Source organism: Bacillus sp. 2205SS5-2 (assembly GCF_037024155.1).
GTDB lineage: Bacteria > Bacillota > Bacilli > Bacillales > Bacillaceae_K > Bacillus_CI.
Genome location: NZ_JAYKTS010000021.1, coordinates 1 through 57,671, shown reverse-complemented (window position 1 = coordinate 57,671; position 57,671 = coordinate 1). Strand labels below are relative to the sequence as shown.

51 protein-coding genes and 5 pseudogenes are annotated in these 57,671 nt (G+C 36.0%); 38 read left to right on the top strand and 18 right to left on the bottom strand.

Features of this window, described 5'->3' with window-relative positions; translation table 11 throughout:
* Positions 1–249 precede the first annotated feature (249 nt).
* Positions 250–591, top strand: coding sequence for a cupin domain-containing protein (locus U8D43_RS14260; protein WP_335871850.1), 342 nt, complete (start codon positions 250–252; stop codon positions 589–591).
* A gap of 477 nt (positions 592–1,068) precedes the next feature.
* On the opposite strand, the pseudogene U8D43_RS14255 reads toward U8D43_RS14260, so the two are convergent.
* Positions 1,069–1,257 (bottom strand): annotated as a pseudogene (locus U8D43_RS14255) (transposase); the annotation flags it as partial.
* Between the two features lie 124 nt (positions 1,258–1,381).
* On the opposite strand from U8D43_RS14255, the gene U8D43_RS14250 reads away from it, so the two are divergent.
* From U8D43_RS14250 to U8D43_RS14200, 12 genes are all read left to right on the top strand, one after another.
* Positions 1,382–1,564 carry a PspC domain-containing protein gene (locus U8D43_RS14250; RefSeq protein WP_335871849.1) on the top strand — a complete coding sequence of 61 codons (183 nt, stop codon included), beginning with the start codon at positions 1,382–1,384 and terminating at the stop codon, positions 1,562–1,564.
* Between the two features lie 335 nt (positions 1,565–1,899).
* Complete coding sequence (locus tag U8D43_RS14245) at positions 1,900–2,268, top strand: nuclear transport factor 2 family protein (protein WP_335871848.1); 369 nt, start codon at positions 1,900–1,902, stop codon at positions 2,266–2,268.
* 90 nt (positions 2,269–2,358) lie between these two features.
* Positions 2,359–2,811: a GNAT family N-acetyltransferase gene (locus U8D43_RS14240; protein ID WP_335871847.1), complete on the top strand. Its 453-nt coding sequence runs from the start codon at positions 2,359–2,361 to the stop codon at positions 2,809–2,811.
* Between the two features lie 370 nt (positions 2,812–3,181).
* Complete coding sequence (locus tag U8D43_RS14235; protein WP_335871846.1) at positions 3,182–3,769, top strand: DUF2711 family protein; 588 nt, start codon at positions 3,182–3,184, stop codon at positions 3,767–3,769.
* A complete protein-coding gene (locus U8D43_RS21175; protein ID WP_503627558.1) occupies positions 3,733–3,852 on the top strand; it encodes a hypothetical protein in 120 nt (39 codons plus the stop codon). Before U8D43_RS14235 ends, U8D43_RS21175 begins: the two co-directional genes overlap by 37 nt.
* Positions 3,797–3,973, top strand: a complete 177-nt coding sequence (locus U8D43_RS14230) for a hypothetical protein (RefSeq protein WP_335871845.1) — start codon at positions 3,797–3,799, stop codon at positions 3,971–3,973. Before U8D43_RS21175 ends, U8D43_RS14230 begins: the two co-directional genes overlap by 56 nt.
* A 99-nt stretch (positions 3,974–4,072) precedes the next feature.
* Entirely contained in the window at positions 4,073–4,216 is a 144-nt protein-coding gene (locus U8D43_RS14225; RefSeq protein WP_335871844.1) for a hypothetical protein, read from the top strand.
* A 386-nt stretch (positions 4,217–4,602) separates the two neighbouring features.
* Entirely contained in the window at positions 4,603–5,085 is a 483-nt protein-coding gene (locus tag U8D43_RS14220) for a DUF4825 domain-containing protein (protein ID WP_335871870.1), read from the top strand.
* 112 nt (positions 5,086–5,197) lie between these two features.
* Positions 5,198–5,602 (top strand): cytidine deaminase, encoded by a 405-nt coding sequence (locus tag U8D43_RS14215; RefSeq protein WP_335871843.1) that lies wholly within the window; start codon positions 5,198–5,200, stop codon positions 5,600–5,602.
* Between the two features lie 169 nt (positions 5,603–5,771).
* The gene (locus U8D43_RS14210) at positions 5,772–6,338 is read left to right on the top strand and encodes an ATP-binding protein (RefSeq protein WP_335871842.1); all 567 of its coding nucleotides are present in this window, start codon (positions 5,772–5,774) and stop codon (positions 6,336–6,338) included.
* A gap of 111 nt (positions 6,339–6,449) precedes the next feature.
* The gene (locus tag U8D43_RS14205) at positions 6,450–7,289 is read left to right on the top strand and encodes a GNAT family N-acetyltransferase (RefSeq protein WP_335871841.1); all 840 of its coding nucleotides are present in this window, start codon (positions 6,450–6,452) and stop codon (positions 7,287–7,289) included.
* A 192-nt stretch (positions 7,290–7,481) separates the two neighbouring features.
* Positions 7,482–8,036, top strand: a complete 555-nt coding sequence (locus tag U8D43_RS14200) for a hypothetical protein (RefSeq protein ID WP_335871840.1) — start codon at positions 7,482–7,484, stop codon at positions 8,034–8,036.
* Here U8D43_RS14200 and U8D43_RS14195 read toward each other — a convergent pair.
* From U8D43_RS14195 to U8D43_RS14175, 5 genes and pseudogenes are all read right to left on the bottom strand, one after another.
* A pseudogene (locus U8D43_RS14195) lies at positions 8,031–8,168 on the bottom strand (IS3 family transposase); the annotation flags it as partial. The gene U8D43_RS14200 and the pseudogene U8D43_RS14195 sit on opposite strands and share 6 nt — an antisense overlap.
* Before the next feature lie 109 nt (positions 8,169–8,277).
* Complete coding sequence (locus U8D43_RS14190; protein ID WP_335871839.1) at positions 8,278–9,381, bottom strand: GerAB/ArcD/ProY family transporter; 1,104 nt, start codon at positions 9,379–9,381, stop codon at positions 8,278–8,280.
* Between the two features lie 20 nt (positions 9,382–9,401).
* A complete protein-coding gene (locus U8D43_RS14185; protein ID WP_335871838.1) occupies positions 9,402–9,641 on the bottom strand; it encodes a hypothetical protein in 240 nt (79 codons plus the stop codon).
* Between the two features lie 15 nt (positions 9,642–9,656).
* The gene (locus U8D43_RS14180) at positions 9,657–10,814 is read right to left on the bottom strand and encodes a Ger(x)C family spore germination protein (protein ID WP_335871837.1); all 1,158 of its coding nucleotides are present in this window, start codon (positions 10,812–10,814) and stop codon (positions 9,657–9,659) included.
* An 11-nt stretch (positions 10,815–10,825) separates the two neighbouring features.
* Complete coding sequence (locus U8D43_RS14175; protein WP_335871836.1) at positions 10,826–12,361, bottom strand: spore germination protein; 1,536 nt, start codon at positions 12,359–12,361, stop codon at positions 10,826–10,828.
* A gap of 390 nt (positions 12,362–12,751) precedes the next feature.
* Between U8D43_RS14175 and U8D43_RS14170 the strand changes: the two genes are divergently transcribed.
* Positions 12,752–12,895 (top strand): hypothetical protein, encoded by a 144-nt coding sequence (locus tag U8D43_RS14170; protein ID WP_335871835.1) that lies wholly within the window; start codon positions 12,752–12,754, stop codon positions 12,893–12,895.
* Between the two features lie 132 nt (positions 12,896–13,027).
* Positions 13,028–14,005 carry an NAD(P)-dependent alcohol dehydrogenase gene (locus U8D43_RS14165; RefSeq protein WP_335871834.1) on the top strand — a complete coding sequence of 326 codons (978 nt, stop codon included), beginning with the start codon at positions 13,028–13,030 and terminating at the stop codon, positions 14,003–14,005.
* A 616-nt stretch (positions 14,006–14,621) separates the two neighbouring features.
* Here the strand turns inward: U8D43_RS14165 and U8D43_RS21050 are convergent.
* Positions 14,622–15,751: pseudogene (locus U8D43_RS21050) on the bottom strand (transposase).
* A 574-nt stretch (positions 15,752–16,325) separates the two neighbouring features.
* Between U8D43_RS21050 and U8D43_RS14150 the strand changes: the two are divergent.
* Positions 16,326–16,961, top strand: coding sequence for an FMN-dependent NADH-azoreductase (locus U8D43_RS14150; RefSeq protein ID WP_335871833.1), 636 nt, complete (start codon positions 16,326–16,328; stop codon positions 16,959–16,961).
* A 165-nt stretch (positions 16,962–17,126) separates the two neighbouring features.
* Here U8D43_RS14150 and U8D43_RS14145 read toward each other — a convergent pair whose 3' ends face one another.
* From U8D43_RS14145 to U8D43_RS14130, 4 genes are all read right to left on the bottom strand, one after another.
* Positions 17,127–19,283 (bottom strand): YhgE/Pip family protein, encoded by a 2,157-nt coding sequence (locus U8D43_RS14145; protein ID WP_335871832.1) that lies wholly within the window; start codon positions 19,281–19,283, stop codon positions 17,127–17,129.
* 855 nt (positions 19,284–20,138) lie between these two features.
* Positions 20,139–21,245, bottom strand: a complete 1,107-nt coding sequence (locus tag U8D43_RS14140) for a Ger(x)C family spore germination protein (RefSeq protein WP_335871831.1) — start codon at positions 21,243–21,245, stop codon at positions 20,139–20,141.
* Positions 21,242–22,324, bottom strand: a complete 1,083-nt coding sequence (locus U8D43_RS14135) for a GerAB/ArcD/ProY family transporter (RefSeq protein WP_335871830.1) — start codon at positions 22,322–22,324, stop codon at positions 21,242–21,244. Before U8D43_RS14135 ends, U8D43_RS14140 begins: the two co-directional genes overlap by 4 nt.
* Before the next feature lie 9 nt (positions 22,325–22,333).
* Positions 22,334–23,833, bottom strand: a complete 1,500-nt coding sequence (locus tag U8D43_RS14130) for a spore germination protein (protein ID WP_335871829.1) — start codon at positions 23,831–23,833, stop codon at positions 22,334–22,336.
* 121 nt (positions 23,834–23,954) lie between these two features.
* On the opposite strand from U8D43_RS14130, the gene U8D43_RS14125 reads away from it, so the two are divergent.
* The 6 genes from U8D43_RS14125 (at position 23,955) to U8D43_RS14100 (ending at position 31,677) form a co-directional block, all read left to right on the top strand.
* Positions 23,955–24,779 (top strand): DUF2935 domain-containing protein, encoded by an 825-nt coding sequence (locus U8D43_RS14125; protein ID WP_335871828.1) that lies wholly within the window; start codon positions 23,955–23,957, stop codon positions 24,777–24,779.
* Between the two features lie 413 nt (positions 24,780–25,192).
* Positions 25,193–26,059, top strand: a complete 867-nt coding sequence (locus tag U8D43_RS14120) for an ABC transporter ATP-binding protein (RefSeq protein WP_335871827.1) — start codon at positions 25,193–25,195, stop codon at positions 26,057–26,059.
* Between the two features lie 14 nt (positions 26,060–26,073).
* Positions 26,074–26,868 carry a DUF2705 family protein gene (locus tag U8D43_RS14115; protein ID WP_335871826.1) on the top strand — a complete coding sequence of 265 codons (795 nt, stop codon included), beginning with the start codon at positions 26,074–26,076 and terminating at the stop codon, positions 26,866–26,868.
* 200 nt (positions 26,869–27,068) lie between these two features.
* Entirely contained in the window at positions 27,069–27,704 is a 636-nt protein-coding gene (locus tag U8D43_RS14110; protein WP_335871825.1) for a TetR/AcrR family transcriptional regulator, read from the top strand.
* 98 nt (positions 27,705–27,802) lie between these two features.
* Positions 27,803–29,077, top strand: coding sequence for a methyltransferase domain-containing protein (locus U8D43_RS14105; RefSeq protein ID WP_335871824.1), 1,275 nt, complete (start codon positions 27,803–27,805; stop codon positions 29,075–29,077).
* The gene (locus U8D43_RS14100; protein WP_335871823.1) at positions 29,074–31,677 is read left to right on the top strand and encodes a metallophosphoesterase; all 2,604 of its coding nucleotides are present in this window, start codon (positions 29,074–29,076) and stop codon (positions 31,675–31,677) included. Before U8D43_RS14105 ends, U8D43_RS14100 begins: the two co-directional genes overlap by 4 nt.
* A gap of 31 nt (positions 31,678–31,708) precedes the next feature.
* Here U8D43_RS14100 and U8D43_RS14095 read toward each other — a convergent pair whose 3' ends face one another.
* Positions 31,709–32,008 (bottom strand): helix-turn-helix domain-containing protein, encoded by a 300-nt coding sequence (locus U8D43_RS14095; protein ID WP_335871822.1) that lies wholly within the window; start codon positions 32,006–32,008, stop codon positions 31,709–31,711.
* A gap of 197 nt (positions 32,009–32,205) precedes the next feature.
* On the opposite strand from U8D43_RS14095, the gene U8D43_RS14090 reads away from it, so the two are divergent.
* The gene (locus U8D43_RS14090) at positions 32,206–32,727 is read left to right on the top strand and encodes a dihydrofolate reductase family protein (protein WP_335871821.1); all 522 of its coding nucleotides are present in this window, start codon (positions 32,206–32,208) and stop codon (positions 32,725–32,727) included.
* 774 nt (positions 32,728–33,501) lie between these two features.
* Here the strand turns inward: U8D43_RS14090 and U8D43_RS14085 are convergent.
* The gene (locus U8D43_RS14085) at positions 33,502–33,642 is read right to left on the bottom strand and encodes a hypothetical protein (protein ID WP_335871820.1); all 141 of its coding nucleotides are present in this window, start codon (positions 33,640–33,642) and stop codon (positions 33,502–33,504) included.
* A 950-nt stretch (positions 33,643–34,592) separates the two neighbouring features.
* Here U8D43_RS14085 and U8D43_RS14080 point away from each other — a divergent pair.
* The 3 genes and pseudogenes from U8D43_RS14080 to U8D43_RS14070 all read left to right on the top strand — a co-directional run bounded on the left by U8D43_RS14080 (position 34,593) and on the right by U8D43_RS14070 (position 36,298).
* Positions 34,593–34,922, top strand: coding sequence for a hypothetical protein (locus U8D43_RS14080; protein ID WP_335871819.1), 330 nt, complete (start codon positions 34,593–34,595; stop codon positions 34,920–34,922).
* A 348-nt stretch (positions 34,923–35,270) separates the two neighbouring features.
* Positions 35,271–35,477 carry a hypothetical protein gene (locus U8D43_RS14075; protein ID WP_335871818.1) on the top strand — a complete coding sequence of 69 codons (207 nt, stop codon included), beginning with the start codon at positions 35,271–35,273 and terminating at the stop codon, positions 35,475–35,477.
* A gap of 603 nt (positions 35,478–36,080) precedes the next feature.
* Positions 36,081–36,298: pseudogene (locus U8D43_RS14070) on the top strand (hypothetical protein).
* 1,355 nt (positions 36,299–37,653) lie between these two features.
* Here U8D43_RS14070 and U8D43_RS14065 read toward each other — a convergent pair.
* Positions 37,654–38,079, bottom strand: coding sequence for an HIT family protein (locus tag U8D43_RS14065; protein WP_335871817.1), 426 nt, complete (start codon positions 38,077–38,079; stop codon positions 37,654–37,656).
* A 527-nt stretch (positions 38,080–38,606) separates the two neighbouring features.
* Here U8D43_RS14065 and U8D43_RS14060 point away from each other — a divergent pair.
* A complete protein-coding gene (locus U8D43_RS14060; RefSeq protein WP_335871816.1) occupies positions 38,607–38,909 on the top strand; it encodes a DNA-binding protein in 303 nt (100 codons plus the stop codon).
* 277 nt (positions 38,910–39,186) lie between these two features.
* Here U8D43_RS14060 and U8D43_RS14055 read toward each other — a convergent pair whose 3' ends face one another.
* Both U8D43_RS14055 and U8D43_RS14050 read right to left on the bottom strand, forming a co-directional pair.
* Complete coding sequence (locus U8D43_RS14055; RefSeq protein WP_335871815.1) at positions 39,187–39,498, bottom strand: hypothetical protein; 312 nt, start codon at positions 39,496–39,498, stop codon at positions 39,187–39,189.
* Between the two features lie 332 nt (positions 39,499–39,830).
* Positions 39,831–40,280 (bottom strand): chemotaxis protein CheX, encoded by a 450-nt coding sequence (locus U8D43_RS14050; RefSeq protein WP_335871814.1) that lies wholly within the window; start codon positions 40,278–40,280, stop codon positions 39,831–39,833.
* Positions 40,281–40,761: 481 nt separating this feature from the next.
* Between U8D43_RS14050 and U8D43_RS14045 the strand changes: the two genes are divergently transcribed.
* The 4 genes from U8D43_RS14045 to U8D43_RS14030 all read left to right on the top strand — a co-directional run bounded on the left by U8D43_RS14045 (position 40,762) and on the right by U8D43_RS14030 (position 46,665).
* Entirely contained in the window at positions 40,762–41,298 is a 537-nt protein-coding gene (locus U8D43_RS14045) for a GNAT family N-acetyltransferase (protein WP_335871813.1), read from the top strand.
* Positions 41,299–41,565: 267 nt separating this feature from the next.
* Positions 41,566–44,748 (top strand): DEAD/DEAH box helicase, encoded by a 3,183-nt coding sequence (locus tag U8D43_RS14040; RefSeq protein ID WP_335871812.1) that lies wholly within the window; start codon positions 41,566–41,568, stop codon positions 44,746–44,748.
* Between the two features lie 281 nt (positions 44,749–45,029).
* Positions 45,030–45,389 (top strand): cupin domain-containing protein, encoded by a 360-nt coding sequence (locus U8D43_RS14035; RefSeq protein WP_335871811.1) that lies wholly within the window; start codon positions 45,030–45,032, stop codon positions 45,387–45,389.
* 100 nt (positions 45,390–45,489) lie between these two features.
* Positions 45,490–46,665: a TraB/GumN family protein gene (locus U8D43_RS14030; protein WP_335871810.1), complete on the top strand. Its 1,176-nt coding sequence runs from the start codon at positions 45,490–45,492 to the stop codon at positions 46,663–46,665.
* Between the two features lie 701 nt (positions 46,666–47,366).
* Here the strand turns inward: U8D43_RS14030 and U8D43_RS14025 are convergent.
* Entirely contained in the window at positions 47,367–48,554 is a 1,188-nt protein-coding gene (locus tag U8D43_RS14025; RefSeq protein ID WP_335871809.1) for a dicarboxylate/amino acid:cation symporter, read from the bottom strand.
* 483 nt (positions 48,555–49,037) lie between these two features.
* On the opposite strand from U8D43_RS14025, the gene U8D43_RS14020 reads away from it, so the two are divergent.
* The 7 genes and pseudogenes from U8D43_RS14020 (at position 49,038) to U8D43_RS13990 (ending at position 56,321) form a co-directional block, all read left to right on the top strand.
* Positions 49,038–50,318 (top strand): aspartate aminotransferase type Ic, encoded by a 1,281-nt coding sequence (locus U8D43_RS14020; RefSeq protein WP_335871808.1) that lies wholly within the window; start codon positions 49,038–49,040, stop codon positions 50,316–50,318.
* Between the two features lie 216 nt (positions 50,319–50,534).
* The gene (locus U8D43_RS14015) at positions 50,535–50,912 is read left to right on the top strand and encodes a VOC family protein (RefSeq protein ID WP_335871807.1); all 378 of its coding nucleotides are present in this window, start codon (positions 50,535–50,537) and stop codon (positions 50,910–50,912) included.
* A 726-nt stretch (positions 50,913–51,638) separates the two neighbouring features.
* The gene (locus U8D43_RS14010) at positions 51,639–53,819 is read left to right on the top strand and encodes an FUSC family protein (protein ID WP_335871806.1); all 2,181 of its coding nucleotides are present in this window, start codon (positions 51,639–51,641) and stop codon (positions 53,817–53,819) included.
* Positions 53,820–53,912: 93 nt separating this feature from the next.
* Positions 53,913–54,392, top strand: coding sequence for a hypothetical protein (locus U8D43_RS14005; protein ID WP_335871805.1), 480 nt, complete (start codon positions 53,913–53,915; stop codon positions 54,390–54,392).
* A 355-nt stretch (positions 54,393–54,747) separates the two neighbouring features.
* Entirely contained in the window at positions 54,748–55,146 is a 399-nt protein-coding gene (gene tnpA / locus U8D43_RS14000; protein WP_335871804.1) for an IS200/IS605 family transposase, read from the top strand.
* 9 nt (positions 55,147–55,155) lie between these two features.
* Positions 55,156–55,410, top strand: a pseudogene (locus U8D43_RS13995) (helix-turn-helix domain-containing protein); the annotation flags it as partial.
* Between the two features lie 608 nt (positions 55,411–56,018).
* Positions 56,019–56,321: a hypothetical protein gene (locus U8D43_RS13990; protein WP_335871803.1), complete on the top strand. Its 303-nt coding sequence runs from the start codon at positions 56,019–56,021 to the stop codon at positions 56,319–56,321.
* Between the two features lie 750 nt (positions 56,322–57,071).
* Here U8D43_RS13990 and U8D43_RS13985 read toward each other — a convergent pair.
* Positions 57,072–57,455 (bottom strand): recombinase family protein, encoded by a 384-nt coding sequence (locus U8D43_RS13985; RefSeq protein WP_335871869.1) that lies wholly within the window; start codon positions 57,453–57,455, stop codon positions 57,072–57,074.
* Positions 57,456–57,671: the final 216 nt, after the last annotated feature.

Genomic DNA, 57,671 nt, shown 5'->3' with positions numbered 1-57,671 from the left:
AGCCCTCAATTCGGGATGAAGATTGACTTCGGGAATCTTTTCGCATCATTTTTAACCCGAAATGAGGAAGGAAAAGAGTGTTTCCATTCTTCTTGTATGCTACAGCAACAAAGTATGCGAAAACAGCCTTTCTTAAAGAATGATTTTAGCAAGATACCATATGTGATTTAAATCACAACTTTCCTAATTGAGAAAGAGTATCATCGTTGTATAAGCTACTAAATATCAAAAAAGGAAGTGCAATTGAAGATGAAACAATCGTATTTACAAGATTATATCGAATTTAGCAAAGAGAGATTTACAAAACGTATCCTCTTTAAAGAAGGAGAAAGCACCGTATTCGTCTTGAACTTTGCGCCAACGCAAGCTTTACCAAAACATAAGCATCCAGGAACGAATGTATATTTACTAGTGTTAGACGGGGAAGGGACTTTTACGATCGACGGAAAAGATGTGAAAGCGAAAAAACATGATGTAATCGTTTGTCATGGTGATGAAGAATTAGCATTTGTGAATGATGGTGAACAACAAACGAGCCTATATGTGATGCTTAGTAAAATCCCTGATGAAAGATATGCTCAAGATATTTAATACGTGATGGAACAAATGCTACCTGATCCAACGTAACGGGTTCTCTTCAAGAGGAGTTTTAACTAAAATAACATGTAAAATCTCAGACCATTTCGCGTTAGCAGAATGGTCTGTTTTTTGATATAAAGGCTTTTTATTGAATTTATATTAAACATTACACTGATTTTATCGTAGAATTAATGGTGTAAAATAATTTGTGTAGACAATGATTTTGGTGTGATTTTGTTATTTATAATCACTAGTGATGCGTGAATACTTACGGAAAATTCAATCTTTTTATACTTGAAGATTACAGCCATAAAAGGAAACGCTCCAATAATGGTGGTTCCATCTATTTGGATTTTATTCACAATTAGGCTGTAGAGACAAAGACAGTTTTTTTGTTAAGGTACAGCTTTTCCTTCTATTTTCGAATCCAGGTGCGTGAGGGCTTCTAAATTGCTGCTTTTAATAACCGGCTAATTTACGCTTACTTTTCGTTTCAAGCTGCGCGAGCATATGCAAACAATATACAATATGTGCGATGAGTACTTGATTATGAATCGCCCAATCACTTTGACCGTAGAATTTTTTGATGGTCAAATGTTGTTTGATCCATTTGAAAAATAGCTCAAGCGCCCATAGTGATTTGTACATATCAGAGATTTCTTCGGCACTTAAGTAAAAACGACCACTAGCTCTATCCTTATTCAAGAATAGGGCAGTTTAGCAGAATAAACGAAACTTATTTACTTGAATATCCGTCTAACTAATATGAAGAATGGATTTGTATGAAAGAGGGGGAGTTGAATTGAAAAATAAGTTAAGAAAATCTCGAACTGATAAGTCTATAAGTGGTGTTTGTGGAGGTATAGCGGAATATTTCGGTATTTCTTCTTTGAGCGTTAGGCTAATATTTCTTTTTTTACCAGCTAATTTACTTATATATTTAATTCTTGTTAATACAATGCAAGATAGTCCTCCGTCATTATAATACCTTATCCCATAAATAGCCCGGTTGTGAAATGAAAAATAAGGGACGATATAGATCTTGCTAATTTCAAAAAGTTGTCCGGTTTTACCCCTGAGGATATGGTTATCTAAAGGGGTGTTTTTATAGTGAAAAGGAAAAGAACATCTGAATTGAAAGATCCATTAAGGAATTGTTGCGAGAAAATATGTTAATCCGTAAATGAGCCATATTGTTGAGGAATCTTTCAATAAAATTAGATGTTTATGTTGAGAAAAGATAAACTTTTCGTAAGGAAAATATTAATTCAAGGAGAAGTGATAGTTGTTTGAACATTTTACATAGGGAGAGGTATTTATATGAAAAAAAATGTTATTTGTGAATATGAAGAAAGATTACGGAAAGCTATGGTAAATGGAGATGTAGAAAATCTTGATAGACTTATCAGTGATGAACTTTCATTTGTCAGCCCTTTTGGACAAATAGCTACAAAGAAAGACGACATTGAGTCTCATCGGTCAGGGATAGTAAATATTACTGAAATTAAATTTTTAAATCAAAAGGTAATTCCATTAGAAGATGTCGCTGTTACAATTACACAGGCTAATGTTAAGGCGATCATTGCTGGAGAACATAGGGAAGATGAAATGTATTATACAAGGGTTTGGCAGAAAGGTAAAAATGAATTAAAGGTTATTTCAGGACATTGTAGTTTTGTTCTAAAATAAATTTTAATAAAGAATAGGGCGCATTTATAAAGGAACTAAAGCATAATTTCACGGTGGTATGTATGCGGAAAAATAGTGAGGAGAACAGATATGCTGCAATTTCATATGATCGATGAAAAGACTCAATATATGGCGAAGCAAATCATATGGCAAGGTTTGTACGAGAGGTTTGGCTGGATTGATTCCGATTGCAATCCGGACCTGGAAAGTATCTATAAAACATATATGACAAACGGAAATATCTTTTTACTGGGAACGTTTCGGAATTTACCGGTGGCTACCGGAGGCCTTTTGGCGGAGGGAATAGATATCGTAAGAATGTCTCGTATTTCTGTTTCAAAGGAATTTCGAGGCAAAGGTTTTGCAAAACAAATGATTGAAGAATTAGAGAGGCTTTCGGAACAAAGGAAATATAAAAAAATAGTGCTGGAAACAAACGTAGAATGGGAGTCTGCAATTGAACTATATAAAAAGATGGGATATGAAGAAGACCATTTTGAAGATGGACAGATTCATTTGTTTAAGGAATTGAGCATTTCTTAGTGATAATTGATGATGAGGATGCTTTAGCTTAAACCTTTACTATTGATTTTTACGTTCGTGCGAATAACTGAGAAGAGTATGCAATTTCTCAATTATTGTTAGAAGTAGGATCTTCAGCAAACGGGCGCAATTATCCAATATTGCGTCCTTTTTCTCTCAAAAAAAGATTGTAAGGTCTGAGTTTTTTTGAAATAATTGGTATTATGTTTAAGGACAATTATTGAAGGATTGTTTACAAGAGGTATCTTTACTAGGAAGTTCTACCTTTAATGTATTTAATTTCAATAGCTAACAGAGAGGGGAATAAATCATGGATAAAAAACCAATGGAATTTTTCTATCCAATTGGAGATAACTTTGAAAAATAACCATTGTTAAGTAAATTACCAAATGGTTATATATTCGCTGCAAAGATTTTCTTCCCTTTTATTAAAATGCCCTATGAGTGGGAATCAAAGAAAAGCAAAACTCCCCACCATTACTATCCCCTGAAAGAAGATATTATTAAATATGGCACCCCTTTATCTTGGGATTTCTTAAGAAAAAAATGTAATTTTGAAAGTATAAGTGAAATGTCTAAAGCGGTAATAGCGTGTGTATTTGGATTTGGTGTTAGAGAAATTTATCAACGAGGTGATTTGGCTAAACGGTTAGAAAGTGTACTGGATAAACAGATATATTACCCTATGGAGGATGAGTTTTCTGTATTTTTAATAGAAGACATCATTTCAATTCTTTCATCAAATGGCGCAAAATATCTTAACTACCTGACAATACAAGGTGAAAAAGAAACATATCTATTAACCGAAATAAACACTGACATCAAATTAAGACTTTTTTCATCCTCTGGACCAGCAACCATCACAAATGAGAATGAGAATGAGGATTTGTATTTACTTGCTACTTTGATGAAGTTTCTGCTATTTTCTTTGCAAAAGAAGATGCTACAGATCAATTAGCAAAAACTCATCTAGAAGGTATCATCTATGAAGAAAACACTCCTATTATTTGGGAGGACGATTCATATCAATTGTTTAAGTGATGGTGAGGTAGTGGGAGAAAATAGTGTGTTCGAGTCTTCGGCAAACGGGCAGGATAACGGAGGAAGACTTACAGTTTTATTGAAATTCATCGAAACTTTTCACTCAATTGTTCGTAAGTAATTTATGAGGGGCTCACAATATGAAAAAAATTTCTTTTTACTGATCGCAGCATCTTATCTACTACTAGGCTGTAGCAACAATGGTAATGGATTCAGTTTAATGACATATGACAACAACCAGCTTGAAAGTAATTTAGAAAAAGAAGGAATTGAACCAAAATTACCGACAGAGTTTCCAATAGCTATTACAGAATACGAAATATTAGAACCCCACACAAAACAACTAGATATGAGACAAACCTAACTTGTGAAAATGGCGAAATATTTATTCTGATTGTTCATTCAAGTTCAGTTGGTTATGATGGAGAACTTGAAAATCAAGAAGAAGTGAAGATAAATGGAAATAAAGGTTTCTATGCAGAAAATGATGTAATTGGTCCATCTGTACATTGTGGAGATTAGAGGTTCAGCCGGATATGGGCCTCTAACTCCATTAATAGGGGATATAACTTGAACATGATAATCTTCTTGAATGTGAAATTAATCATTAGGTTACAGGTGAAAATTTGAAATGATTGGTTTTAGGTTTAGAGGCAGTTGAAGTTGTTGGTCGGACTTTTTAGCTCCAGATGTTTCTTTCTTCTATTTACAAATAGTTATTTTATAAAGGGGGAAAAGAAGTTGAGACTAGTGATTAAATTCTTGTTGTTTTATTTATTATTAATGTTCCTTTTAAGTGGTTGTAATTCAAATTCAAATAATATTAATGTTGATTTATTTCAAAATAAAGATTCATATATAGGTAATAACAGTGCAGTAGTTAATTCTATTATTAATTTAGAGGGGGCAAAACATTTTAGTGGATTAGAACTTAAAACTAAAGAAGAACCATATGGACTAATTGTAAAATATGATTGGATAGGATCAGAATTAAATGACAATGAAACAGCTATTAACAATGCCTCCTATCTTTTTACATTGATACAAAATGTGGACTGGATAATCTTTAATTTTGAAATGGTTGATGGTATGGAAGAGTATAAAATCACGAGAGAAAATCTACAAGCATGGTATGGAATAGAATTGAGTGAAATTGACAGCGAAGATAAACTAAAAGAGCTTATACAAAAGTCTCTAGAAGATAGTAAAAAGGTAAATCAGTTTTTAAACTAATGGGGCGTGTACTGAATAACAGTCGTCCTTTGTTCAAGTAAAGGGAAGTTTAATGGAATAAGTTGATTTCTGGGAGTAGAATTATTCTTAAGAATAATGCGGGGGGATAACAATGAATATTGAAGAGAGCCTTTATCAGTCAGCGATTGAGTTAATAAATAAAAGGTATCCTTCCGGTTGGGGAGGAGCTGCAGCGATGTACACTGAAGATGACCAAATCTTAACCAGTGTATCACCAGAAATTGTCAATGCTTCAACAGAACTGTGTATTGAAACTGGTGCAATTCTAGAAGCTCATAAATTAAATACAAAGGTCACACATACTATTTGTGTTGTGAGAGAAGATGAAGGTGCCGAATTTAAGGTTTTAACTCCTTGTGGTATCTGTCAAGAAAGATTATTTTACTGGGGAGAAAATGTAAAGGCTGCTGTAACCAATCCATATGGTAAGCTGGAATATAAAATGTTGAATGAGATACAACCATACCATTGGTATAAAGCTTATGAAGATAACTAAATTGTTGAGTTTGTGAATGAATGTACTTAAGGTAAAGGGAGGTTTAACGGAATAATTCGAAACTTAAATAAGTGCAGTACCATCTAATTACAAAAGTGTAATTCAAGTAAGAAGAGCTCAACGCAAAGCAATTTAATATTTAAAAACAGTTATGAAAATAGGGGTAATTATGAAAAGGTTAGTTATTATCACAGTAGGTAAAACACATAGTGGAAAAACCACATTTGCAAAAGCCTTAGAAAGAAAGTTAACGAATTCTTTTATAATGGACCAAGATAATAATGCTGAATTTTTAAATACATATTACCAAAACATATTACCAAAACAAGGACCTAACATTCTAAAGCATTCTATATCTAAGGTGATTGTTGATTATGCTAAAGAACACACGGATTTTCATATTATTGCTAGTAGTGCTAATCGTACTAAAAAAGGGAGAAAGTATTTGCTGGAAGAAATATATGATAAAAATGCGTTTGTTAGTATCTTGGTTCACTTTGAAATACCTGATGAAATTCTTCATAAAAGAATAACTAATAGTCAAAGAAACACCCATATACTTAGGGGTCCTTATTCTAACTTTGAGGAAGTACTTAATAGTCAACAGGCTGGATCTATGAATGAGGATGTTTTGGACCCTCAAGAAGGGGAAGCAGATTATTTATTTGTAGTTAGAGATAATAAGGAAGTTGATTCTGTAATTAAAGAAATCGTTCATATTTCTAAATGTTTTTGATTCATCTCCATCCGAGTATTAAGCAAACGTCTAGATTGTGGAATAAGCGTAAGAAAATAACGAAATAAAAATGCATTGTAGAAGTCACAATAGTGAAGGGGATTTATCTTAATGATTAGCGCCTATAGTGAAAAAGAAGATAAGGAAAGGTTATTAACACTAATAGAAAAAATAGGGATTGAAGAAAATATAGGAAATTTTGATGAAATAATTACAATGTCTAATCAAGTTCTTTTGTATGAACAAAATGGTATTAGAGGGTTTTCATACGCATCTTTCTATTCAAATGGTGAGGAGTCTATAGCCCAAATTAGTCTATATGTTGAACAAAAATATCGCTTAAAAGGTATCGGTACTGCATTATATAAAGAAATGGAAAAGCTAATCTCCGGAACAAAACCTGATTTTTTGTGTACATATATGAGTGTTGAAACAGAAAATCCAGTTGGATTCGCTAAAAAAATGGGATTTAAAAAATGGTGGGGCTCTCCTGAATTGGTTTACAGAGGAGGAACTTTCCCTAAAGCAGACATAGAGTTTGTTAAATATGAAGATAAGTTTTTTGACCAGTTTGTAAAATTAGTACAAGACTCTTATTACGATTTGCACGAAAAGAATGATATTAAACCATATCTGGCTTCAGAAGACATCGTGAAAAAGTACAAATTAAATAATATTAATAATGTATATTTAATCTTAGATAATGAGCAAATTGTTGCATCAGTCACAACTGGTGAAGGGGAAGTAGATAATTTAATGGTTGCTCCAAGTCACCAAGGAAAAGGATATGGACGTAAGGCTCTGCATTTTGGTATGAACAAGATGTTAGATAGAGGCTGCGAAGAAATTCGTATTTGTTTTGTAGAGGGAAATAAAGGTGCTGAGAAATTGTACACCTCTTTAGGCTTTAAGCCACTTCATAATACACAGGTTTATCGAAAGTTCTTGTAGAATTTAATTTTCTTTATTCTACAAGCGGGACAACCCTTGAACAAGGATAAGCGCCTATTTTTCATTTTAGGACCTTATTCTGGAGTGACGATTATGTATAATATGCTAAAATAGTACAAGGTTGTAAGAAATCCACATGAAAAGATCGCCTCTGTTAGGACGAATTTTTAAAATGCGAAAGGTTGAATTTGTATGCTAAAAGCCAAAAATATAATTCCTATAATTACTGTTGTTTTGGTTTTATTTATAGTATTTGTTTCTACTATACCTACATATATAAAATTGGTACTTGCCATTTTTTCTATTTCATTTTTATTTCCAATTGCCCGAGAGATAATATTCAAAAATAAACTTAGGAAAATTAAAGTCTCTTTTTATACATCGCTAATCTTCTCTCTAGGGTTTATTGTAGTGTCAAATCTGAACGAGTTACCTCCTTTTGACATTAACTATATTGAAGGATTCCTCCTTATATTTATCTTTAGTACTATAGGGATTTTAGGTTATGGATTACCTGTTTCCATCATTGCAGAACTTGTTTCTAAGAAATTCATAAAATACCGGGCTTGTGTGTCTGGAATAATTCATATTTGCTTTGGTCTGTTTACTGCTATTTTCAGTCTGTTTGATGAGGTATACGTTGGTGTTTTCATTTTGCCAACTATATGTTCTCTAATATTTTTTCTAGTTGATGAAGTTACAAGAAGAAGGTTGAAGGAAAGTCATTCAACCTTTAATCTACCTTGAAAACTCTTCTTTTTCCTTCTGCGCAATCAGTACTCGTTTAAATTCATCCGTATAAGTGATACTTTTAGCGTTCACGGATTTCAGATAAGGATTAGCTAATTGCTGTTTCACTACTTTTTCTGTAAATGTTTTTTACTCAAAAAAATCCCCTAAAGCTAGACTTTTTTAGTGTCTACTCTATAGGACCTTTTTATTGTGGCACAATATCCTTTAGTAATCCCGATTACACTTTGATTGCCATCTATCTTGATGAGGAAAGTGGATTTTTAAGTAGGGATATTAAGAATAAAAGTAAAAGAGGAATGAATCCAATGAAAAAGGTAAGGAGCGGCTCCATAATTATACCGTTTTCACTTAGTTCAACATCGTTTTTATAAATCGTTAATGAAAGTAATAAAATCAATAAAGTATTAATAAAGATAAATGATTGCTTGCTAGTGATAAAAAAGAGTTGACACATTACTTCATTTATTATATAAATCATCATCGTAATCTTCATATAAGTTGCAATGATTAGTGCGATTCCAAATATAAATTCTATCCGCTGAATAAGTTCACCAAGTTCAACCATTCTGGCAGCTTGAAAGAGGGGGAATTTCTCGTTTGAGACAATGGGTCCCAAAATCATTATACTTGCAACAATAGTAATAGCTAGGATTATTCCATTTATGAATAATCCAAGGAACATCAAACTCTTAAATTTCTGATTTTTTTCACGACTCATATAAGGCAAAATCATCGTGAAATAAAGGATGTCCATATAAGGAAATCCAAACCCTACATAAGCTGCGTGAAAAACCGGCTTCCAACCATTAGGTATTACAGGTAATAAAAATTCCGGTTTATAATGTACATAATTTAAGGTTAAAATGACTAGCACAATTAAAAAAATTAAACTGAGGAGAGTCTGAAACATTCTAGCCATCACTTCAATACCTGCTTTTACAGTCAAGCATCCCACAAAAAGGATTGAAAATTGGAATATATATATTGGAGTTTCTCTCATCATCGAAGTAGTAAAAAAGAATCCCATTGCATTCGTAATATTAGCCGAAATCAAAAATAAGAGGAGAAGAAGAGGAATTCCAATTAACCAAGTCACCCATTTCCCTACTAGAGCTTGAGAATATTCAATAAAGGATAAGTTGGGATATTTTTCATGTAAAATCAATACAAGTGATAAAATCAAAAATCCAAAGGTATTTGCTATTAGTAAGGATACCCATGCCCCATTCCCAGCTATTCCTATAAGCAATCCTTGTATATTTATGATGGCAGAGCCAGTGATAAATGCAAGAAATAACATAAACATTTGAGGTTTACTTATGATCTCTTTTTCCTTCATTTAAATGCCTCCTTAACAGACTATGGAGATGTGAAAAATTGATAGATTTTGTTAGCCGGCTTCTCAAATGGAATTGTAAGTAAATCTTCTATGTTAAAGCCGGGTGAATCTGTAATAAATAGATAGCTTAAATAACTAGAGAAAAGAAACAAAGAAAAATATAAAATTTTTTCTTTACTTTTTTTCTCCGTTTTTTCTAGGAGTCTCGAATAACCAATTAGCAGATACACCATGGTGGTGAAAATAATTTTCTCAATCAAAAGCACATCTCCTCCTCACTCAAGAAAAAACGGTTTTCCTACATCCGAGCTTGAATTCATGGTATTTACTTTCACCTTAATGGTGTAAGAAGCACTACCAAAAATACTCGGCCACTGATCTTTTATTTCTCCCCACAAATCAGGTTGTTGTCGATAGACATCATTTCCAATACCGAGGGCATCTATTTTGTCTTCTTGCAGTCTGTTTATGGTATCTAAAAGATTCTTTTTCACTTCTTTTTCAACTATCTTATTAAATTCCGAGAGAGCCTCACTATTATCTAGAGAGGTGCATTTTAATTCTCCAATACTTGCCTCAATAGTCAATGATTCATCAAAGGACAATTTATTATTATTAAGCTTAAATTTAGATTTTGAAGTAACGCCCATCACTTCCACGGTTTCAATCAATTCTCGATCGGAAGTTTTGCAGGGAATCTCAATGATTCCTGAATTGTACCTATTAGTTAACATTAACAAGCCTTCTGACTCTATCGGGGAGAGAGTATCGACCATTTTCCCTTTTTGGAACATGGAAATGCCAGATACAACGGGATGTTGATGAGTCCCCATTGTAAAATACGGAATTGTCCCAGTCTTCAATTCACTTTTCAACTCTGTTCCGAGTGTAAGTAAAGTTGCTTCTACTGTTTTTGCACTGAACTTTTGGGCTATCCGTTCTATTTCTTTTAGTTGTTGACTAATCGTATTTTCTATAAACGGTTGGACATTGAGATAATCTTGCGACCTACCTTGTGTTACAGCTAAGTTCATAAGCAATCTTGGTTCATGGTCACGATAAAAGAATTCTAGTAATTCACCCAGCTCTCTTTTTTTTACTAACTCTTCGCTTAATAGTATGATCCGTGTATGACTCCACTGCGCTTTTCTCCCCAAATGATTAGTAATATCACGAATAGCCTCAAATGTACTATCTCCTTCTGTTTGGACATTAATATATGCTTCCCCTGAACTGTTTCCTGAACTGCTGATTTTGGGTGAAGGTTTGATAAATTGTGTCGTTAGAACAAGTTTGTTTTCATCTTCTTCGGAAAGATCTATAGAAACGGCTTGTACAAACCCATAAACAGGTAGCTCGTTTTGATCCCAGCAACCACTTAACAGGAAAATTACGCTAATTAGTAAAGATAATATTATCCGACTTGCTTTCATCGAAACATCCTTTATTCTTGTTTAGATTTTATGTGCGTGTTTTCTTGTTTTTTTATTTGAAACTTTAGAGGCGCCCTAGTAAAGAACTCATAGATTATATCTGGACGCATTGGGTCAATTGTAGCCATGTAAGGCTGACCAAGAGATCGCAGACATATGAGATGAAGGTAGATTAAAATAAACCCAATCATTAACCCAAATCCCCCTAGTATGGAAGCTATGAGCATAAGTGGTATTCTTAATAGCCGTGCTGATGTTCCCATACTATACTGTGGAATAGTAAAAGAGGCAATTCCAGTCAAAGCAATGACAACGACCATGATGGGAGAGGCAATCCCTGCATTGATGGATGCTTCACCGATGATTATCGCACCGACAATACTTACGGCTGATCCTATTGGTTTAGGCAATCTCAAACCGGCTTCCTGTAACAATTCAAAGAAGAAAATCATGATAAGTGCTTCAACTAATGATGGGAATGGAATACCTTCTCTTGTATCCAAAATGGCTAATAATAAAACGGTAGGGATCAGCTCTGTATGAAAAGTTGAGAGAGCAATATAAATGGCTGGCAGTGTCAAACTGATTAAATAACCACAAATTCTTAACATCCTTATCAACGATGAAAAAACGGTTCTTTCATAATAATCCGAAGGCGTTTGAAAGAATTCGATAAACAAACCAGGACAAATGATAATGGTGGGAGAACCTTCCATAAGAAGAATAATCTTACCTTCATAGAGATTCGCCACTGCTACATCAGGTCTCTCGGTCGAACGATATTGTGGAAAGGGAGAATATGTGGAATCCTCCATCAGCTCTGCTAAATAAGAAGTATCAAAGAGTTCTTCATTGTTTATTTGAAGAAATCTCTCTCTAAACTGCTTCAGTGTATCCCTTGGTACAGTTCCGTTCAGGTAGGCATAAACTACTTTGGATTTCGTTTCGTTTCCAATTACTTTTGCATGTATTTTTAAATTACTTGTTTTTAATCTTGAGCGGATTAAACCTAGGTTAGTGGAGAGGTTTTCATTCGTTCCTTCTCGTGGACCTAAGATAGATACTTCATATTGCGGCTCACCTACGGGTCTTTTGTCTACCTCATACGCATCTATAGTCAACGCCTTATTCCAATGATCAAATAAAATGATGACATGACCTTCAAGAACTTTTTCAGAAATATCCCCTAACGTATTTACTATATTTACAGAACGGAAAGAGACTCCATTCTTCATAAAAAATGTTTTCACGCATTCAAGATCAATTTCAGTTGCAGGACCTACTTCACTGGTTACAAGGTCTTGCAGAACTCCTTTGAGTAAGTTGGCTTTTTCCTTTTGAACAATGGTGTCACAAAATACACTCAATGCATGAATAGAGTAGTCTTTGCTAAACTGATAACTCTGGTACTTAATATCATAGCAATCAATAAATATGTTTTGAATGGCGCATTTATTTTCAGCTAGATTTAAGGAGAGTTTTGCTAATCTTATCTGCTCAGAGGATGAATTTTTCTGTTTTAAATCCTTATCCCGATGTTCGCGCATATCATTAGCCCCTTAGAGTACATAGTAATTTTTATTATGCCCTCCTTTTAAACATGCAAACAAAACTCTCTTAACTCAAGGATCTGTCGTCTAGCAGCAAGTTTTCATTCAATCCCGATTTAGAAGAAGTAATTAAAATGTTTTCTAGAAGAGTAGGAAATGAAAAAAATCTACCTGCGGGGTTCTTTTTTATAATGGCTTTTTTCATATACTTTGTTGCTATTGGAATAAAGAAAAAACAGGCAGTAAGGTTTTTTCGAGTGATTTCTTCCTTTTATCTAGAAGTGGAGTAGTTTTCGTAAGGAAAGGCTGTTTTCGAAAAGCCACAAACTTTGCAAAAACAGCCTTTATCATTTTCAGGAGAAAACCAAGAAGAAGCTGGAGGGGATCATGACGAAAAAAATGATCTTAGCGGGAATTCGGGATGAAGAGGATAAGCAAGTAAAAATCACATTGAAGATAGAAATATTGAACTGCAAAGTTGGTGATCAAGATACGGAAAATAAGACCATAGCCTTTATCAAAGAGAGTTAACCAGATGGTGTCGATTTTTCTATACGAACTTCATATGAACAATTTAAGGAATAGTTTTTCGTCAATCTCAATAGATTAATAAAATGAAACATACCATGCATTCTAGGTTAATAAGAAGTTTAGGAGGAAGCCATGAAAGTTGTTACTTTTACAAAATATGGTCCACCAGAAGTTCTTCAGTTGGAAGAGGTGGAAAAACCATCGATTAAAGACGATGAAGTGCTGATAAGAGTGTACGCGACAACCGTATCCTCAGGAGATGCAAGAATTCGAAATGGAACGAGAAAGACGTTACCGCTATGGCCCATATCAAGGGTAGCCTTAGGGGTGAGAAAGCCGAGAAAGTCTATACTAGGGATGGATTTTTCGGGGGAAATAGCAGAGGTTGGGAAAGATGTGTTGCTGTTTAAGAAAGGTGATCAAGTATATGGGTTTTGTGGAAAGGGTACCTATGCAGAATACATTTGTGTGAGGGCTGAAGGATCTGTTACATTAAAACCAGCCAACATGGACTTTGAAGAATCCGCATCGATCCCTTTTGGAGCAATATCCGCGTTATATTTTCTAAGAAAAGGAAAAATCCAGAGTGGACAAAAAGTATTAATATATGGTGCGTCTGGAAGTGTAGGTACTTATGCCGTTCAACTAGCCAGGTACTTTGGAGCAGAAGTTACGGGAGTCTGCAGCACAACAAATGTGGAATTAGTGAAAGCTCTAGGAGCAGATTTTGTAGTAGATTACAAGACAGAGGACTTTACTAAAAATGGTGAAAAATATGATATTATTTTCGACACGGTCGGGAAAACAACATTTTCTGAATGTAAAAAATCCTTAAATCAACACGGAAAATGGGTTACGGCTGTAATGAATTACCGAGAAGTGTTCCAAATACTTTGGACATCAAAATTTGGGGACAAAAAAGGAATGGGAGGAATAGCAGAGGCGAATAAAGAAGGTTTACATTTCCTAAAAGATCTTATTGAAGCTGAGGAGATAAAGGCGGTCATCGATGAACGTTATCCACTAACACAAATCGCTGAGGCTCATCGATATGTTGATACAGGAAGAAAAAAGGGAAATGTGGTTATGAATTTAGAAGATTTAACATGAAAGTAGAAAAGACTTTCATAAAGGCACTTTCTGTTAAGTGCCTTTTTTTTGTTTGGAATAATGCCTTTACTGCCGCTCAACCTGCTTGGATTATTGTCTGAAATGCTATTTGGTCAGTATGAATTTTGTAATCTAAGAGAGAGTGGGGTGAAGATGAAAAATGAGGTAAGGACTTATTTTTGATCTCCAGTTGTACTTCAATTCATCTAAAAGGGAATCTGTTTTCGTAAACTTTGTCGCTTTTTTATAGATTTTGCATTTCCGTCCTATAATTATTTGTATAGGAATTTTCTGAAACTTAATATGGGTTAAACCGTATAAAGAGTAAAGAAGAATGGAGATGGTTATGTGGCACGATGTACAAGTTGTAATTATAAGTGGAAAGCCAAAGAGGTTTGGTCACTCGGGTTTTCAAAGAAGGGAAAAGACTGTCCTATCTGTGGGGTTAAGCAATATATTTCCTCTGAAACTCAACGAACATTTACTTTAGGTTATCTAAGTCTTATATTTATTGTAATTTTCCCATTTATTATTAAGTTGAGTGATAAAGACAAACCTTTATGGTAGGTTCTCAATAACACAAAAAATAATAGTAATAGCTATCTTTTTTGTGTTATTACACAACCCCTCTAAATAAATTTACAGTTGCATAATTAGACTTTTGACACGCTGAAACAAGCATTAGCTCTACTCGTCTATCTAGTGCTAGATCCTTTCTTAATTCGAGCCAACTGAACTAGTAAAGGTATTAATGTCCACATAATGAGTTCCTTCCTACCCCTCGAAAACATTCCAACCATCCTTTAAGTGATTCTGGAAGGTATTAACGTGTTGAATAAGATAGATAACCTTCTTCTCACGTTGTTTAAAACGTTCATTCACTGTTTCGTGTAGTAGTCTTTTCAGTTTGGCGATTTTTTTTTAGTTAGTTGCTGTATCTGTGCATAACAAAGCAGACCGGTAAATATATTCGCCTATCACAGTATCAATTTCTTCGGCATTGACAGACCCTGTTCCAGCCTTGAGAGCAATCATATTACCGTCACACAACAGCGATTTTGAGGTTTGAAATACCTCTTTTCTTGTCCTTCTCACCACGCTTCTTAGCTTTTCTATAAGTGATTTCACGTCTTCCTTTAAGGCTGTTTTTGCAAAGATTGTGGCTTTTCGAATTAGTCCCTATTTCGTGATGTAGAGTGATTTCGGGCATCTTTTCGCCTTATTTTTAACTCAAAATGAGGAAAGAAAAGTGCGTTTACATCTGTTTTTATATGCCAGAGCCACAAAGTATGCGAAAGGGCCTCCTTTTAAGACTCATGAAAGAAGGTTTCGTCATTATCAACGATACCCTGTAGTTGATTAAAAACGATACTGCCGAATGCGTTCAAGATTTTATGATGACAAAAAAAGGCAGTAGAAATTTGTATGTGGAATTTTTCAGCGTATCGTGAGCCTGAAAATGATGTATTGGTCATATCGTTGAATGTTTTATTGCAAGCCTTACATAGATAGCATAGACGAGTACGATATTTCCCATTACATTTTAAAGATGTACCTCGGCAATGAAACACAAGCCATACCCGAAGAAAATTGTGCTTCACGAATGGTTTTGAATAGTTTTGTGATTTTATCTGGCTCTTCAGTAAATAAATCATATTTCATTGGGTCGAATAGTACCATTGTCTTTGTTTTAGTTAATTCGCTGAACTCCTCATATACATACTTGAATGCCTCCTTAAACCGCATTATATCAACCTTTATTAGCAAGCTACAATTTATATGAAAAGAGCTAAAAGGGAAAGGGAAAAATCACTACAAAAAAAAATGAGGGACTGGTTAAAGAAAAGATAATCATGATTTCACCTGATGATGCTGAAGTACTCAGCACTCCAGCAATTGTGGACTCTTTTGAGAAGGCTGTATTCGCATAGTTTGATACTTTTCGTATCAGTAAATCATCTGTGAATTAGCGTTGTTTCGGTCATCACTTCGTCAATTTTTGATGAAAATCAACAGAGGAATGGAGGATTTAGTCAAAAATCAGCTGAAATTACCATAATGGATACGAAATGAGCCGTTGAGAATAAAGAGGGCTTTTCATTTTCACAGAAAAAATGAAAGGAATTAGCCCAAACGGAAGCGATATATCTTTGATCAAGAACGTGGAAATCAACCCTTTGAGCAAATATCTTGTTTTTGTACAATTGTCCTAGTATTATTAAGTATGAATTTGAGATATTCAGATTCATACTAATGAATAATCTTTACTATACGGCATAAACTAAGCCGTAAAATTTTTTAATTAGAAAGGAAATGAATTATGACAAAAATTTTGTATATTACTGCACACCCACATGATCACACACAATCTTACAGCATGGCAGTAGGAAAAGCTTTTATTGATCAATACAAAGAATCAAATGCAAGTGATGAAGTTGTTCATATTGATCTATATCAAGAAGATATTCCGGATATTGATGGAGATGTATTTAGTGGTTGGGGGAAACTTCAATCGGGTAGTGGATTTGAGGAATTATCAGCTGAAGAGAAAGCGAAAATCGGTCGTTTAACAGGCCTTGTGGACCAATTCATCGCTGCAGACAAATATGTGTTTGTTTCTCCAATGTGGAATTTCTCGTTTCCTCCCGTTTTAAAAGCGTACATCGACTCTGTATCGGTTGCAGGAAAATCATTCAAGTATACTGAACAAGGTCCAGTAGGTTTACTAACCGATAAGAAAGCCCTACATATTCAATCAAGTGGCGGCGTTTACACAGAAGGACCAGCTGCAGAAATGGAAATGGGTCATCGTCACTTAAAGACTGTCATGAAATTCTTCGGTATTCCGTCCTTTGAAGGAATCTTTGTAGAAGGGCACGCGTTTATGCCTGAGAAAGCGGAAGAAATTAAAGCAAATGCGATTGCTCGTGCGAAGGATGCTGCTCAATCGTTCTAACTTGTGGTTAGTTCTAAGTGGCTGCCCTCAGTATTTAACATACGAGGGCAGCCACTTTTTCTATGTTAATCGAGCTTTTTAGCAGTTATTTGACCTTCATAGCAAATGTGGTTTTTTTGGATAGATAATCAATATTTTTAAGCTTACTCAATCACGGATTAAAATCTAGTGAAACAAGCCAGACTCCTTCGATTTTCTCATAAATTCTTTCGTTTTCTCACTAAGTGGCTCCTTTAAAAAAGCACCGAGCATCATTGCCGTCGCACCAAACAGGCCAAGAAACAGGATGTCTCGAGTCACTCTCTCCCAGACGATTCCTCCAACCGCTTCTCTCATGAGATCAATCGCATATGAAAACGGTAGGAAGGGATGTATCGCTTGAAAGAAATTAGGCAATAGTTCTACCGGATACGTTCCTCCACCTCCAGCAATTTGAAGCACAAGGAGGACGATGGCCATCGACTTCCCTATATTTCCAAACACAGAGACCAAGGTGTAAACCACAAGCATAAAAATGATGCTGATGATTAGACCAAATAAAACAAACCAGAATGGTTCAGCAATGTCTACTCCGAGGACAAAGATGTCACCCAATGTAACGATCAATGCTTGAACGCACCCAATACTAAGAAACGTTAGGAGTTTACCGAAATAAATGTGTCTTTCGCTTAATTCATGTTGACCATTCACTTCAGTTGCCAATAAAGAAATAAGTAGAAGTGCCCCGACCCATATAGCCAACACCGTGTAAAATGGTGTCATGGCAGCCCCGTAATTTTCGATTGGGTATATGCTGTTCTTATTTAAGACAACAGGTTCTTCGAAAAAGCTTTTCTCCGATTGTGGATCATTTTGCAATAGTTTAATAATTTCATTAATGTCGGTTTTCCCTTGTATGTCTCGAATGCGATTCGCCAATTCATTGATTTTATTTTCAAAATATGGAAATTCTCCTAGAACATATTGGAGAGTTTCTGTCCCTTTATTTAAGTTACCTTCTGCACTAGCAAGAATACGTTCTACTTCAGGGATCGTGGTCTGAATATCTTTGAGGATTTCTCTAGCCTCAGATAATGTTTGTTTTGCGTTAGCTACTTCTTCTAACACAGTGGGTTCGATGTTCTGTTTGTACTCTTTCAAAAATACATCGATTTCAGCTTCGATATTCTCTGACCGGTCCTTGACTCCGTTGATTACGTTGTTGAATTCCTGTTGTTTTGAAGTTAGGAAATCAATAATTTTTCCACCGTCTTGTTGTATATTTTCTAATTCCTTCTTAATTATCTCGATTTGTTGGAGCGCTTGTTGGAGCTGTTGCTGATTTTGGTTTTCTTCTTCGTTCTGTAATGTTTTTAAGGAAGATTCGATGGATTCAAGTGTTTCTATTGACGTCGCTAGCTGTTTCGTATTCTCTTGGTGAATCTCCTCAGCCACACTAAGGTCGATAGATGAAGGCTGCATTTGCTGTAGAAATCGATTGACCTTTGAAGCCAGATTCTGCACTTGTTCCAAATCTTTTTGAACTTGGGGGGCGAGACTATTAAGACGGTCCTCCGCTTTTTTTAGAAATTCAGTGGTTTGCTCAATCGTCTCTAGTCCGTTATTGGTCACTCTTTCCACATCGGGCAACCCAGTTTGCGCTTTATTAATAAACCCTTTCGCATTTTGAGCATCGGATAATGATTGCTTTAAGGTGTCACCTATATCAGGTAACTTTTCTTCGATTTCAAAAATATATTCTTCAAACCGCTTGATATCTGGAAGATCCTTCTCAATTTGAATGCCTAGATCATTAAACATCGCAAAAATCGTACCATTCACAGTTGAAATAAAGGAACCTGTGATTTCGCCTACAATACCACCTGCACCTGACTCGGTAATTTTAGGTGCAATCGCATTAATCTTTTCATTTACGTAATATTCTAAGGTCGCCTTTTCTGGCTGATTCTCGATGACAGTGGCTAATTTTTTTGAGAAGTCATTCGGAATAATGATGACGGCAAAGTAATCCCCATATTCGACCCGCTCCCTGGCTATCTTTCGGTTTGAAAACTGCCAGTTCATATCCTCATTATTCTTCAATTCCTTCACAAGATCCTCGCCAACATTAATTTGTTGATCACGAATTTCAGCTCCCATATCCTCATTTACGATCCCAACGGGGAGCTGATTGGTGTTGCTATATGGATCCCAAGAGGCTTCGATATTTAACCATGCGTATAAAGAGGGTAATATCATCAATCCTCCAATTACTATCGCTGCAACCCGATTCCTAGTTACATTTTTAATGTCTCTTGTGAAAATAATCCAGATATTTCTCACTTGGTTTCCACCTTTGTTCCCGACGTTTATTTAGAGATTAGTATGTCCATCTTCTTAGGCTTCACTATATATTTCAATTACTATTTGGGCTAAAATGAATGCACACTACGAGGCGGTACCTTCTTTAAAAGGAGCCTTTCTTATTAAACTTGGCTTCATTTTTTTGTGAATAATGGATGTGATGACCTTTCTATAAGGCTGCTTTCGCAAAGTTTGTGGCTTTTCGAATCAGTTTCTCATCTATGAAATAGCCACAATGTATACGAAAAAAGCCATCTATAAATCCATGATTGCTTCAAGGAACCGCGACACTTCTTCAGATAGTAATCTTAAGGTCAAGAAGACTACAGTTTCAATATTAGAGGAGAATGAACTTTGACAAAATTCTAGATGGAATTTTACTCCGGAGTTGAGCAAATTAATTTGCAACTGATTTTTTGCATTAGGAAGTTTTGTGCAATGAATGTTCCTCTTCCATAGAGTATATATTCCATAAAATGTATAGATTTTCGGGCTTCTATTCGCAGATTCTTATACGAAATCCATACCGAATGGATTAATTAACGAGAAATCGATTAAAATACAACGAAGCTTACCAAAGGCTGTTTTCGCACCAATCTATCTCACTTTCCGCACATCGTTATTCTATTGAAAAATAATATATACTACATAGTCATCCATTCACGAAATAAAGTGAATAGTAAAACATAATGACTTGAAATAGCCTTATGTTTTCATGAAAAAATGGATTCTTTTTGTCAATCGTGATTCAAAATTTATAAAAGAATGTTGAATAGGTGCACGTGCGGAAAGTGAGATCTATAAACGGTGATATCTCTTTGTTTCGAGCGTTTCTTATTTCGCCTGCCCCACATCTATTAATTTCATATCAAGGGACACATTAATGTCAAGAGTTGGGTAAACTTCTTCCCAATTCATCTTTTTCCATTCGTTATAGGGGAGTTTATTACGTACATAGCGACCAATACCTATCGGGTCAATGTTTATTTCCTTAGTTAACTCAATGAATTCAGTTGATTGTTCATCTAGATGAACCTTAATTTTTTCTTCAAGTTGTTTTTGGACTTTTTCATTATCTAGGTACTTCTCACCAGTATATTCAAGAACCCTTCCTTCAAGCTCTATGACTATTTCCACAGAAATGGGTTGGTTCTCATTCATTTTCACGTTTAGAGAATAGTCCTTTTTATGATAATTAAACATTAATTGTTCTGGAAACAAATTTTCATTTTTAGCATCTGATACGTCAATGCTCAACGTTCCTTTATGTATATCATCTCTTAGGTAAAATAATGTGGCGGATTGCTTCGTCGAGATATGATGAACAAATTTATCTTTATTGAAGAGGGCATACCCGTCCAGGCTAATTTTTTTATTTTTTATAATAAAATAAGGCATAATGGGGTCGATTCCATCGTCGAAATAATCTCTGATCACCTGATAAGAGTTATAATTGGCACTTTCATTTTCAATATCTAATTTTTCTGAGAAGGTTCGTAAATATCTGGCAGTGTCTGGTCCTTCTTGGTGCTTGTATTCCAATATATCTTTCGCATTTCCTTTCGTAACGACAAAGTAAACACGCGGTCCTAAGCTCGGGTCACGCATAAAGGTATCTATAATAGTCTTTAGTCCAACTTCAGCTAGCTTTTCTCCAAACAAGGCTATGTTGATTTGTCCACTAACCATTTTGAGGTTGGATTCATGGCTAAATTGTATTCTTGAGTCTTTACTGGAATTTGCATTTACAGAGAGTATCTCATTTCCAATAACGCCCTCTTGGGTAATGATTGGGTATTGGGCAGTGACGGTCAGAGGCTTTTCTTCATCCTCAGATAAGTCGTACGCAACCGCATCTAACATAGCCAAGTCATCAATGACTTGGCTACCGCAACCTGTTATTAGAAATAGAATTGAAAGAAAGTAGATTAACCTTTTCATGATTCCACCTGTCTTTTTTTAAGATTATCCACTCCTATAGCTAATAAGAGGAGGAAAGGGAGAATTATTGCAATGCCAAAGTCAATGTAGGTTAGCCATTTTAACCATTCATCAACATCACGTAAAATGGAAGGGAAAGTTGAAACGATAAAACCGAGAAGTAATAGACAGACAATAATGAAATTGGGCTTTAAGCGTGGAACGGATTGTTCAATTAATTCTTTAGCAGCCCATATATACATGACGATGGTAATCAGGACTTTTAATGCGAATAGAACAAAAATCATGTTTTCCATCCGTTCAATGAAAGGAAATTTGACATATTCTAATAAGGTAATGACCGGGTACAAATCCATTAATATATTTTTGTGACTAAAGAAGCCGAAACAAATAAAGCTTACACCTAAATAAATCATGCTTGTAATAAAATTACCGATAAAGATAGACTTTACAAATCTTTTTTTCTGGACATAAGGAAATAGAAACAGGCTAAGTTCAAAACCTAGAAAAGCAGAATATACATTCATCCCCCCGGATACTAGATCGATTTCACCTTTAAAGAGAAAAGGAGTCATCCTTACGAAGCTAAAATCAGCGAGATGAAGGGCTAATAAAAAGATTGTCCACACCGTCATGAAAAAAAGAACAACGGTTACTTTCCCAATTTGATAAATCGATGACGTTAAAAGCATATAGCTTAAAATGAAAAACATTAATATTAGCACGAATGATGGTGTTTCTTGAAAAAACATCATTTTTAGTAATAGGATGTATTTTTTCAATACAAGAGTTGCCAGTAAGGTGAAATTTACAGCGATCAGGAGGTAGAAAGGGAATAAGACCCATGAAGGCAGTACGTTCCTGAAGAGAATAAAGATCGATTTTCCTTTTCCCCATCTGTAGACAAGTCCTATTAATAAAATATTTAAGTTCACAATTAGCATAATTGGAAGGAGTCCAACCCAGCCGTTGGTTCCAAATGCTTCAGCTGTCAATCTAGGAATACTAAATAATGTAACACCAGATTGAATCATATAGATAAGAATAGCAACTTGAATGGGATGTATTTTTTCCTTCACTGATTTCACCTATTTTTTCATCTTATTAATGATTTTGTTCGTTGTTTTAACTTGAGCGGGTCGTTCTTTAATAAATTTATATGGTGCACGAATAAGTGTATCTCTCCAATCTCCAAAGTAAGTTGGAGAAATGGGGATGAGGTAAGGTGTATTTAATGATGTCATTTTTGATAAGTGGATGATCAGAACCCCTAATCCGAATATCAATCCCATATTTCCCCAAAAGCCCGCGAGTAAGATAAAAGAAAATCGAACAATTCGGATGGACGCACTCATGGTATAGCTAGGAATGACAAATGAGGATATGGCAGATGCTGCAACAACTATGATTAAGATATTACTGGTAATCCCAGCTTCAACAACTGCTTGACCAATTACAATCCCACCCACTATCCCAATGGTTTGCCCAATTTTTGTTGGTAAACGGGCCCCGGCTTCACGAAGCAATTCGATAACCAACTCTAAAAAAATAGCTTCAATTAAGGGAGGGAACGGTACTTTACTTCTTGACTCGATTAAGCTTGGCAATAATTGTTCTGGAATCATTTCATAATGAAACGTAGTGACAGATACGTAAATCGCCGTAAAGAACACGGTCACAGCCAAGGCAAATAACCTAAGCAATCGAATAAAGGAGCCGACGATCCAACGTTCACTATAATCATCTACTGATTGTAAAAAGTCAAAGAAGCTTACTGGCGCACAAAATGCATGAGGGCTTCCTTCGACCAATCCAATTATTTTTCCTGCAACTAATTTTGAGGATACAACGTCAGGTCTTTCTGTTGTGAAAAATTGAGGAAAGGGAGAAAAGGGATGATCATCTATAAACTGAACCAGCATATTGGAATCTATGACACCTGTGTATTCAATGTTTTCGATTCGGTTCTTTAGATAATGTAGATCTTCCTCTGATACAATGTCCTCAATGTACATTAAGGTAACATCTGTTTTGCTAATCTCTCCAACCTTCAAGCTAACCGTTTTTAGATGAGAGCTTTTCACTCTTTTTCGAATCAGTGAAATATTGATATCTAAAGATTCAATGAACGCTTCATGTGGACCTAGGATAACAGATTCCGTTTCCGATTCTTCGATGCTTCTCTTCTCAATCCCTTTAATGTTTAAACTGTAAATTTCGTGTAGGTAGGATATTGCTACACTTCCACTTAGAACATCGACAACCACTTCTTTATTTGTCTCTCTTTTTATAAACTGTGAGGATTCAAGATGTTGTTGAAGAGCTTCCTTATTCCCTTTATTCAACCAATCCACTAGTTCTTCTTTTAGTGCTACACTGTCAACTAAATGATCAATATAGATGATTTCGGCATTTACTTGCTTGAAAATCCGGTGCTTAAAGTCCATGCAATCAATAAATTGATGAACAATATGGTTGAAATCCAATGGATTTTCTTCTTTTCTCGGTTCAGTTGAGCGTAGCTGTTCATTCTCCGCCTCTTGGCTGTTCTTTAGAATCGTATTTTTGAATTTTTGTAATAAGCCCATTGTAAGACCTCTTTTAAAGAGTTTAAAAATATTCTTTACTATAAAGGTTTTTTTATTCTTGGTATGAAGCTGCATTTAAAGTAATAAAGTTAAAAAAGAGCGAAGAAGGAGGGCGAATACAGTGGCATATGTACCGATTACGGCTTGGGAGGAACACCAGTTTTGGTTGGCGATATTAAAAGATCATGCCTACTTTATCAGGGATTATTTGTCTCCTGAAGAAGTGAAGTGGGTGAATCAGGCTCAACAGTATATTAATTGGTTTGATCAAGTAGAGGGAGAGTTAAAGGGAGTTGCTAGAGATGCCGAACTCGACTCACCAGCAATGGTAGAATTGTCAAAACGGGCCAATCAGGTTTCGTATAATTATTATTTGTTTGAAGGGAATTTATTAAATCTTCGGTTATACAATAAGGTGAATTTGAATTTATCTCCTTCTTACTTAAATGGAACATTAGCAGAGAATAATGAATATTTACGGATATTGACTAGCTATGTGCAGGGAAAAGCTTATTCTCCATTATCTCTTGTAGATTTATTAAGTTTGTGGCTAGAAGATCAGCTAGGGCATGCGGCTTTGCTAATCCGACTGCTTGACGGGGTAGAATTTGATTTAATCGAAAGAGCGATTGCGTTAAAAGGACAGTTTTCCCAATTTATCGTGAAGAATAGTTCAATCGAAGGATATTTACATTTTACTCAACCTGGATTCCCTATTCAAATGAGATTTGCTTATGAGGTATCTGTGGCGGTAGTTCAATTTAATCAACTGGTGGCCGAAGTGTTACATCTCTATAATGATGATGAACTGATTAATCAGTCGTCCTTAAGATTCCTGGAGCATCATTTTCCAGAGGCCTGTTACTTTATGAGGAAACTTTCTTTCTATGCTCCAACCATTCAATATCCTCCGTGTTCATTAATAAAACCAACCGTCAGAGAGTGAACTTCGGGAACCAGAGGGACAGTCCCTCTGGTTTCCTTGTTGAAAGAGTTCATTGACCAACACGGAGGAAGTTTGAATTCATGATTAAGGAATAAGTTCGGAGGAAAAAATCAATATGTCTTGAAGAATAACAATCTAGGCAATACATTTACAGCTTAAATATAATTAAAAACCCACTCGCTAGTGTATTTTTTCTCTTCGAATGGGTTTTTTTAGTGGAATAGAAATGATGTTCACTTTTGACAAACGACTTCTTTTTGTTGGATGCCAAGGCGTTGTAAGAAGGGGAGATGGAAGCATTTTTTTCAGTACATAATAATTTTCTAGCACACTATTGACTAGCGAGTCAATGAGGGCGTATACTGGTGTTGACTCACCAGTCAATGAATGTGATTGAAGGAGGTAGTACGCGTATGAAAGCGATTGAGGTCCAATCATTAACGAAGTACTATAAAAAAAGTAAGGGAATCGAGGATGTTTCGTTTCATGTGGACAAAGGTGAAATATTTGGATTTATCGGCCCCAACGGAGCAGGGAAAAGCACGACGATTCGAACATTGCTTAATTTCATTCATCCGACAAGTGGCAGTGGCAAAATTTTCGATCTAGACATTGTCACTGATACAAGAGCAATAAAAAAGTTAGTTGGCTATCTCCCCTCAGAGGTTCATTACTATGATGATATGAAGGCAATGGACTTACTGAAGTATTCAGCGAAATTTTATGAATATGAAAATGAAAAGCGCATTGATGAGCTAGCGAATATCCTTCAACTGGAACTGAATCGAAAAATTGAGGATTTATCATTTGGAAATCGTAAAAAAGTTGGCATTATTCAAGCGCTTTTGCATGAACCGAAGCTGCTCATATTAGACGAGCCGACTGGTGGACTAGATCCCTTAATTCAAAAGCTGTTTTTCGAACTACTACAAGCTGAACGAGAGAAAGGAACTTCGATTTTCTTCTCGTCTCACATTCTGAGTGAAGTCCAAAAGGTATGTGACCGGGTCGGGATTATTAAGGAAGGGAAGCTTGTAAAGGTTGAGAATATCGAAACACTAATGAAATCCAGTTTGAAAAATATTACCGTGCATGTGGAAGGAAATCCTGAATTTCCTCTAGAAGGCGTCATTCAAAAAGAACAAATGAAAGATGAGATCATTTTAACCTATAACGGTGACTTAACTGTTTTATTCAACTATTTGAGCTCGATTGAAGTCAAGGACATCCTCATCGAAGAACCCAGTCTAGAAGAAGTGTTCATCCACTATTACGAGTGAAGGGAGGAAATTTCATGATCTTTAAACGAGAAATGCTAAAAAATTCAAAAGCCTTAATCATATGGAGTGTCATTTTAAGTGGAATCATTCTGATGATACTGAGCATCTATCCTCAATTTTCACAAAACCAAGAATCCATGACTGAGTTGTTAAGTGCCTACCCTGAATCATTTCAAAAAGCACTTGGAATGGATCGACTAAATATGGGATCCCTTATTGGCTATTACGGATTACAAATTCATTTGTATACTACACTTCTTGGTAGTATTTATGTAGTTATGTTAGCTTCTTCGATGATTGCGAAGGAGGAAAATGAAAAAACGATTGAATTTTTATTATCAAAGCCTGTGATGAGGTCGAGAATATTAACAGAGAAGCTATTGGTTATCCTGGCTAACATCTTGATTTTTAATACTATTTCTACGATAACGAGCTTGATTGGGTTTGGATTTTCGGATGACAAGGTGCCATATAAGAGTTTCTTTTTACTAGTAATTGGCACGATCCTGCTGCATGTATCATTTGCTAGTGTTGGATTCCTCTTATCGGTATTAATGAAGAAAACGCGAACCATCACTTCCATCTCGCTCGGATTAGTGTTTATGTCCTACTTTTTCAGTATTATGACGGGTATTTCAGAAGACCTAGAACCATTGAAGTTTGCAAGTTTGTTTAAATACGTAGATGCTGGGGAAATTATTACACAAAATGCGATTAACCCATTGTTCGTAGTTATCATGATCCTCTTAAGTGTCATCAGTCTTTGTTTAGCTTACTTTATTTATCAACGGAAGGATATTGCTGTTTAATAGAAGGCTCATTTCGTATACATTGTGGCTATTTCACCTGATTTTTGATTAAATCTCCCATTTCACGTTGATTTCCATCAAATATATACGAAATGATGCCCGAAACAAAGCTATATCACAGTTTATAGACTGGTTCGAAAAGCAACAATCTTTGCGAAAACAGCCTAAAAGAATGAAATAATTTTACTGAGGTGTACACATTGTATTCTGCTTTTGAAAAACTAGCTCAAGATAAGAAGGAACATATTCTTTCTGTTTGTATTGAAGAATTCGCTAAAAATGGTTTCGAAAAAACATCGACAGACAGAATTACAAATCGTGCTGGAATCTCCAAAGGAATCCTCTTTCATTATTTTAAAAATAAAAAGAATCTCTATTTGTATGTAGTAAATTACCTGCGAACATTCATTGGCGATCAGATCATGGAAGCTGTTAAACAAGTTCAATCAGAGGATTTTTTTGAGCGAATGAAGGAAGTCGTGTTGATCAAACAACGGGTTAGTTTACAATATGAACAGGAGATGAAATTAGCTTCAATCGCCCTTTTGCAGCCACCTGCTGGAATGGAAGAAGATATGAAAAAATTGCTTCAACAAAATGTAGACGATTATAGTGAAGATTTTTTAAGTAAAATGCTCGATAAATCTCTTCTTAGGGAATTCGTTGACCCAGATAAAGTTATTCAATTATCGACTCTGGCTCTTCAGCAAGTGTCGACTAAATACACTGCATTATTCAAAACAAATGAAGCCAGCTTTGAGAATCTTCAAAAATTAATGATCGCTGAAATAGATGATTATATTGATCTGATTAAATTTGGCGTGTATAAAAAGTAACCATAGGTGTAACCATAGGGACAGTCCCCTTGGTAGCGAACCAGAGGGACTGTCCCTATGGTTGCCCTAGGTGCAATTTCCGATAGGGGTGATAACCATTGGCAATATTACAAGTGAAGTCTACGAATCCGCATTTTTCGTATCTTATCAAAAAGAATCCAGACAGTGGAATGATTATAAAACCAATCCGTAAAGGGTTGGCTCATGGTTGGTATTCAGATGAACAGACCTACAATATTTATTTCAAGGATGCCGATAATGAGATTTCGTATCAAGAGAATATAGAAGAAACATTTGAATATTTAAATGTTTCTCGCTATAATACGGCACTGTTTCCAATGAATGCACTGAGTGAATTTCTTTCATCTGCGCAGAAGGAACGGCAAGAGCAGGATGTAAATGGGTACACGCATGAGCTTTATATTCCGTTTATACATATCGAACATGCGCATTATATCGAATTATTTAGCAACTATTTTGCCGGATATGTATTTGATATTCATCATGAGGTTCATAAAAATTATGCTTTGAAAATAGTAACTGAAAAGGGTTTATATGATCTACTGAATGTTGCCAATTTGCTGTTGTTGTTTTTAGCTCTAACTGGCAAGGAGTATGTGGATGTATCTGGGAAGTTAATTGAAAAGTATCTATCACAGATGAAGGCACTAGATGCACCCTATTTTATTCGCTATCTTTTTGTTCAAAAGGCCTTATTCAGTAAGAAGCTATTTCAACAGTATCACGGCGAGCTGGAGCAATCGGATCGGTACGAGATTCAGTTTGCTTTCGGAAACACGGCCTATCAGCGCCGATCTTTTGTAGAAGGCTTATTGCCGTTTTCGAAATCCATCATTGATATTGGCTGTGGTGAAGGCTATTATGCCGTTCCATTTTCCCGAAAAATTGGAGACAACGACTATTATGCTATTGATATAGATAAAGAGGTATTGGGGACCCTGCAAGTCAAGCTTGATAAAAATGATTGCGAAAATGTTTACCCCTACGCTTCATTAGCATCGTTTCTCGAAGTGTATAACGGCGAAGTGGTGGATGTGATTGTGTCAGAAGTGATAGAGCATATGCCCAAAGAAAAAGCCGCATCATTAATCCAATCGATTCTGAAATCAATTCAGTTTGATTCATTAATAATTACGACTCCCAATCACGATTTCAACCAATTTTATGTGTTAGACGACTACCGTCACCATGATCATGATTGGGAAATGGGGTCGGAGGAATTTCAAGCGTGGATGAACACCATATTACAAAACTATGGCGTGGATCTGGAGTTTTTAGCGATTGGAGATAAAGTGAACGGAATTTCAACTACACAAGGAGTTTTAGTGAAAGCACGAGGTGAAAAAACATGAAGCTTACAACGAATATTCATACCATTTTTCTGTTAGTGGGTCCAACCGAATCAGGAAAAACGACGTTTGCCAAACAAATTCTTCTTCCACAGCTCCAAGACTTCGATGCAGAAACAGGGTATCGTTCCAATGTACAGTATATTTCTTCTGATGATATACGGCAAAACCTCTTAGGGTATGACTATCATAAACATGATTCTATTATGCTCGAAAGCAGTGGACAGGCATTTCACATCTTGTTTGAACAATTGAAAGCCGTCACTTCTTTTCCAATCAATGCAGATTTTGTAGTACTTGATACGATTGGTTTATCCGAGGATTTTCGTGAAAAAGTACTGCAGATTTCCAAGGAGCATCGTTATAACGTCGAAGCAATCGTCTTCGATTACAAGCAACGAGAGGACTATTATTCTTCTGATTGTTCTAAAAGAATCATTACCAATCATTTGACGCGGTTAAAACGAGAAGTATTAAAGCAACTGTCCCGGTCAACGTATAAACGAATTCATAAAGTTCGCGAAAAGGATTTTTATGATGTAGACCGCCAAAGTCCGAATCCGAATTATATCGTAGAGATTGCGGATCAGGCGATATACAAAGAACATTTCCTGCCAAAAAAGTATCAATATATTGTCATTGGGGATGTTCATGAGAAGGTAGATGAGCTGAAAGAATTGCTTCGAAAGCATGGTTTTTCAATCGAAGGAAATATAATGGAAGCTACTGAAATTACCAAAAATCAACGAGTCGTGCTCATTGGTGATTGGATTGACAAAGGCGCGAATACTAGTGGGATTATTGAATTCTTGTATACAAATCAAAAGTGGTTTTATTTTGTAAAAGGAAATCATGAAAATTTCGTGTCGAACTATTTGCTTGGAAACATTGACAAAAAACAAGTTGATTCAGACTTACTACGAAATTTTTTCGATTCGATTCCTGTGTTAATCGCAGATGCTGAGTTGAATGATAAATTTCAGGAACTTGTCTCTTTGTCAAAGGATTTTTACCGATTTGTCGGAGGAAATACGTCATCATTCTACCTTACGCATGCGCCGTGTTCAACGAAATACATCGGCAAGCTCGATGGAACATCTCGGAAAAAGCAGCGGAAATTTGCACTGGACCGCACGAAACCTGTTCAGGAGCAACTGCAGTTTGTTGAGAAAGAAGCCATTGGTAATCATCCTTACCATCTGTTCGGGCATGTGGCCTTGAAAGAGGTATGGAAGACGAAAAATAAAATGGCAATTGATACAGGGTGTGTACATGGCAATCAGCTTTCTTCGGTTACGCTGAATGCAGGCAGACCTTATTTTAAATCACAGAAGTCGTTGGGAAACGGAAGATTTACAGAAGAAGCGTTACCGAGTTTGATAAAACGTAAAAAAGCAGAAGTAAATATGGGCGAGTTGGATGAGAGTGATCGGAAGCGCTTAGCCTATACACTGCAGCATAAAGTGAATTTTATTTCTGGAACAATGGCTCCAGCAGATAAAGATGTGGAGCATAATGAATTAGAATCCTTGCGTCAAGGGCTAAGGTATTTTAAAAAACAAGGTGTACACAAGGTCGTTCTGCAACCAAAATATATGGGGTCTCGTTGCAATCTGTATTTATCTCAGGAGCTTGCAGGGTGTTACGCCATTAGCCGAAATGGGTATAAAATCAAAGACCTTGAACTTACATCAGTTTTTGAAGAGTTATTGAAAAAGTTTTCTCCATTTATGAAAGAAAATAAAATAAAACGATTGATTCTGGACGGCGAGTTGTTACCTTGGAGTGCGCTCGGATCTGGGTTAATTCAGCGCCAGTTTAGAAGCATTGATGTCGCTTTAGAGAAGGAACTTGCGTATTTACAGAAGCATGGATTCTCTCAACAGTTACAGTACTTGAAAGATCGCTATGAAGCGACAACGTATAAAAAAGATCAACAGCAAATGAGCAAGAAACAGCTGATCGAAAAATACGGAAATGCGACGTATCAAGTATTTAAACAAGTTACTGTCGCGGGGAAGAAGGTTGTGCCTCTTGAAGAGCATTTGCGTGCACATGAGGTATTTCATGAACAAATTGAACGGTATGGACAAGAGGAAGCACTGAAATATAAGCCGTTTACGTTACTGAAAATCATTTACGAAAATGGCGAAGAAGAAATTCCGTCTCAGTCGACTTCTGAACTTTTTTCGTTCGTCTCAACGGATGAATATGTCGTGATTGATTTTTCTGAATCAGACTATATAGAAAGAGCGGAGGACTATTTTCAGCAAGTAACCACAGAGAAGCGGATGGAGGGAGTCGTCCTAAAACCCGAAGTTCTAAAATCCGGCGTTGCTCCGTACATGAAAGTTCGGAATGAAGAATATTTAAGTATTGTGTACGGCTATGATTATCGATTTCCAGCCAAGTACGCCAAGCTGATCAAGCAAAAAAACACAAAAACCAAGCTAAGAGCGTCGATCAAAGAATATGAGTTAGGTCAAGAAATGCTGTCGTATTCTTCGAAGGACATGAAGCAAAAAGCAGAAGCCTACCAACAAATTGTTAGCAATATATTGTTTGAAGTGAAGCAGGAGAAAGGGATTGATCCGAGGTTATAATACGTGGTTATCTTTTGACCCGTGTAACCAATTATTTGCAACAAATTTGATCTGAATTCACTAAGTTACACACTATCATTAGCAAAACGAGAGGGGATAAGTTCGGTATTGCTCCGGGCTCATACCCTTTCGTTTTATAAGTACGAACATAATTGTATTCAGTCTGGAGCGTACACCCTGAAAACTCCGCGATTTCGACATAACTGCGCCCCTTCAAGTGCATTAATATGTCTTGATAGCGTTTGAACATTCGTAGATCTCTCAAACCATGCATCTCAGCTTTTATTTCTTGAATCTTTTCGTTTCTGTTTTTTATTTGGTTGTATTTCACCTTCACTCCTCCTCCCAGTAAGTATTGTTTGTTACCTACAGAGATTGAACAAATGTTCTTAAAAACCTTTAATTCTATATATACAGGAGCATTTTTAGAAATTTAGAAAAAACGCTTGATCATAAAGTTACTGTGTGGTTTAAGATAATTATATAGTTAAGAATCATTATAAATTAATTTTGAATGGAGGAAACATGATGAGAAAAATAATTCTTAATTTAGCGATGAGCTTAGATGGCTATATCGTGGATGAAAAAGGTGGTTATGAATGGATCGAAGGAGATGGAGATAAATCACTAAATACCGCAGAAACACATAATTTTCCAAAATTTATTGAAAGTATTGATATTGTAGTCATGGGCAGCAAATCTTATGAAGATATCGGAATTGAAGATTATCCAGATAAAAAAATTATCGTGGCAACATCTAGGGAAATGGAGAACTATGACAATGTTGAATTTGTTAACAATGACATTGTCGGCTATGTACAAGCATTGCAAAAAGAAGATGGAAAAGATATCTGGCTATTTGGAGGCAGTGGGTTAACGGATAATTTTATGAAAGAAGATGTTGTGGATGAATTTCATGTAGGAATGGTACCTATTATCTTAGGTGGAGGTAGACCTCTATTCTTTAGTGATAGACCTACGGTAAAGCTACATCTTGATAAGTATACAATTGAAGAAGGCTTACCTCTTTTAGTGTACTCAAGAAGATAGTAGTAATAATAGTTTCAATTGAATAAGTTATGAAATCACGGAAATTAAGTATATCTTTCCGTGATTTTTTATTGCCATTCATCCAGTTTACATGATTTTTTGATATTTAGTTAAAATATTTGACCCTGAGGTTGCTGAATAGCTTTTGATGATTATATCATTGTATGAATCAACAGAGTTTGGCTTGAATTAGTTGCTTGATTTTATAATGGACAAACTTAACAGAAAAAAGATGATAAATTGTTTGAATATATCTTATTTTAATTCTTGGACAGTTTTTATCAAATAAGAATGTAAAAAACATTTATATACAAAGCTGTTTTCGCAAAGATTGTGGCTTTTCGTATCAGTTAATCATCTGTGATATAACTTTGTTTCGGGCATCATTTACGAAAAGCGGAAGTGGCTGCCCTGCGACGTCAGGCAAATGAAGAACTCGGAGGTGATGCCTGCATCGCTGGAGGGTTCTTCATTTGACCCCGAGCCACAAGCCACTGCAGCTAGATCCGTTTGTTTTTGATAGAAATCAACAATGAAATGGAGGATTTAGTCGAAAATCAGGTGACAAAGCCACAAGGTATACGAAAAGAGCCATATACAAAAAGACTAGTAATTATCTCGAAATAAAAATTATATAAGGGTATTACAAGAGAAGCTTCTCTGAAAAGACAAGTAATCTATTAAACTAAAATAAGCCGGTATCCCAAGTAGCAATTCCCGGTAATAAGAGTCAACCCTTTCTAGTTCCTTTTTCATTGGGGTCTCTTGGATGTGTTATCTGCTTTCACTTTCCGGACTTCGTTCGATTTGTTGAAAAGCGAATTCATACCGATGAACAATATTGAATTCTCCAGCTAGAGGATAGGTGTAGATCCGCTCATTAGGGTAAACAATGCGTTCTTGCTCTTGCTTCATTGTCTATGAGAATTTCCCGGTATTTAAATTCACGCATATTTGTTCTGACCGAAGTACTTTTTCATCAGAGAAGGGTGCAAGCTGAACTTTGCCAGCTTCATCTTGAAGAAGGTTGTTTATTTTTTTGATGGGATAAGGGAGTGTTCGTCGTTCAATTTCAAAAAAGCGCATCGTGCTGCCAGCCTAATTTCGAGTAATATCCAGCACCTGCTCTGATACATTGCTACCAAAGGTAATAATTTCAGAGCTCGGATATTCTTGAACCACTTCATAGTCAAACGAAAGATCAAACTCTGTTTTATCTTGAAAATAACTTTATATTCTTCAGGAATGAGCACTTGGCATCGGGCATTTTCAACCGGCTCCACAAAAACCCTTTAAAACATTTGTCACAATAATTTTTAGTTCAATTTACTATACCTCCTTCTGAAAAGAAAATGCACCAATCTCTACATCTAAAAAACAAAGAGCTATTTTTTACACAAAGCACAAATATTCATCCAAAATAGACGAAAAGAAGCCCCGAAGTAAAGCTATATCACTGATTATAGACTGGTTCGGATGCAACAAGTCTTGCGAAAAGAGCCTAATAAATATGTTTAGGATAGAATGAAGAATCGAAATATTTTGAAACCTCCTTACGTGCTATTTCGTATCAGTAGTATTAGTGTACTTTTATGCTGGGAGAAGGAATTAGCTATTAAGATCATGAGAGTTATGGAATTCCTATTTTATCCATACTATCTTGGTTAGCCAAAGGGTTCTGGTCAACATCAGCCGAAGATTAATTAGGGATAGAGAGAGATGTTAAGCACTAATCTAGTGTACTTTTTCTTCCTCTTATGGAGCTTTTCTCAAAAAGGGAGAGGACTATCTTATTAATGGATATTCCCTGTCCAACAGGAGAGAAGTAAAAAATTAAATATTCAAAAAAGTGAAGAGGTGATAATATGCCAGAATTAGAAAGAGTTATCTATAGTTTGGTAATTTCAGCTACAATTGTCCTGCTATTTAGTCTTATGATGTCAATAATCTTTAAAGGCAAGGAAAAGGTCGATAAAGGCTTTGTGATGAATTTCTTCAAATTAACTCACAGAAAAAAAATGATACGAACGATATATACCTTGCCAATTAATATTATTTGTCTTGCAATAATTTACAATCTTATAGATATAAGGTTATCGCTAATTATATCATTAATTGTATTTATTCAATTGGCTTGGTTTCTTCAACTAATTTATCACTATAAAATGTGGAAAAAAGAAGAAAAAGTAAATTAACATATATTATTGATTAAGAGAACTATTTTCATTAGTTTTTATGGAAATGAAATGGTAAACCTGTATTATTCACAGTTTTTCTGAACTATGCTACTAACGGATAGAAAAAAATCATTCTCACAAATAATTTAAGCACTAGATTAATGAAAAATGAACTCAATTTTTATTTGGTAATAGCGCGACGAAATAATTATTGAAAGGGTAAATAAAGTGGCCACAAAGCAATCAGTTTTTTCTCCTAGCCATAATAAATATGGAGCGGAGGAAAGGACTAATTCGTGAAAAATTATTTAGGTAGCATCTAGCTTGCTTAAAAATATTTCTCTCAAAACGAAAGGAGAAGTTAAAATGGATTTTCTTAATTGGTATGATTGGATTGCGCCGACTACCCCCTACGCCTCCATCTTTTTTGGCCTAATTTTTTCTGTTGTTGGAGCAACTGCGGTTTGGTTTAATACAAAGAAATGGAAAACAACTAGTATTGCTATGACTGCTGGATTAGCTGTCACTTTTATAGGTGTATTTTTACTAAATTTAATTGGTTTTTATGGGTGAAATTGGTTGTTTAGGTAAAATGTTACAAAAGAGAACCATGTTTTTTTGACTACTATAAACATATTCCGATTGAACATTATCCTAACTGAACAGATAATTGCAGTTTTTTCAATACGAAAGGGTCAGATTGAGAAGTAAAGAAAATCACTGATATACTAAAAAAGAAAATGGAAAAAACTAACGAGGCAGTTATTTCAACCATTACTATCGCATTTTTTTAAAATCACTAGGGGAAAGGGAATGATATTTTGGTTCATTGGAAAGGGTACGTCATTACATTTGTTGAAATAGTAATCTTTTTGTTTATTGGTTTTGTTCTTGCAGAAAAGGTATTTAGTAGGATATATGAAAGCTCTGGCATTTCTTATATAGGTAATTTGGGTGTTGTTGTTTTTGGTCTCACTTTTATATTGTTTTGTTTATATACCTTGTTTAGAGTTTATATATTGTCAAAAAAAAGTCTATTACTGAATGCACGAATTAGCTCTCTTACTTTTTGGATAGTGTTTTTTTGGTCGTGGTATTCTGTATTTTCTCCTTTTGTAAAAGGTGAAATTTAAATAACTGAGGCTAATTTTGAAGAGGGTATGACATTTTATTTCTCTGGCAGAGGAGAGTATTCAATTGATTAACATCTTGGAAAACATATACGGATTATCAATGGCAATACTTCTTTTATGTTCATTTTTTATGTTAGACAGATGAAAAAAACGAAGCGAGAAAGAAAACTATCAACATTTGAATTTTCCATGTATCTAACAACCAAAATTACAATTGCAGTTTGGATAAGTAGTTTTCTGCTTGTAAAATATGGAATATAAATTGGAGTGATTATTGGGCTAACGGGAGCTTTAATCGAGTCTCCTCTTACAATTTACCTCGATTTCAATTATTCATTAATCGGGGACGATTGTGCAATAAGGTTAGGACATTCCATGTAGTTTGGAGTGTCCTATTTTTCGATAATAGTCTATTAATCTAGGGATTCATCTGCCAATGGACAGAGTTTTGGATTAATTACTAATCACCAATCCACATTCACAGTTATTGCAATTATCAGCCCTATTATATACCATAAACAAAAAAGGTTCTGAAAATGATGAAGCAGAGCAATTAGTCATTGCAAAGATAATATGGAATTTTAAACGGGGAAATGTACATAAAACTGATTGAAAGAAAGAAGTCGATTTTTACAACTTCTTCGGCAACATAACCAAAGTCATCTCCGTAATTTTCTGATAATTTACAATCACATATATAAAGTGAATTATTTTGAATGGCTCTACTTGTCGTCATTATGGGAGTGTGACTTAACTGGTTTCAGTTTTTAAATCCTCGCTCGATGGAAAAAGGATTATACAAGTAAAAGGATGTTAATCAACATAAGTGTTTATGGAAATTTGGGAGAAAAGATGGAATTATCTTGAAGATAAGGTCTTCTAACTGATTCATATTAGATCAGACAATCAACATTTATTCAACACCCTTCTTGTACTGTGAAAAGGGGAAACGTTTGGTGGATAGTTGAAAAGTTCGTTAACGCCTCGGTGCATCATCACAACGATTCATCAGTAAAGAACATTTCTCTGTTCTTTTGGCAAGAAACCGGCAAAAGTTTACGGACTAGGTAGTGGTTGAACAATAGCGAATTGTAAGAACACGAGTAGATGAAGTTAATCGCTCTAAACCTTCTTTTGAACGTCCTTTGAACTGATGCGTAGCGGGCATTTATGACCTACGCAAATGAAAAAGGAATGAACATGATAGATTGAACTCAGATGGCAAGAAAAGTGTCAAAGGAGTATATTCAGAATGTGAAAAGTTATTTCAGTCAGCATGAAAGGCTAAATCATTCGGTTTTGTGTCGAGGCCACAAACTACCTCGACCATTATTTGAGTCGGTTTCAACTTTTGCTAAGACATTCTTTTTTTGAAAATCAATATCGTCCTTAAATATAACTTTCGTTTTTATCATGAATAATAAAAGTATAGGCAAAGTTATGGTGTTTATTCCAATTGCCACCTCAATGAAAGGACGCTTTGAGCTGTTGAACGGTTTTTCTCATGAGTACATCCTTAGAATGAAACTACTTTACTTAGCGAACACCTTCTAAATAGCAATTTCTTTTAATAACCCGTTCGATGGTCCATTCAATAGGAGACTTCACTAAAGTATCTAAGCAAGAATTTCATGAATGGCATTTAATAGAATTATCTTAGTCTCAATTAACTTCGAAACCGGCTCTATACAAATTTCTGATTCTTCATAGAAGCTAGCGAATGATTGATGCTTATATCTCGGTACTACATGCATATGATAATGCGTTAATTCATTAAATATTCCACCGTTTTGGCAGATAGTGACTCCATCTGGACTCCAAATTTTTTTAATAGCTTTGGATAGGAGGATAGAGGCATCCATTATAGCTTTTGAAGTATATTCATCAAGCTCTTCTGCATCATAAATATGTTGCTTTGGCAAAATCAATACATGACCTTCGTTAAATGGTTCGTGGTCTAAGAAACAACTGACATATTCATCCTCAAAAACAAGGTGAATGAGTTCTTTTTGATTCGCTAATTTACAACCTAAACACTCCATGTAGGACACAACCTTTATTCGTTTTTTCAATAATGATAATAGTAGTCTAGCAAAATTTGCGGCTGCTGAGAATAAAAATAATTAGGGACTTATGTTAAAAGGTTTGGAGGTACAATGACAATTTCTATCTCCCATAATATTAAAGGCATTGTTAAAAATTATAAGTAGTTCAGTTTTTGTGGAGAAACATACTAAATATCATACTAATTAGCAGACCAAATCGTAGATGTTCTGGTCTCTTCTTTTTCCATATATATAAGCATTTATTGAATATTAATAAGTAAATTATCATACAAAATCACAATTTAATTCACATATTGACAAGAACTATTGTCATCTTGGTATTTGGGTTGTTAAATGTCATGCTAATTTCGATATTTATTTAAATCGAAGAGAGGTTATTTCTAATTTTATGTTAAAATAAGTTTTGAAATTATGAAGTTGATTGCTTAAAGCAAGGAATATTAAAGCCATTCTTGGTATTAAATCGTGGATAAAATGAACAGTTAAATTTAGGGGGCAAAATAATGGAATGGGATTTTATTTTGATAGCCACAGGAATTGCAGCCGCAGGATACTTTATTGGAGATGGACTGAAAAATTTCAAAAACCCAAATGCAAAAAATCTTATTGACTCTTTAAATGAGGATGATGAACACGAGCTGTTAAAAGAAAATGATGTTCATCATTTTATGGGTATTTCAAAAGAAGATGCAAAGTCTCTTATTCAAGAGCATACAGACATTCCGCACATTATTATAAATAATAAAGTATACTACCCGAAGGAAAAATTGCGTAATTGGTTATTAAATTTAGGGGAAGGAACTTAACTTGTTCAACTATTGGGATGTTTTAAATGAAGATAATACAACAAAAAAAACGCTCAAAGAAATAAAATTTCTCTGAGCGTTTTTACTTGTCAATTGGTATGTGATTTTTATTGTTAAACCAAGTGTAAGTTGAAATGTTTTTTGAGTTTCTCTCTACAATATCCGAACAACTTATGGAAATTAACAATGTATTTTAATTATTATTGTTGTTCTTTTTCTTCAACTATCGCACCAGTTACTTTAAGTACACCCTTTCATAAACTAGAATTTTGATATCCTACTTAGCTGTCTGACGAAATACAATCATTGTAATTGCATTTAATACGATAGTTACGATGAGAAGAATTGCTGAAGCGAACGCCACAGCATACATTGTGTCCATAAGAGCAGCCCAGTCTTCAACCGTTACCTTATGATAGGTATAAAGAATCTGAAAACATAATGAGGTACTGCAAGCACTGATGCTTATAATTGAAAGAACAACCCAATTTTTATTTTCCGGTTTTGTATCTCTCGTTAGATTAACAATAGGAAGTATCCAAGCTATTAGTCCAAGCACAAAGCTTCCAAGATTAAGTAAACCAAACATATCTCCAATCTCCCTTTTGAACTTTTTGTTTTTTCATTCTTGTTAAGTATTCCTGCTCGTCAGTTGAATAAGCTTTCATCTATTTTAACATAAAAAACCATTTACTCTTGCAGAAAATTCATTCTTGTTTCAATAATTACTTTATTTGGATACCAAATTGTGATTTTGTATGATAAAAGGGATGTTATTAAACCTTCCAAAAAACTGCTATTAATAAAGCTACTTCGAATTTTCTCCTCGGAAATGGAACGACTTACTGTAAGAGAGGGGTTTTCATTAGCGTGCTCACTAAAAAGAGGAATCTCAAGATTCTAGAGATTCCTCTTTTTTATTTAGTCATTTAAGGCAAGCACAATTTTCATTTTTCCAAAATCTCCGACAACGGCATTAACCTCCAGCGCGATTTTATGTTTTGCTGGTACTACTTTTCCCTCAACGATCGTTGGAGGGGTAATATCAATTTCAATCCCTTTTTCATAAACGATTCGACTCATATTTCCGGAAATCATGTTTGCTAGCTCCCCTTGAAAAGAAACCAACATATCACCGTCCAATGACATCCCATACATTTTCTCCGCGATGAAATTACTTGTTTGTTTTAAGGTTGTTAAATAAAGCGTCCCTTTTAAATCGCCCGTGATTCCGACAATAACCCCAAGTTCAGTATGGATATTTATCTCTTTAAATAGTGTGGGCTTTTCGATACTAATTTCAAAAGGAACGACTGTTTTTATGGCTTGTGTGGTTGAATTTAAGATATGTGTTACGGCTTCGCTACTCATTGTTCACCTCTATGCTGTCTTAATGATTAATGGGTATTAACACAGAAAATGTATACCTTGTATTAGTATCGGTTTTTTGGTCCTATTATTAAATAGCAAATAGGAAAAATATTTGTACTCCTGAAAAAATTGCTGCTAACTCGTTACTTTCTGCGGGAATAAGGATTTCTACTGTCGGTTGTTATTAGGAGATTTTTCTCAGGACGTTTCGTATTGTGTCGAGCGCGGGGTTAAGGTAAAATTATCCTTGTGAGAGTAAGTTGAGTGAATTCTATTCACATTAACTAGTGGTTTATCATCAGTATTTTATAATTGTCATTCAATCAAAATGAATAAGATGAATCCTAAAAAAACACGTAACAATGAAAACCTTTTAATATGAAAGTACTAAGCTTGTCAATAGGACATATGTATTGGAAATTACCTAAAAATGATTCAACAAAGGTATAAATTTTTCTCTGACATTTGAAAGGAGCACTCCGTGAACATTCAATACATTCAGTTAAGCGAACCAACCACTCCAGTTATTGCGGCATTAAACCAGTGGGAAAACGATTCCTTGTTAATCCCGTTAACTCGGCCAAATCAAAATAAAGAAGAATTAGAACGACGTGGGCTTATGAACCATGAGGATTTATCAAAACGGCTCGCACATCATCAAATCTTCCTCATTTATTTAGACGATAAGCTGATTGGGGAGATGAATTATATGATTGATCCAGCTCATCTTTTTAAAAAAGAGCCTCGAACGGCCTGGATTGGTATTACAATCGGAGAGAAAGAAGGGAGAGGCAAAGGAATTGGTTTCTTAGCTTTACAGTATTTAGAGGAACAAATAAAGGCGCAAGGTCTTCAACGGATTGAATTAGGTGTATTCGAATTTAATCAGCAAGCACAGAAGCTCTATCAAAAGTTAGGCTACCAAGAAATTGGCCGTATTAATGACTTCACCTATTGGCAAGGTAAAATGTGGTCTGACATCCGTATGGATAAGTATTTGGCACATGACGACAGTTAGGTTGCCTTGCCCTAAAATTTTCATGTTAAAATGAAATCATGTCTCTCAGAATAACACGGCTAAATTAATTTGAGAGATTGATATTTGGTAAGTTTGAGGGCATTGAGAGTATAATTCTTTCAATGTCCTCCTAACACACCAATACAAAATCAATCAACCCCTAATCAAATTCAATCCCAAAATTAAATATTCGTTTTTCATAGAATTGTTTGACTACAAAATAAGACAAGGTACCTCTCCCTTTGTCCCAGAGAAGGAGCCAATCACATGAACATCAAAATTAATCAAAAACTCATCATCGACCAATGTGGGACCGTTTCCTTCAAACGCGGAGAGAGTTACTACAAGCAGGGAAAAGTGCAAATCGAGGAGACCGATACTCAACACTGTAAGGCAACCGTCATCGGTTCAGACGATTTTCATGTTACTGTCAACTTGGATTCTAATGAAGACCTGCAAACAAGCTGTAGTTGTCCAAAACTTGCATCCTTCGACCTAGACTGTCAGCATGTAGCTGCTGTTCTGATTGCTTTAAATAGTATCCAACGAAAATCGAATTCAAATGATTTAACGGAGGACTTTTTGACGCTTTTTCATCCATCTGGGGTCCGTTCAAGTGCTCATCAGCGCCACTTTGAAACGAGAGAAGTCCTGGAGCTAGAATTAATCTGTTCCGTCCATTCGATGGGAGGGGACCGGCACTTATTCGGAATTGACATCAAGATGAACTCAACAAAAGTAGAAAACATTCGGGATTTCCTGTTCAATATTAAAGCGGGGCGCATCTACAAGCTTTCACATGAATTTTTATACAATCCAAAGGCTCATTGTTTTCAATCAGAGACCGAGGCAATTCTCCGGAAACTCATGACCGTGATTCAGGACGAAAAACTGTATATGGCAGATCATGATGATCAGAATACACTCGACTCTTTACCGTCCACCCTCTTAATTCCACCCTCATCATGGGAAGAGTTAATGAACTTATTGACAAAAGCACCAGATGTAACACTAGAAATGGAAGGCAAATCAGTCCAAGGCTTGCGAATATCGAAAGAACCTATCCCCTTAGCATTCGACTTTTCCGAAAGAAAGAACCATGGCTATACACTGAAAATTACAGGTTTAAATAGAATGGTGCTGTTGACTCTCTATCATCTGGTCTATCACGACGGGGCTCTTCACCTGTTAAAGCAGGAGGAATTTGACCGTTTATCCGAACTTAAGGGGATGTTGGAGGATTCTAGGATGACTGAAATAAGGATCCCAGAAGAAAAGATGAGTTTCTTCTTAGAAAAAGTAGCGATGGATTTAAAAAAAATAGGGAAAGTGACCATCGCCCCTAGTATTACTACTCAGTTTATGAAAACGCCACTGGTGGCAAAGCTCTATTTGGACCGGGTGAAAAATCGATTACTAGCAGGACTTGAATTTCAATATGAACATGTCTTGTTGAATCCATTGGAAAACAGAGAACTCCCAAATGGTACAATGGTCGTCCGCGATGTAGAGAAGGAAGAAAAAATTCTGTCTTATATGGAAGAGAGCTCTTTCGCGAAGACGGAGGGCGGTTACTTTTTACATAATGAAGAATTGGAGTATGACTTTTTGACTTACACCGTCCCAAAGCTGCAAAAATTGGTCGGGATTTATGCGACGACGGCGGTTCGAAATCGAATTTTCAGAGGGAATGCCCGCCCGCAAATTCGTGTAAAAGTCAAACGAGAACGGACGAACTGGCTCGAATTTAAATTTGAAATGGACGATATTCCCGAAAGAGAGATTCACCAACTTCTCTCGGCATTAGAAGAAAAGCGGAAATATTATCGGTTGCGAAATGGTTCCTTACTGTCGCTTGAAACGAGGGAGGTAGAGGAAATTCAACGATTTCTTCTCCATCCTGGAATAGAAAAGCAAAGTCTAGCAAATGGTCTAGACCTACCGATGAATCAATGTCTAGAGCTATTGGACACGGTAGATTCTAGTGAGGGATTTGCATTAGAGGAATCATTTCGTGACTTTCTTAACAGTATTCGTGATCCTGGTAGTTTGTTATTCGAGGTTCCACAAACGATCAAACCAATTTTAAGAGACTATCAAATACAGGGCTATCAATGGATGAAAACAATCGCTCATTATGGATTTGGAGGCATTTTGGCTGATGACATGGGGCTTGGTAAAACACTGCAAAGCATTACCTTCCTACAGTCCATTCTAAACGATATTCGTCGTGACAAAAAACCAGCATTGATTGTTTGTCCTTCATCTTTAACATATAACTGGCGAAATGAATTTGCTAAATTCACTCCCGACATTCAAGTCAAAGTGCTCGATGGCAACCTTACTCAGCGGAAAAGCAAACAGATGGAAAGCGCTCAGGCGGATGTAGTGATTACATCGTATCCAATTATTCGTCGCGATATTTTATGGTATGAAAAACAAACATTTTCTGCTGTTTTTTTCGACGAAGCGCAAGCATTTAAGAACCCAGTAACCCAAACAGCTCGAGCAGTCAAAAAAATCCAAGCGACTCACCGCTTTGCTCTCACAGGAACACCTGTTGAGAATTCAATCGAAGAGTTGTGGTCGATTTTTCATGTGGTGTTTCCACAATTATTCCTAGGTTTAAAAGAATACAGTCAGCTGACAAGAAGAACCATTGCACGCAGAGTTCGTCCTTTTATGCTTCGAAGAGTAAAGGAAGATGTACTTGCTGAGCTGCCGCAAAAGCAGGAATATCGAGAAAATGTGGAACTTTATCCCCAACAGAAAAAACTCTACGCTGCGTATTTGGCCAAGCTTCGTCAAGATACCTTGAAGCATTTAGACAAGGATACACTCTCGAAAAATCGCATAAAAATATTGGCTGGTATTACAAGATTACGCCAAATTTGTTGTCATCCGGGTCTTTTTGTGGATGGTTATCAAGGTGGTTCATCAAAATTGACACAACTCATGAATGTTCTCGAGGAAGCGAAAAATTCGGGTAGGCGGGTGTTGATTTTTTCCCAATTCACTAAAATGTTAGGAATAATCGGACGAGAGTTGGCCACCAAAGGAATGCCCTACTTCTACTTAGACGGGTCCACTCCTTCCGAAGAGCGTGTAGAGTTATGTCATCGTTATAACGTCGGTGAACGAGATGTTTTTTTAATTTCGTTGAAAGCCGGTGGCACCGGACTCAATTTGCCTAGTGCGGATACCGTGATATTATTCGACACATGGTGGAATCCGGCTGTAGAAGAACAAGCAGCCGATCGTGCCCATCGCATGGGGCAAAGAAACATCGTTCAAGTCATTAAACTTATTGCCAGTGGGACAATTGAAGAGAAGATGAATGAACTTCAGGAGAAAAAACGCCATCTCATTGAAGAGTTAATTGATCCTGATGAAAAAGCGTCATCTGGACTTACCGAAGAAGATATTAAGGAAATTTTGATGATTCAATGAGTAGAGATAGATTGTATCCTCCTTTAAATTCATGAAAGTATGAAATAAAATCTTTAGAGATGGAGTTCAATCTTGTATTTTCCGAGGGGTTTCATCTGGGAAATCATGTCAATCATTTATCACGAAATGAACAAACGATGAGATTCGTATACAAACATTATGGGTCCGATGCTTATTGGAAGACTATAAGTGGTTAGTAGATTCATGATGTATGATTACATTGATTAACAGATTTTCCTGTATTGAACGGAAGAAGAAAACTGGGAGAGAGGATGATTTTTATGGAAAAAGTAATTATAAAAGAAAAACTTTCTATGTTTACCGAACATTGGAGTCCAAAAATTGTCGGAGAAGTGAATGATGCACATGTGAAGTTAGCAAAATTGCATGGAGAATTTGTTTGGCATCAACATGAACAAGAAGATGAGATGTTTCTTGTCATTAAGGGGAAATTACTGATAAAATTTCGAGATAGAGACGTTTGGTTAAACGAGGGGGAATTTTTGATTATCCCTAAGGGTGTTGAGCATCTACCAGTAGCAGAAGAAGAGGTACATGTGCTATTTGTTGAGCCAAAATCTACATTAAATACAGGTGAAGAAGTGAATGAGCGAACTGTTTCTGAGCTTGAATCGATTTAAACAAATGTCATTCATTTTTCCCTCAAACTTTTTTTTCATGATAAAATAGGATGAAATTCATGTTCTGTGATTCAGTCAACGGATAAAAGGAAGGTAGTCTATGTCGATGGAAAACGAAAAAAACATTACGAGAATAGAACTAGATGGGAAAGAATTTATTCTCATTGGCACCGCGCATGTTTCCAAGCAAAGCGCCGAGCAAGTGAAAGCCGTGATTGAAGCGGAAAAACCAGATAGTGTTTGTGTGGAACTTGATGAGCAGCGCTATCAATCCATCATTGATGGAGATAAGTGGAAAAACACCGATATTTTTAAAGTTATTAAGGAACGAAAAGCAACTTTACTCTTAATGAATCTTGTTATTTCTTCATTCCAAAGAAGAATGGCAAAACAATTAGGGATTCAAGCGGGACAAGAAATGATTCAAGGAATTGAATCTGCAAAAGAAGTAGGAGCAGATCTTGTGCTCGCTGACAGAAATATTCAAATAACCTTTGCTCGTATTTGGAGCGGAGTGGGTTTGACTGGAAAAGCAAAGCTCATGATGCAATTGATTTATAGCATCTTTAGTAAAGAAACAATCTCAGAAGAAGAGCTTGAGAAAATGAAATCTCAAGATATGCTTGACTCGATGCTGAATGAATTCACAGAAACTTTTCCTAAGTTAAAAACGCCACTCATTGATGAACGTGATCAATATTTATCACAGAAAATCAAAGAGGCTCCTGGTAAGAAAATAGTCGCCGTTTTAGGGGCAGCTCATGTTCCTGGCATTAAACAAGAAATCAAGAAGAAACATGATTTAACCCGATTATCCGAGCGTCCGAAAAAGTCCATCTTGCCAAAAGTAATTGGTTGGGGAATCCCGGTCATAATCCTAGCGGTTATTACCTATACATTCCTCATGAATCCCTCTGCAGGGGTTCAGCAAACTTTAAGTTGGGTGCTTTGGAATGGTTCGTTTTCTGCGATTGGAACAGCGATTGCTTTAGGGCATCCTCTCGCAATTCTGACAGCGTTCGTAGCTGCACCGATTACTTCACTTAATCCTCTGATCGCTGCCGGCTGGTTTGCCGGATTTGTACAAGCTTATTTACGAAGACCTAATGTAGGCGACTTTGAAACACTTGCAGATGATGTGTTAACCATGAAAGGACTTTGGGGCAATAAAGTTACCCGAATTTTGTTGATCGTCGTATTAGCTAATGTCGGGAGTTCTTTAGGAACTTTTATCGGGGGAGCCGATGTAGTTCGATTATTTTTAGAAAATTTGTAAGAGTATTTTTAAAAAAGCTATTTCGACTTGTTAACTCCGTTGAAATAGCTTTTTTATTGTGGAAATCTAAGGATAGAAAGCTATTGGAGTAGAATTATTTTTCAACTAATCTTTGAACTCTCTTCATTTTTTTAGGCTCTTCGCTATTTAGTGTTGACAAGACAATTTTCTAGGGTTCAATTGATGCTACCATTTTAGCTTAATGTCAGGATTCTACATATTGATTAAAACAAGCGAAAAACCAAACCGGACAAAGGAATGAGTTCAATTGCTCGCTCAGCATTCACCACCTGTTACAAGAATAATTGATTGAGTTCTGAAACCTACATAGTTGTTTGAACTAAATACTAAATAGCGAAGAAGCTTTTTTTAAGTAAATTAGTAAATATATGATAGATTTATCAAAAGATATTCCTGTTAATGTTGTAGTTGGTGGAAATCCTGCAAAAATCATTAAAAAAAATTGACTTGTAGATAGAAGTTGTGAGTTATTTGAATCATTTTTTCCTTTGGCTATTGAATGCTAAAGGTTTTTTTTCAGTATTGTGGGAAAAGTATCAGAATCAAAAAGTCTAGTAAATTCAAAACAAAAGGTCAAGTCTATCAATCAATACGAATCTTAAAATCCAAAAAAAGCACCATTTCAGGAGCGCAGCATGCTACACCCCCAAAATGGCACTTCAACTTTAATGTATCGTTTCCTAGCTAGCTTTCACCTGACTAACAATACCCTGTTTTTTTTGAGTTAGTTTGTCAACGATAGAAGTAATCGCACCATCACCAGTTACGTTGCAAGCTGTACCAAAGCTATCTTGAGCCAGATACAAGGCTATCATCAATGAGGTCATGGTTGGACCAAATCCAAGCATCGTTTCAAGTAAGCCAAGCGCGGCCATCACAGCACCTCCAGGAACTCCAGGTGCAGCAATCATCGTAATTCCAAGCATCAAGATGAAGGGAAATAATTGACTGAACAAGAGGGCTTCACCTTGAATAAACATGACGGCCATCGCGCAACTCACGAGGGTGATCGTGCTACCTGATAGATGAATCGTCGCCAGTAATGGAACGGAAAAATCGGCAATACGTTCTCTTACTCCTAATTTTTTCGAGCGCTCCAACGTGACTGGAATGGTGGATGCAGAAGATTGCGTTCCAAGAGCGGTGAAATAAGCAGGAAGCATCTCTTTTATCATCATGAATGGGCTTTGTTTTCGAATGGACCCGGCAACAATGTATTGAAATAGTAAGAAGAGGCCGTGAAGGATCAAAATCAATACAAACACTTTAGCAAAGACAGACATGATTGTACTAACTTGTCCGCCTTGTGTCATGTTGGCAAAAATGCCAAGGATGTGCAACGGTAAAAGAGGAATAATGATTTTTTCAATGACAAGTTCAACGATCATTTTAAATTCATTCATTCCTTTTTGCAGTGCATCCCCTTTGATGGCAGCCATTCCTAGACCAAGCGTAAAAGCAATCAGCAGGGCGGTCATTACTCCCATGAGTGGAGGCATTTCAACTGTGAAAAATCCTTTTAATAGGGCTTCTTCGGGATTTTCGAAAGATGAAGAAGTTTGATTCACTAATAATGTAGGAAAAGTACTTTTTGCGACTGTAAACGCCAATAGTCCAGCTAAAACCGTTGAGCCGTATGCCAGAACCGTTGTTACACCGAGAAGTTTGCCTGCCCCTTTGCCCATAGTTCCGATTCCTGGCGCAATAAATCCAATGATGATTAATGGAATCGTGAATCCAAGAAAATTACCAAATAACCCATTAAAGGTAGCCAAAAGTCTTACGAACTCCTGGGGCGAAAACGCACCTACTACAATTCCAAAACTAATTCCTAAAAGTATTTTAGGCAGTAAACCAATCTTTTTCATTCGAGTGTCCTCCTAGAATATTCAAATGATTTCCTTAGAAGGATTATACATTGTTATCCCCAAAATAAGATATAGTTGATTGAATAGACGGAATTTTAAGTTTTTTGTTTATTCGATTAACTGATTAGATTCCAATCAAATTTCAGATTCGTAAAAAGAAATCCTCAAAGTAGAAGAGATCTACCAATTTGAAAAAGAGTTATTTAATTATAACCACTTTCCTTTTCACTCATAAAATAATTCAGTAGACATGTAATTTTCTTAAAGAGTGAGGGAATGAAAGGCACTTTAACCGCCAAAGAATATGATACTTGGATACCTATTCTTACCTTGAAACAATCTGGTAATTTTCGAACAGTTCAAGTGAAAGGGTAGAGATTGCTGAGAGTTTGAGATGGTTAAGCTGTTCGCTTACTTTCGTGATTTAGGATGCACAAAAGTTGTGGTATAATTTGGTCAATGAATACTAGGGAGTTGAATAAAATGAGCAAGATTGAAAATAAACAAGTAAAAAGTATCTCCGATCAATTGGAAATTATTTCAGCAAAAATAAATGAGTATAAACGCCGAAATTTAAAGCTAGATATGTCGAGAGGAAAACCTTCTTCTGAACAGCTCGATCTCTCAGTAGAGATGATTACTAATTTATCTGCAGAAGATCTCTTTCATAACGGAACAGATTATCGAAATTACGGTGGCCTTGATGGCATTCCGGAAGCGAAAGAATTGTTCGCTGACGTCCTTGAAGTAAGCAAGGACGAAGTGATGATTGGCGGAAATTCAAGTCTGAATCTCATGTACGATACGATTTCAAAAGCCATGTCTCATGGGGTTTATGGCAGCGAAACAGCATGGGGTCAACTTCCTGTTGTTAAATTTCTGTGCCCAAGTCCTGGTTATGATCGCCATTTTTCCATCTGTGAACTATTTAATATTGAAATGATCGTGATTGATATGCTCCCGACAGGACCAGATATGAATCAAGTGGAAAAGCTCGTTAAGGAAGATGATTCAATTAAGGGGATTTGGTGTGTTCCTAAATATAGTAATCCAGATGGTATTACGTACACCGATGAAACCGTCGACAGACTCGCAGAAATGGAGACAGCTGCAACGGATTTCAGAATATTTTGGGACGATGCCTACACTGTTCATCATTTAACAGAAACTCCAGATACGGTGAAGAATATTTTAACTAGCTGTAAAGCAACTGAAAATCCTCATCGGGTATTTATGTTTAGCTCTACTTCGAAGGTTACCTTCCCAGGTTCTGGGGTAAGCGTGATGGGTGCAAGTCCAGAAAATTTAACTTTCCTCAAAAAATTAATGTCGATTCAAACAATTGGTCCGGATAAAATCAATCAACTTCGTCACGTTCGTTTTTTGAAAAATGTGCAGAATTTATCTAATCACATGAAAAAGCATGCCGCCATCATCAAACCAAAATTTGATCTTGTCTTAAGCAAACTAGAAACAGAATTAGGTAATCAAAATTTGGCTACTTGGCATAAACCGAATGGCGGATATTTTATCAGCCTTAATACGTTAGATGGCTGTGCCAAGGAGGTCGTTAAGCTGGCAGCTGAAGTGGGTGTCACTTTGACAAACGCTGGAGCAACTTTTCCTTACCAGAATGATCCACGAGACCGGAACATTCGTATTGCTCCTACCTTTGTTTCGCTGGAAGAACTTGATAAAGCGATAGAAGTGTTATGTCTTTGTGTACAAATGGTAAGTTTGAAAAAGTTGTTAGCAGAAGGATAATATCGAAATCCTCTCCATATTTTTTAAAGAAAATTCATTATATATACTCTTTATCATAGTTGGAATATCTATTGGAAAATACCCAATTATTGTTCATATTAAAAGGCTGTTTTCTCAATACTTGTGGCTTTTCGGATCAGTTTATCACCCATGAAATTGCCACGATGTATACGAAAAGAGGCAAATAAAAAAAGCTGTTATAGAGGAGAAATTCTTATGAGTATTGAAAAGACTAAGAAAATCGGTCAAATTCAATGGCGTGATCTCACGGTCGAGCATGCTGAAGCAGTGAAGAATTTCTATTGCAAGGTAATTGGTTGGGAATCCAGTCCTCATAGGATGGGAGATTATCATGATTTTGAAATGAAGACTCCAACTGGAGATGTAGTCGCAGGTATTTGTCATGCAAAAGGGGGAAATGCAAATCTTCCACTACAATGGTTGATGTATGTTAATGTAGAGGATGTAACGGAAAGTGCCAAGGTATGTGTTGAAAATGGCGGTCAAATTCTAGATGGACCACGACTAATGGGGCAAACGTTATTTTGTGTAATTCAAGACCTGGCAGGAGCGGTTTTAGCGATACATGAATAATTGTGCGGACAGAAAAAGATGAGGGATTCCTCGTCTTTTTCTTTAATAAGAAGTAGCCGTGAACATAAGAAATGATTTAACGTTTCAAACACCGTAAAAATAAATAATATATTTATTAGGCTCTTTTTGTATATATTGATGCTATTAACCTTGCTTTTTAAATAAGGCTGTTTTCGCAAAGATTGTGGCTTTTCGAATAAAAAGGAATCCCTTGACTTGTATGATTTCTTGCTCTTTTCCTAATGAAAAATTCTTCATTTCTAGATAAAAAAGAAGAAATCAATCGAAAAAACCCTACTGCCTTTTTTTCTTTGTGTCAAGAGCAACAATGTATACGAAAAGAGCCTTCGATTAAGAATAAGACCTTAGATTTGTAAGACTTCGCGCTTTTATCCTAACAAGAAAATTTTGATTTCTAAATAAAAAATAAGGAAAACCTCGAAAAAAACATACTGCCTGTTTTTCTTTGTATAAGGAGAAACAAATTTTATGCACAGAGTCTTACGTAAACATCAATTTTTGCAGATACTCTAATAAAATAATTATGAAAAGGTGACCGAAAACCAAGCTAGATCATTGTTTATAGACTAGTCCTAAAGGCAATTAACTTTTCGGAAAGAGCCTTGAATAAAAAAACACTGCGAACGATCAATTAGGTTACTTTTTAACGAGAGAGGGTAAGATGAAAGTAAAGAATATTAAGAAAGATTGAAGGTATGATCAGGAATGAAACACTTACATAAACAAAATATCTGGCTAGGGCGATTTCTTGCATCTGATCCTGGCCGTAAACGATTTCAACAAGCAGGAAAAGCAACTATTAGTTTAGTATCTGCATCGATGACAATGGTCGTATTATTAAAAATATTTGGTGCGGGTCCCATTACACCAGCCATCGTGTCTGGTATCGCTGGATTGATCGGAATCTTTTTTGTTATGGACGACTCGATCACGAAGAAAAAGGCTACCACTTGGTGGGTTGGAGGAGCGGCAGTGATAGGGATTACCCTTGGAGCAATATTGGCCTCCTCTCCATTTATCTTAAATGTCTTCATGCTGGGGACCATTTTTAGTGCTTTTTATTTTTCAGTATACGCGATCCGTTATTTTTCGATTGGAACAACGGTATTTTTAACGATATATTTCTCATCCATATTGCAGTTGGATGCTACCCACCTTTTTTGGTTTTATATTGGCATCCTTATAGGTGTTATTTATGCGTATTTATTTAATTTCATTGTGTTTAAAGAGTCCTTCCATATGCTTAGGCGAGGGATGCGCTCTTTTCATATACAATCAAATTTGACGTTTTCACTCCTTATGGAAATGATTGAGGAACCTGACTCAAGTGAGAAAGTAAAAAAGCGCTTAGCAAAAAACGTCCTTGTCCTAAATGAATACGCTAGAATCGTAGCTGCGGATATAAATGATGATGATTTACGAAACTTATGGCCAGGTATCCAAGCTTCTCAGTTACGGCTTTACGTTTTTGACACTGAAATGCTGATTCAAACCATAATGGAATCGATTGAACGTCTACAGGAGCTTGAGGAATTACAATCCACTGAAATCCGAAATTTATTGGTATGGGTCATTTCATCTCTTCGAGACGCTGAGGTGTTATCCCCGAACTATGAAACTCAACTTCTTAGGGAAGCGGAAACCGCAGTTCAAGCACTTAGACTTCTTCTAGCGGATGCATTGAACACAGAAGAAAAACCTCCAGACTGGGTGTACCCTATACGCCGAATCGAATCAATTGCCAATCATGTTGTTGAAGCCGCTTTTACCATACAAGAGTCGCTCAGAAATTTTTCTGAGGCTGCACTGTCTGTTGAAGTATCTGAAATAGTGGAGGAAGAGTATGTTGTTCATAACAACGAAGAAACAAAAACGTTAAAAACATCAACGAGAAAAGCGATTCAAGCGTTAGTAGGAGGAACGCTCGCAATTACGCTTGGTGTAATGATTGCCCCTGCTCAACCCTATTGGGTTTTATTAACGACCTTTATTATTAATATGGGAACCGAGACAGTCGGACGAACGTATGTTAAAGCTTTTCAACGCTCTGTCGGTACAGTGCTCGGAGCGATTATCGGCTTTTCTGTAGCGAGCCTAATTACTGGTTATTCTGAGCTTGAAGTAGTTCTCCTATTTACTGTATTATTTCTTGCTTTTTACTTTTTTACGATTTCCTACACGCTAATGAGTTTGTTTATTACCATGCTGATTGCATTTATGTATGATTTATTATTGGGTGGAATTAGTATGCAATTGATGGGTGCCCGTGTCATTGATACGATTATTGGCGCTACGATTGCCTTATGTGTGTCGGCTTTTGTTCTTCCGAAGAAAACAAGTGACAAGGTGACCGAGGGAATCGACGAGTTTCTGGAAGAACTGTCTAGTTACCTAACAGCTTATCTTGCTAGTTTTTCGAAAAAAGAAGAGACTGTCCTAACCGATCAAGCTTTCGCTCTCGATTTGAAAATGAAAAATATGAGGGAGGAAGCACAATCGCTATTACTTCGACCTGGAGGCAGGACTCGTTCTGGAATCGGACGCTGGATTACAGTTATGACAGCTATAAATTACTACGCAAAGCATCTATTAGCTTCCTCGCATCGGCAAGTTTCTGATCAAACAAGCCTAGAAATATTGCAGGTTCTTCAAATAACAGAATCAAAATTGAAGGAAAATATACAAAGTGTACAAGAAATGATTCAGGAAAAAGAAACCTCAGTGGATCTTTGGAGTTTAAAACGAGAACGAGAATCCATCGAAACACTGTCACCAAACAGACTGCACTGTCAAATAGATTATATTCATCATCTATATTATATTTGGCGAATAAATCGCTCGATTCTTGCCCTTGGGAAGGAATTGGGAGCAGAGATAAAGAATTAAGAGGAAAAGGGAAAATGGACAATGTTCCTTTTTCTCTTTTTTTTCTGATATGAGAGAGAAATAGCCAATTTGTCTAGAGGGGGAGAAATCTTCATGCGTATATTTTTTGTATTGGTCGTGATTGTGTTGCTATATTCAGGCTGTTCGTCAACTGAAAAGACCACATCCTCAGATAAAGCGGTGGCTGTGAATCCTTATGAAACTGCAGAGCTTTCATTTGATGCAGATGTAGGAAACATTGTCGTTGTGTATGATGCACAACAGTATGAGAATGGCCGGTTTAAAGTCATTATATCGTTGAGAAACCTTGATCCTGCAAAAATGTACTCAGTGACACTTGAACGTGAAGGTGGAGGGTTCGTTGCCTTTGGTCCCAAACACAATGTGGAAATTCAAGTAGGGTCGATAAGGGGGGATACATTTTTTCAACCGAATGCAAATGGTGATTTAGCGATTACTGTGGAAAATCCCGTCAGAATTTTGTCGCGTGAGAAAGAAGCGAAGATTATGATTAAAGAGAAGGATAGTAGTGAACCATTTTCCTCGTCAAGCTTTCTTTTCAAAGGCAAATAGAGGGAGTATGACTGTTAACATAGATTGCAATTCTGGAATAAGTAACTCTTTTTCTGGGTAGAGTCAAATTTATCAACTTTAGATTGCGTTTATTCATGTTTAATAGACTGAATTTTCATTAAATTAATCGATATCCCTGTTGGAGAAATCATGAATATGCCATCAGGAAGAGTGTTTAACTTTGCAAATTTTAACTAGGTTTCCGAAAAGAATTCTCTCACTTCAAGGAATGTGAAGGGCGTAGCCCAATGAGTATGTGGGAGATGAATTTTCGGTTGGCGTCAGCCAAAGTATTTGTAGCTATTAGCAAATTATGTTAAAATCAGTCTGTACATACAGAAAGTTTGATAACATAATGAAATTAGATAGTAATAAACATTCAGTCTTTCTTTTGCACTATCATCTAGTATTGGTAGTGAAATATCGTAGACAAATATTTGATGATAGTATGTCAAACTATGCAAAAGATATTTTTGTGAGAATAGGCCAGTCGTATAATATTTCGGTTGAAGATTGGAATCACGATAAAGACCATATACAGGTCATGTTCAATGCACATCCTAATAGTGAATTATCTAAGTTTCTAAATGCTTATAAGAGTGCCAGTTCTCGATTGATAAAACGTGACTATCCCTTGGTTCGTAAAAAGCTTTGGAAAGAAACGTTTTGGTCAAGAAGCTTCTGTTTGATTACAACGGGCGGTGCTTCCATAGAATCAGTCAAACAGTCCATTGAAAAGCAAGGTAGGAAGTAGGTGTTGGTAATGTTGAAAGCATATAAGTATCGTCTCTATCCAAATAAGGAACAACGAATATTGTTCGCAAAAACCTTCGCATGTGTGCGTTTGGTGTATAACAAAATGCTTGCTGATAGAATCAATTCTTATAAAAAATCTCAAGAATGCATAGACAAATCTATTAAACATCCTACTCCTGCACAATATAAAGCTGAATTTCCGTTTCTAAAGGAAGTGGATAGCCTTGCTTTAGCAAATTCACAAATTACTTCCCAAGAAGCACCCACTTCAAACGACCCGTAAAGGTGTTAAGTCGCGTGTAGTTCACGTTGTTTGATTTAACGATAATGTTGACGTTAGGAAATAAACATGGTAAATTTTAATTCACATATTAAATGTTACCTTTTAGTAACTTGTTTAAATGAAGGAAGTAAGGTTTGTTAATATGTTAACAATGTTCGTTCGGTCAGTGAACACTGTTTTTATAGCAATAGTCGAAGGAAAGAATTCTTGATTTGGGTACCAAGATTAGGAAAGAAGGTAGATATTAAATCAAAAATCAGTAAAAGGCAGGAGAGGGCTTCTTCTTTTCGTTAGGCTGTTTTCGCAAAGTTTGTTGCTTTTCGAATCAGTTTATCATCTATGATATAGCTTTGTTTCGGGTATCATTTCGTCTGTTTTTGAAGGAATTCAACAGTGAAATGGAAGATTTAATCAAAAATAATATGAAATAGCCACAATGTATACGAAAAGAGCCTTTCATTTATAGGTAAAAGTTGAACTTCCCACCACTTACTCATTGGGATACGCCCATCTCATTCCTTGAAGAAGGAGGTATTCTCGCCTCTCTTAGATAAAAAGTGATGTTTGAATATAAAGGAGGAAAAAAGATGTCTGCAGAAGAAAAATATCATGTGATTGCTGAACATTTTGTTCTAACTGAGAACGCAGTGAAAGGATCGATGTTTGGAGCGAAATGTCTCAAACGGAACCGAAAAGTGTTCGCGATGTTTCATAATAATGAAATGGTGTTTAAGCTACCAGTGGAAAAACAAGAACAGTTACTATCTTCAGAAGAAGGAAGTCCGTTTGAACCGATGCCTGGTCGTGTGATGAATGGATGGATCTCGGTTTCTGACCAAAGAAAATGGGAAGCTCTAGCTGCTGAGGCACTGGTTTTCGTAGCTGTTTAGGAAGAGGTTCTCTTTTTGTTAGGCTCTTTTCGTATCCATTTTGTCTATTTTAACGAAATCCTCTATTTCACAGTTAATTTCCATGAAAAACAGACGGATCCAGCTACGGTGGCTTGCGGCTCGGGGTCAAATGAAAAACCCTCCAGCGATGCAGGCATCACCTCCGAGTTCTTCATTTGCCTGACGCCGCAGGGCAGCCACTTCCGCTTTTCGTGATCCAGCTGCAGTGGCTAGGGACTCGGGCATTTGTCAGCCCCCTTCGTGAATCAGGATTCACTACGTGTTCTGCCAGATGCCTGCCGTCCCTGAGCAGCCACTTCCGCTTTTCGTAAAAAATGCCCCAAACTAAACTGCATCATAGATTTTCAACTGATACGAATAACAACAAACTTTGCGAAAACAGCCTTTTTATAACTGAACTTACGATTAGTTTCCTCTCATTTAGAATCTCGTATTTTCAATTGTGTCCATTTTGTAAGTTCTCTCGTACGCACCGGAACAGGAGTGGAAATGGGTGGAAATTTAAAATTCGGATTGATAGGAGAATGGAAGAGAGCAGGATGAAGTATCAAAAGGACTAAAGAGCTTTCATAGATTCCAAGATAGTTTGATTATTGAATGGTGACTCATCGGGTTCACAGTTAATTAATTTGATGGTAGATTCTATCCTTTTAGGCTCGAACACAGGGTTGCTGCTCTAGTCCGTCATAATACTTACATAAATTGTAAAGTGGAGCGAAGCAACCCATTTTAAGCTTTCTCTAAATATCGATACAGTGTTGTTTTGCTGAGTCCTGTCATTTCGGTAATTTCTTTAATTGAATAGTCTTTACTCTTATACATTTTAATTGCAACCTCTACTTTATCTTCTCTCTTGGTAGGTCTACCACCCTTTTTCCCTCTGGACCTTGCTGCTTGCAACCCTGATTTTGTCCGTTCTCTAATGATATCTCGTTCCAGTTCTGCAATACTTGCCATGGTACGAAAGAAGAATTTCCCAATGGCTGTCGAGGTGTCAATATTATCGGTAATGGACACAAAGTGAACATCCATATCACTAAATTTCTGTAAGGCATCTAGTTGCATATCTAAATTCTGTTTTTCTGTACTGACACGAGCATAACCAAAAATCACCATTTACACTTTCTTTAGACTTATTGTCATGCGTGTTGATTAACCAATAAAATCTAAAAAATAATACCAAAAAGCAAGAGTGTTGATTAACCAATTAAATCCATTAAAAAACTACAAAAAAGGACGCCCTTTTAGTAAAATTGTTGTTACGACACAAACAATTTAAAAAGGAGCGTCCCTATGAAACAGTCTACCACTTTCCCAAATTTGATTCAA

Excerpts from the sequence above, each read along its gene's own strand:
- U8D43_RS14080 (WP_335871819.1), top strand. The coding sequence starts at position 34,593 with ATGCCAGAATTAGAAAGAGTTATCTATAGTTTGGTAATTTCAGCTACA.
- U8D43_RS14170 (WP_335871835.1), top strand. The coding sequence starts at position 12,752 with ATGACGAAAAAAATGATCTTAGCGGGAATTCGGGATGAAGAGGATAAG.
- U8D43_RS14215 (WP_335871843.1), top strand. The coding sequence starts at position 5,198 with ATGAATATTGAAGAGAGCCTTTATCAGTCAGCGATTGAGTTAATAAAT.
- U8D43_RS14205 (WP_335871841.1), top strand. The coding sequence starts at position 6,450 with ATGATTAGCGCCTATAGTGAAAAAGAAGATAAGGAAAGGTTATTAACA.
- U8D43_RS14150 (WP_335871833.1), top strand. The coding sequence starts at position 16,326 with ATGACAAAAATTTTGTATATTACTGCACACCCACATGATCACACACAA.
- U8D43_RS14020 (WP_335871808.1), top strand. The coding sequence starts at position 49,038 with ATGAGCAAGATTGAAAATAAACAAGTAAAAAGTATCTCCGATCAATTG.
- U8D43_RS14240 (WP_335871847.1), top strand. The coding sequence starts at position 2,359 with ATGCTGCAATTTCATATGATCGATGAAAAGACTCAATATATGGCGAAG.
- U8D43_RS14055 (WP_335871815.1), bottom strand. The coding sequence starts at position 39,498 with ATGTTTGGTTTACTTAATCTTGGAAGCTTTGTGCTTGGACTAATAGCT.
- U8D43_RS14200 (WP_335871840.1), top strand. The coding sequence starts at position 7,482 with ATGCTAAAAGCCAAAAATATAATTCCTATAATTACTGTTGTTTTGGTT.
- U8D43_RS14060 (WP_335871816.1), top strand. The coding sequence starts at position 38,607 with ATGGAATGGGATTTTATTTTGATAGCCACAGGAATTGCAGCCGCAGGA.
- U8D43_RS14005 (WP_335871805.1), top strand. The coding sequence starts at position 53,913 with ATGCGTATATTTTTTGTATTGGTCGTGATTGTGTTGCTATATTCAGGC.
- U8D43_RS14115 (WP_335871826.1), top strand. The coding sequence starts at position 26,074 with ATGATCTTTAAACGAGAAATGCTAAAAAATTCAAAAGCCTTAATCATA.
- U8D43_RS14035 (WP_335871811.1), top strand. The coding sequence starts at position 45,030 with ATGGAAAAAGTAATTATAAAAGAAAAACTTTCTATGTTTACCGAACAT.
- U8D43_RS14075 (WP_335871818.1), top strand. The coding sequence starts at position 35,271 with ATGGATTTTCTTAATTGGTATGATTGGATTGCGCCGACTACCCCCTAC.
- tnpA (WP_335871804.1), top strand. The coding sequence starts at position 54,748 with ATGAAATTAGATAGTAATAAACATTCAGTCTTTCTTTTGCACTATCAT.
- U8D43_RS14225 (WP_335871844.1), top strand. The coding sequence starts at position 4,073 with ATGACATATGACAACAACCAGCTTGAAAGTAATTTAGAAAAAGAAGGA.
- U8D43_RS14175 (WP_335871836.1), bottom strand. The coding sequence starts at position 12,361 with ATGCGCGAACATCGGGATAAGGATTTAAAACAGAAAAATTCATCCTCT.
- U8D43_RS14030 (WP_335871810.1), top strand. The coding sequence starts at position 45,490 with ATGTCGATGGAAAACGAAAAAAACATTACGAGAATAGAACTAGATGGG.
- U8D43_RS14260 (WP_335871850.1), top strand. The coding sequence starts at position 250 with ATGAAACAATCGTATTTACAAGATTATATCGAATTTAGCAAAGAGAGA.
- U8D43_RS14210 (WP_335871842.1), top strand. The coding sequence starts at position 5,772 with ATGAAAAGGTTAGTTATTATCACAGTAGGTAAAACACATAGTGGAAAA.
- U8D43_RS14140 (WP_335871831.1), bottom strand. The coding sequence starts at position 21,245 with ATGAAAAGGTTAATCTACTTTCTTTCAATTCTATTTCTAATAACAGGT.
- U8D43_RS14165 (WP_335871834.1), top strand. The coding sequence starts at position 13,028 with ATGAAAGTTGTTACTTTTACAAAATATGGTCCACCAGAAGTTCTTCAG.
- U8D43_RS14085 (WP_335871820.1), bottom strand. The coding sequence starts at position 33,642 with ATGAAGCAAGAGCAAGAACGCATTGTTTACCCTAATGAGCGGATCTAC.
- U8D43_RS14090 (WP_335871821.1), top strand. The coding sequence starts at position 32,206 with ATGAGAAAAATAATTCTTAATTTAGCGATGAGCTTAGATGGCTATATC.
- U8D43_RS14245 (WP_335871848.1), top strand. The coding sequence starts at position 1,900 with ATGAAAAAAAATGTTATTTGTGAATATGAAGAAAGATTACGGAAAGCT.
- U8D43_RS14015 (WP_335871807.1), top strand. The coding sequence starts at position 50,535 with ATGAGTATTGAAAAGACTAAGAAAATCGGTCAAATTCAATGGCGTGAT.
- U8D43_RS14010 (WP_335871806.1), top strand. The coding sequence starts at position 51,639 with ATGAAACACTTACATAAACAAAATATCTGGCTAGGGCGATTTCTTGCA.
- U8D43_RS14180 (WP_335871837.1), bottom strand. The coding sequence starts at position 10,814 with ATGAAAGCAAGTCGGATAATATTATCTTTACTAATTAGCGTAATTTTC.
- U8D43_RS14130 (WP_335871829.1), bottom strand. The coding sequence starts at position 23,833 with ATGGGCTTATTACAAAAATTCAAAAATACGATTCTAAAGAACAGCCAA.
- U8D43_RS14230 (WP_335871845.1), top strand. The coding sequence starts at position 3,797 with ATGAAGAAAACACTCCTATTATTTGGGAGGACGATTCATATCAATTGT.
- U8D43_RS14050 (WP_335871814.1), bottom strand. The coding sequence starts at position 40,280 with ATGAGTAGCGAAGCCGTAACACATATCTTAAATTCAACCACACAAGCC.
- U8D43_RS14065 (WP_335871817.1), bottom strand. The coding sequence starts at position 38,079 with ATGGAGTGTTTAGGTTGTAAATTAGCGAATCAAAAAGAACTCATTCAC.
- U8D43_RS13990 (WP_335871803.1), top strand. The coding sequence starts at position 56,019 with ATGTCTGCAGAAGAAAAATATCATGTGATTGCTGAACATTTTGTTCTA.
- U8D43_RS14120 (WP_335871827.1), top strand. The coding sequence starts at position 25,193 with ATGAAAGCGATTGAGGTCCAATCATTAACGAAGTACTATAAAAAAAGT.
- U8D43_RS14100 (WP_335871823.1), top strand. The coding sequence starts at position 29,074 with ATGAAGCTTACAACGAATATTCATACCATTTTTCTGTTAGTGGGTCCA.
- U8D43_RS14040 (WP_335871812.1), top strand. The coding sequence starts at position 41,566 with ATGAACATCAAAATTAATCAAAAACTCATCATCGACCAATGTGGGACC.
- U8D43_RS14025 (WP_335871809.1), bottom strand. The coding sequence starts at position 48,554 with ATGAAAAAGATTGGTTTACTGCCTAAAATACTTTTAGGAATTAGTTTT.
- U8D43_RS14190 (WP_335871839.1), bottom strand. The coding sequence starts at position 9,381 with ATGAAGGAAAAAGAGATCATAAGTAAACCTCAAATGTTTATGTTATTT.